General features: G+C 72.3%; 52 protein-coding genes (1 of these 52 cut by a window edge). 33 read left to right on the top strand and 19 right to left on the bottom strand.

Annotated elements, in window-relative coordinates; all coding sequences use genetic code 11:
• The first annotated feature begins 168 nt into the window (after positions 1-168).
• The 7 genes from B2W79_RS02835 (at position 169) to B2W79_RS02865 (ending at position 6,814) form a co-directional block, all read left to right on the top strand.
• Positions 169-957 (top strand): MoaF C-terminal domain-containing protein, encoded by a 789-nt coding sequence (locus B2W79_RS02835; protein WP_292786839.1) that lies wholly within the window; start codon positions 169-171, stop codon positions 955-957.
• 48 nt (positions 958-1,005) lie between these two features.
• On the top strand, positions 1,006-1,428 hold the full coding sequence (locus B2W79_RS02840) for a nuclear transport factor 2 family protein (RefSeq protein ID WP_292786842.1): 423 nt from the start codon (positions 1,006-1,008) through the stop codon (positions 1,426-1,428).
• Between the two features lie 32 nt (positions 1,429-1,460).
• Positions 1,461-2,627, top strand: coding sequence for an ABC transporter substrate-binding protein (locus B2W79_RS02845; protein WP_071327381.1), 1,167 nt, complete (start codon positions 1,461-1,463; stop codon positions 2,625-2,627).
• An 86-nt stretch (positions 2,628-2,713) separates the two neighbouring features.
• Positions 2,714-3,574: an ABC transporter permease subunit gene (locus B2W79_RS02850; RefSeq protein WP_025103865.1), complete on the top strand. Its 861-nt coding sequence runs from the start codon at positions 2,714-2,716 to the stop codon at positions 3,572-3,574.
• On the top strand, positions 3,561-5,333 hold the full coding sequence (locus tag B2W79_RS02855) for an ABC transporter permease subunit (RefSeq protein ID WP_292786855.1): 1,773 nt from the start codon (positions 3,561-3,563) through the stop codon (positions 5,331-5,333). The genes B2W79_RS02850 and B2W79_RS02855 overlap by 14 nt, the downstream gene beginning before the upstream one ends.
• A complete protein-coding gene (locus B2W79_RS02860; RefSeq protein ID WP_071327384.1) occupies positions 5,330-6,022 on the top strand; it encodes an ABC transporter ATP-binding protein in 693 nt (230 codons plus the stop codon). The genes B2W79_RS02855 and B2W79_RS02860 overlap by 4 nt, the downstream gene beginning before the upstream one ends.
• A gap of 111 nt (positions 6,023-6,133) precedes the next feature.
• The gene (locus tag B2W79_RS02865) at positions 6,134-6,814 is read left to right on the top strand and encodes an HAD-IA family hydrolase (RefSeq protein WP_292786859.1); all 681 of its coding nucleotides are present in this window, start codon (positions 6,134-6,136) and stop codon (positions 6,812-6,814) included.
• On the opposite strand, the gene B2W79_RS02870 is transcribed toward B2W79_RS02865, so the two are convergent.
• A complete protein-coding gene (locus tag B2W79_RS02870) occupies positions 6,811-7,845 on the bottom strand; it encodes an aldo/keto reductase (RefSeq protein WP_292786862.1) in 1,035 nt (344 codons plus the stop codon). The two genes, B2W79_RS02865 and B2W79_RS02870, sit on opposite strands and share 4 nt — an antisense overlap.
• Before the next feature lie 118 nt (positions 7,846-7,963).
• Between B2W79_RS02870 and B2W79_RS02875 the strand changes: the two genes are divergently transcribed.
• Positions 7,964-8,521: a TetR/AcrR family transcriptional regulator gene (locus tag B2W79_RS02875; RefSeq protein WP_292786865.1), complete on the top strand. Its 558-nt coding sequence runs from the start codon at positions 7,964-7,966 to the stop codon at positions 8,519-8,521.
• Between the two features lie 16 nt (positions 8,522-8,537).
• Here the strand turns inward: B2W79_RS02875 and B2W79_RS02880 are convergent, their stop codons facing one another.
• Positions 8,538-9,353 (bottom strand): SDR family NAD(P)-dependent oxidoreductase, encoded by an 816-nt coding sequence (locus B2W79_RS02880; RefSeq protein WP_071327385.1) that lies wholly within the window; start codon positions 9,351-9,353, stop codon positions 8,538-8,540.
• Positions 9,354-9,406: 53 nt separating this feature from the next.
• Positions 9,407-10,156, bottom strand: a complete 750-nt coding sequence (locus B2W79_RS02885; protein WP_292786870.1) for an SDR family NAD(P)-dependent oxidoreductase — start codon at positions 10,154-10,156, stop codon at positions 9,407-9,409.
• A 243-nt stretch (positions 10,157-10,399) separates the two neighbouring features.
• On the opposite strand from B2W79_RS02885, the gene B2W79_RS02890 reads away from it, so the two are divergent.
• The 5 genes from B2W79_RS02890 to B2W79_RS02910 are packed head-to-tail and all read left to right on the top strand — an operon-like array spanning position 10,400 to position 15,160.
• Positions 10,400-11,854, top strand: coding sequence for an APC family permease (locus B2W79_RS02890; RefSeq protein WP_071327387.1), 1,455 nt, complete (start codon positions 10,400-10,402; stop codon positions 11,852-11,854).
• 39 nt (positions 11,855-11,893) lie between these two features.
• Positions 11,894-12,733: a molybdenum cofactor biosynthesis F family protein gene (locus B2W79_RS02895; protein WP_292786874.1), complete on the top strand. Its 840-nt coding sequence runs from the start codon at positions 11,894-11,896 to the stop codon at positions 12,731-12,733.
• 1 nt (position 12,734) lies between these two features.
• Positions 12,735-14,378, top strand: coding sequence for an amidohydrolase (locus B2W79_RS02900; RefSeq protein ID WP_292786877.1), 1,644 nt, complete (start codon positions 12,735-12,737; stop codon positions 14,376-14,378).
• Between the two features lie 25 nt (positions 14,379-14,403).
• Positions 14,404-14,760, top strand: a complete 357-nt coding sequence (locus tag B2W79_RS02905; protein ID WP_292786880.1) for a YidH family protein — start codon at positions 14,404-14,406, stop codon at positions 14,758-14,760.
• 13 nt (positions 14,761-14,773) lie between these two features.
• Positions 14,774-15,160, top strand: coding sequence for a DUF202 domain-containing protein (locus B2W79_RS02910; RefSeq protein WP_292786883.1), 387 nt, complete (start codon positions 14,774-14,776; stop codon positions 15,158-15,160).
• A gap of 66 nt (positions 15,161-15,226) precedes the next feature.
• Here the strand turns inward: B2W79_RS02910 and B2W79_RS02915 are convergent, their stop codons facing one another.
• From B2W79_RS02915 to B2W79_RS02930, 4 genes are all read right to left on the bottom strand, one after another.
• A complete protein-coding gene (locus B2W79_RS02915; protein ID WP_292786886.1) occupies positions 15,227-16,717 on the bottom strand; it encodes a GMC family oxidoreductase in 1,491 nt (496 codons plus the stop codon).
• Positions 16,718-16,719: 2 nt separating this feature from the next.
• A complete protein-coding gene (locus tag B2W79_RS02920) occupies positions 16,720-18,198 on the bottom strand; it encodes an aldehyde dehydrogenase family protein (RefSeq protein WP_292786889.1) in 1,479 nt (492 codons plus the stop codon).
• Between the two features lie 48 nt (positions 18,199-18,246).
• Positions 18,247-19,845, bottom strand: a complete 1,599-nt coding sequence (locus B2W79_RS02925; RefSeq protein WP_292786892.1) for an HNH endonuclease signature motif containing protein — start codon at positions 19,843-19,845, stop codon at positions 18,247-18,249.
• A 167-nt stretch (positions 19,846-20,012) separates the two neighbouring features.
• Positions 20,013-20,450 carry an Lrp/AsnC family transcriptional regulator gene (locus B2W79_RS02930; protein WP_292786895.1) on the bottom strand — a complete coding sequence of 146 codons (438 nt, stop codon included), beginning with the start codon at positions 20,448-20,450 and terminating at the stop codon, positions 20,013-20,015.
• Between the two features lie 150 nt (positions 20,451-20,600).
• Here B2W79_RS02930 and B2W79_RS02935 point away from each other — a divergent pair, with 150 nt between their 5' ends.
• The 8 genes from B2W79_RS02935 to paaZ all read left to right on the top strand — a co-directional run bounded on the left by B2W79_RS02935 (position 20,601) and on the right by paaZ (position 30,628).
• On the top strand, positions 20,601-21,713 hold the full coding sequence (locus B2W79_RS02935; RefSeq protein ID WP_292786898.1) for a thiamine pyrophosphate-dependent enzyme: 1,113 nt from the start codon (positions 20,601-20,603) through the stop codon (positions 21,711-21,713).
• The gene (locus B2W79_RS02940; RefSeq protein WP_071327394.1) at positions 21,710-22,738 is read left to right on the top strand and encodes an alpha-ketoacid dehydrogenase subunit beta; all 1,029 of its coding nucleotides are present in this window, start codon (positions 21,710-21,712) and stop codon (positions 22,736-22,738) included. Before B2W79_RS02935 ends, B2W79_RS02940 begins: the two co-directional genes overlap by 4 nt.
• Positions 22,735-24,150 (top strand): dihydrolipoamide acetyltransferase family protein, encoded by a 1,416-nt coding sequence (locus B2W79_RS02945; protein ID WP_071327395.1) that lies wholly within the window; start codon positions 22,735-22,737, stop codon positions 24,148-24,150. The genes B2W79_RS02940 and B2W79_RS02945 overlap by 4 nt, the downstream gene beginning before the upstream one ends.
• Before the next feature lie 134 nt (positions 24,151-24,284).
• Positions 24,285-25,604, top strand: coding sequence for an MFS transporter (locus B2W79_RS02950; RefSeq protein WP_292786904.1), 1,320 nt, complete (start codon positions 24,285-24,287; stop codon positions 25,602-25,604).
• Positions 25,605-25,723: 119 nt separating this feature from the next.
• On the top strand, positions 25,724-26,914 hold the full coding sequence (locus B2W79_RS02955) for a thiolase family protein (RefSeq protein WP_292786907.1): 1,191 nt from the start codon (positions 25,724-25,726) through the stop codon (positions 26,912-26,914).
• Positions 26,911-27,657, top strand: a complete 747-nt coding sequence (locus B2W79_RS02960; protein WP_292786909.1) for an enoyl-CoA hydratase/isomerase family protein — start codon at positions 26,911-26,913, stop codon at positions 27,655-27,657. The genes B2W79_RS02955 and B2W79_RS02960 overlap by 4 nt, the downstream gene beginning before the upstream one ends.
• Positions 27,654-28,529, top strand: a complete 876-nt coding sequence (locus B2W79_RS02965; RefSeq protein ID WP_292786911.1) for a 3-hydroxyacyl-CoA dehydrogenase family protein — start codon at positions 27,654-27,656, stop codon at positions 28,527-28,529. The genes B2W79_RS02960 and B2W79_RS02965 overlap by 4 nt, the downstream gene beginning before the upstream one ends.
• A gap of 14 nt (positions 28,530-28,543) precedes the next feature.
• Positions 28,544-30,628 (top strand): phenylacetic acid degradation bifunctional protein PaaZ, encoded by a 2,085-nt coding sequence (gene paaZ, locus B2W79_RS02970; protein WP_292786914.1) that lies wholly within the window; start codon positions 28,544-28,546, stop codon positions 30,626-30,628.
• A gap of 85 nt (positions 30,629-30,713) precedes the next feature.
• On the opposite strand, the gene B2W79_RS02975 is transcribed toward paaZ, so the two are convergent.
• The 7 genes from B2W79_RS02975 to dhaK all read right to left on the bottom strand — a co-directional run bounded on the left by B2W79_RS02975 (position 30,714) and on the right by dhaK (position 38,832).
• Positions 30,714-31,322, bottom strand: coding sequence for a TetR/AcrR family transcriptional regulator (locus B2W79_RS02975; RefSeq protein ID WP_292786917.1), 609 nt, complete (start codon positions 31,320-31,322; stop codon positions 30,714-30,716).
• Positions 31,323-31,385: 63 nt separating this feature from the next.
• Positions 31,386-32,702 carry a phenylacetate--CoA ligase PaaK gene (gene paaK, locus B2W79_RS02980; protein WP_292787439.1) on the bottom strand — a complete coding sequence of 439 codons (1,317 nt, stop codon included), beginning with the start codon at positions 32,700-32,702 and terminating at the stop codon, positions 31,386-31,388.
• Positions 32,703-32,735: 33 nt separating this feature from the next.
• Positions 32,736-33,161: a hydroxyphenylacetyl-CoA thioesterase PaaI gene (gene paaI, locus B2W79_RS02985; protein ID WP_071327400.1), complete on the bottom strand. Its 426-nt coding sequence runs from the start codon at positions 33,159-33,161 to the stop codon at positions 32,736-32,738.
• 106 nt (positions 33,162-33,267) lie between these two features.
• Positions 33,268-34,575 (bottom strand): sensor domain-containing protein, encoded by a 1,308-nt coding sequence (locus B2W79_RS02990; RefSeq protein WP_071327401.1) that lies wholly within the window; start codon positions 34,573-34,575, stop codon positions 33,268-33,270.
• Between the two features lie 77 nt (positions 34,576-34,652).
• Positions 34,653-37,202, bottom strand: coding sequence for a phosphoenolpyruvate--protein phosphotransferase (gene ptsP, locus B2W79_RS02995; protein WP_292786924.1), 2,550 nt, complete (start codon positions 37,200-37,202; stop codon positions 34,653-34,655).
• Positions 37,199-37,840, bottom strand: coding sequence for a dihydroxyacetone kinase subunit DhaL (gene dhaL, locus B2W79_RS03000; RefSeq protein WP_292786927.1), 642 nt, complete (start codon positions 37,838-37,840; stop codon positions 37,199-37,201). The genes ptsP and dhaL overlap by 4 nt, the downstream gene beginning before the upstream one ends.
• Complete coding sequence (dhaK, locus tag B2W79_RS03005; RefSeq protein WP_071327402.1) at positions 37,840-38,832, bottom strand: dihydroxyacetone kinase subunit DhaK; 993 nt, start codon at positions 38,830-38,832, stop codon at positions 37,840-37,842. The genes dhaL and dhaK overlap by 1 nt, the downstream gene beginning before the upstream one ends.
• Before the next feature lie 148 nt (positions 38,833-38,980).
• Here dhaK and B2W79_RS03010 point away from each other — a divergent pair, with 148 nt between their 5' ends.
• A complete protein-coding gene (locus B2W79_RS03010; RefSeq protein WP_292786930.1) occupies positions 38,981-39,748 on the top strand; it encodes an IclR family transcriptional regulator in 768 nt (255 codons plus the stop codon).
• 9 nt (positions 39,749-39,757) lie between these two features.
• On the opposite strand, the gene B2W79_RS03015 is transcribed toward B2W79_RS03010, so the two are convergent.
• Positions 39,758-41,884: a RecQ family ATP-dependent DNA helicase gene (locus B2W79_RS03015; protein ID WP_292786933.1), complete on the bottom strand. Its 2,127-nt coding sequence runs from the start codon at positions 41,882-41,884 to the stop codon at positions 39,758-39,760.
• Between the two features lie 89 nt (positions 41,885-41,973).
• Here B2W79_RS03015 and B2W79_RS03020 point away from each other — a divergent pair, with 89 nt between their 5' ends.
• The 8 genes from B2W79_RS03020 to B2W79_RS03055 all read left to right on the top strand — a co-directional run bounded on the left by B2W79_RS03020 (position 41,974) and on the right by B2W79_RS03055 (position 48,696).
• The gene (locus B2W79_RS03020) at positions 41,974-42,393 is read left to right on the top strand and encodes a pilus assembly protein CpaE (protein ID WP_071327405.1); all 420 of its coding nucleotides are present in this window, start codon (positions 41,974-41,976) and stop codon (positions 42,391-42,393) included.
• A gap of 87 nt (positions 42,394-42,480) precedes the next feature.
• The gene (gene paaA, locus B2W79_RS03025; RefSeq protein WP_292786938.1) at positions 42,481-43,476 is read left to right on the top strand and encodes a 1,2-phenylacetyl-CoA epoxidase subunit PaaA; all 996 of its coding nucleotides are present in this window, start codon (positions 42,481-42,483) and stop codon (positions 43,474-43,476) included.
• Complete coding sequence (paaB, locus tag B2W79_RS03030) at positions 43,476-43,781, top strand: 1,2-phenylacetyl-CoA epoxidase subunit PaaB (protein ID WP_062635989.1); 306 nt, start codon at positions 43,476-43,478, stop codon at positions 43,779-43,781. Before paaA ends, paaB begins: the two co-directional genes overlap by 1 nt.
• Positions 43,778-44,650, top strand: coding sequence for a 1,2-phenylacetyl-CoA epoxidase subunit PaaC (paaC, locus tag B2W79_RS03035; RefSeq protein ID WP_396654748.1), 873 nt, complete (start codon positions 43,778-43,780; stop codon positions 44,648-44,650). Before paaB ends, paaC begins: the two co-directional genes overlap by 4 nt.
• Positions 44,644-45,147, top strand: coding sequence for a 1,2-phenylacetyl-CoA epoxidase subunit PaaD (gene paaD / locus B2W79_RS03040; RefSeq protein ID WP_071327408.1), 504 nt, complete (start codon positions 44,644-44,646; stop codon positions 45,145-45,147). The genes paaC and paaD overlap by 7 nt, the downstream gene beginning before the upstream one ends.
• Positions 45,147-46,310: a 1,2-phenylacetyl-CoA epoxidase subunit PaaE gene (gene paaE / locus B2W79_RS03045; RefSeq protein WP_292786946.1), complete on the top strand. Its 1,164-nt coding sequence runs from the start codon at positions 45,147-45,149 to the stop codon at positions 46,308-46,310. Before paaD ends, paaE begins: the two co-directional genes overlap by 1 nt.
• 9 nt (positions 46,311-46,319) lie before the next feature.
• Positions 46,320-47,090 (top strand): enoyl-CoA hydratase/isomerase family protein, encoded by a 771-nt coding sequence (locus tag B2W79_RS03050; protein WP_292786950.1) that lies wholly within the window; start codon positions 46,320-46,322, stop codon positions 47,088-47,090.
• A 67-nt stretch (positions 47,091-47,157) separates the two neighbouring features.
• The gene (locus tag B2W79_RS03055; protein ID WP_292786953.1) at positions 47,158-48,696 is read left to right on the top strand and encodes an ATP-dependent DNA ligase; all 1,539 of its coding nucleotides are present in this window, start codon (positions 47,158-47,160) and stop codon (positions 48,694-48,696) included.
• Here B2W79_RS03055 and B2W79_RS03060 read toward each other — a convergent pair whose 3' ends face one another.
• Positions 48,697-49,206: a phosphoribosyltransferase gene (locus B2W79_RS03060; protein ID WP_071328033.1), complete on the bottom strand. Its 510-nt coding sequence runs from the start codon at positions 49,204-49,206 to the stop codon at positions 48,697-48,699. It abuts the gene before it with no gap.
• 160 nt (positions 49,207-49,366) lie between these two features.
• On the opposite strand from B2W79_RS03060, the gene B2W79_RS03065 reads away from it, so the two are divergent.
• Positions 49,367-51,097 carry a thiamine pyrophosphate-binding protein gene (locus B2W79_RS03065; RefSeq protein ID WP_292786961.1) on the top strand — a complete coding sequence of 577 codons (1,731 nt, stop codon included), beginning with the start codon at positions 49,367-49,369 and terminating at the stop codon, positions 51,095-51,097.
• Between the two features lie 26 nt (positions 51,098-51,123).
• Entirely contained in the window at positions 51,124-51,972 is an 849-nt protein-coding gene (locus B2W79_RS03070) for a PhzF family phenazine biosynthesis protein (RefSeq protein WP_292786964.1), read from the top strand.
• A gap of 594 nt (positions 51,973-52,566) precedes the next feature.
• On the opposite strand, the gene B2W79_RS03075 is transcribed toward B2W79_RS03070, so the two are convergent.
• Entirely contained in the window at positions 52,567-52,947 is a 381-nt protein-coding gene (locus B2W79_RS03075) for a VOC family protein (RefSeq protein WP_071327416.1), read from the bottom strand.
• A gap of 109 nt (positions 52,948-53,056) precedes the next feature.
• The gene (locus tag B2W79_RS03080; protein WP_292786969.1) at positions 53,057-54,919 is read right to left on the bottom strand and encodes an FAD-dependent monooxygenase; all 1,863 of its coding nucleotides are present in this window, start codon (positions 54,917-54,919) and stop codon (positions 53,057-53,059) included.
• Between the two features lie 129 nt (positions 54,920-55,048).
• On the opposite strand from B2W79_RS03080, the gene B2W79_RS03085 reads away from it, so the two are divergent.
• Entirely contained in the window at positions 55,049-55,756 is a 708-nt protein-coding gene (locus tag B2W79_RS03085) for an IclR family transcriptional regulator (RefSeq protein ID WP_292786972.1), read from the top strand.
• 58 nt (positions 55,757-55,814) lie between these two features.
• Here B2W79_RS03085 and B2W79_RS03090 read toward each other — a convergent pair whose 3' ends face one another.
• Positions 55,815-55,998, bottom strand: the final stretch of a protein-coding gene (locus B2W79_RS03090; RefSeq protein WP_292786975.1) for an MFS transporter. Its footprint extends 1,196 nt past the window's final position; the window shows 184 of its 1,380 coding nt (coding positions 1,197-1,380); its start codon lies beyond the right edge, outside the window — the gene reads right to left on this strand; it ends in the stop codon at positions 55,815-55,817.

A 55,998-nucleotide genomic window follows, 5' to 3' on the forward strand; every position in this document is an offset into this window, starting at 1 on the left:
GCGGGGGCGGGGGCTTGCCCGGGAGGGCACGCCGGTTGACTCTCGGCGCGGGATGGACGCCGCGCGCTTGAGGGCTCCCCCGGCCCGGCCGGAGCATGAGGCAAGCGCATCGCGACGACGCGGTGCCCGGGGCGACGAGGCCCCGCCGTGTGCGACGTCAGGACCCTCATGACCGACATCTCCACCGACCCCGCTCTGGACGAACGGCGCACGTACGACGAGTTCGCCGCGGGCATCGACACGTTCCGCCTGCCGAACACGACGCTCGCCGGAACCACGCTCACGCTCACCCTGGACGACGACGCCACCTTCACGCTCCGCTTCGACGAGGACTCCGTGACGTGGGAGGGAGGGGGCGCCTCCGGCCGCGACCCGTATGACGCGGTCCGCGTGCGCGACGACGTCGTCTTCGTGAACATCCCCTTCGAGACCCGCGAGCGCGAAGCCCTCACCGTCGTGTTCTCCACCACGACCCACCGCGCCACCGTCATCCGCTCCCGCATCGCGGCGGAGGCCGTCGAGGGCACCCCGCGGGTCGGACAGGACTTCTGGGCCGCGACCACCGACGCCGGCCCCGCGACCGGAGAGGTCCCCGGTCCGAGCCGCGACCTCATCGGCAAGCGGAACATCTACCGCTACAGCCCCCACCACCTGTACGAGCACGTCTACGTCTCCAGCCAGCGCTACGCGTGGCAGTGCCTCGAGGGCGTCCAGCGCGGTCACGGCGACATGGACCTCTCCACGGTGTGGAAGTTCGCGGACGGCCTCTACCTGTTCTGCTTCCGCGAGTTCCGGATCGCAGTGGCGAGCGTCTGGCTGCACGACCTCGGCTACCAGCTCATGACGACGGGGATCTTCCTCGGACTCAACGGCGACGGCGAGTCCGAGCACTCCCGCGCCGGCGGACACATCTACCCCCTGGGCGCCGTCGCCTACCCCGACGCCCAGCCCGTCTGACCCCTCGACCCTTCGACGGGCTCGGGGACCCGGAACGAAAGAGAGCACATGAGCAACGCAGACCTGATCCGCGACCACTACGCCGCGAACGACCGGGGCGACCTGGACGGCATGCTCGCGCCCTTCGCGGCCGACATCGAGTGGACGGAGGCCGCCGGGTTCCCCTACGCCGGAACGTACATCGGCCCGGACGCGGTCGCCGACAACGTCTTCGGCCGCATCCAGGAAGAGTGGGACGACTACACCGTCGCGATCGACGAGGTCGTCGACGGCGGCGACGTCGTGGTCGGCATCGGCACCTACTCCGGCACCTACAAGCGCACCGGGCGGTTCTTCGCCGCCCGGGTGGCCCACGTCTGGCGCGTGGCGGGCGGCGAGATCGTCGCCTTCGAGCAGTTCACCGACACGGAGCTCGTGAACCGCGCTCTGCGCGCGCCGTCGACGAGCACCGAGACCCAGCCTTCGAGCTGACAGCAGGACCCGAACAGGAGAGGCAGAAGCACATGAACAGACGAGCATCCGGCACCGCGGCGGTCATCGCCGTGGCCGCCCTCGCTCTCGCCGGCTGCGCCGGTGGCGACGGAGCCGGGGGCGACGGCGCCCCCATCGTCGTCGGCTCCGTGAACACGATCAGCGGCCCGGCGACGTTCCCGGAAGCGTCGCAGGCGGCCGCCGCCGTCTTCGACGCGTTCAACGAGGAAGGCGGCCTGGACGGCCGCACCATCGAGTACAAGATGCTCGACGACAAGGGCGACCCCGCCACGGCCACCGCCTCGGCGCGGGAGATCGTGGGCAGCGATGAAGCCGTCGCGCTCGTGGGCTCCGCGAGCCTCATCGAGTGCGAGATCAACGCGAAGTACTACGAGCAGGAGGGCATCCTCTCGGTGCCCGGCATCGGCGTCGACACGGGCTGCTTCGACAGCGAGAACATCTCGCCGGCGAACGTCGGCCCGTTCAACGACATGACCCTCACGCTGCAGTACGGCTCCGAGGTGCTCGGACTCGACGACATCTGCATCCTGCTGGAGATCGCCGGCTCCACCCGCCCGACCTACCAGGCCGCGATCGACAGGTGGACCGAGATCACGGGCAAGGAGCCGAAGTACGTCGACGACACCGTGCCGTACGGCGCCTCCGACTACACGCCCTACATCGTCAAGGCACGGGACCAGGGCTGCAAGGCCCTCGCGATCAACCCCGTCGAGCCCGACGCGATCGGACAGGTCAAGGCCGCGAACGCGCAGGGCTGGGACGACGTGACCTGGCTCTACCTCACGAGCGTCTACAGCGAGAACTTCGCCGACGCGATCGACGACGCGGGCGCCGGCATCTACGTCCCCGCCGAGTTCTATCCCTTCACGGACGACAGCGACATCAACGCGGACTGGCGGGCGCTGATGGAGGAGAACGACATCCCCCTCACCTCGTTCAGCCAGGGCGGCTACCTCGCGGCGACGTACTTCATCGAGGTGCTGAAGAGCATCGACGGCGACATCACCCGGGAGAGCGTCTCCGAGGCGTTGAAGGGCATGGACCCGATCGAGAACCCGATGGTGGGGACGCCCTACGCCTTCGGCACGCAGAACACCGCGGGGTGGCCGATCGTCCTGAAGTCGGGCACGAACGCCTGGGAGAAGGTCGCCGACGACTGGCTCCGGATCGGCGAATAGTCCCCGCGCTTTCGACAGGCTCAGCGACCCACCCTGGGTCCCTGAGCCTGTCGAAGGGCCCTCCCCCTCACCAGAAAGGACGCCTGATGCTCCAAGGCGCCATCGCCGGTCTCGCCGCCGGCGGCCTCTACGCCGTCCTCGGCGTCTGCCTCACCCTCATGTCGCGCCTCGTGCGTGTGGTGAACTTCGCCCAGGCCGCGACCGGCATGTTCGGCGCGTTCACCGCCGTGTGGTTCGTCCGAGAGATCGGGCTGCCCATCTGGCTGGGCTCGATCCTCGGGGTCCTCGTCGCGGGCGTGCTCGCCGCGGCGATCGGGTTCATCGCCGCGACCTGGCTGTCGGAGGCCTCGACGACGACCCGCTCTGCCATGACGGTCGGACCGCTCCTGCTGCTCATCTCGCTGTCGTTCATCCTGTTCGGCAACAAGCCGCAGCCGTTCACCCCGATCATCGCCGGCCCTGCGTTCTCCTTCGGCGGCGTGGTGATCAGCCAGGTCACCGTCGCGACGGTGGCGATGGCCGTCGTCACCGCCGTCGCCGTCCGCATCGTGCTGCGCCGCACCCGGGTCGGCACCCAGCTGCGCGCGCTGTCGGAGCGGCCGACCACGGCGGAGCTGCTCGGCATCCGCTCCCGGCCGCTGTCGATCGCCGTCTGGTTCGTCACCGGGATCATCAGCGCCATCGCGATCATCATCGTCGCGCCCTCCCAGTCGAATGACGCCACGAGCCTGTCCATGCTCATCGTCCCCGCCGCCGCGGCCGCGCTCCTCGGCGGCTTCCGCCGGCTCGACCTCGCCGTCGTCGGCGGGCTGCTCCTCGGCGTCCTCGGCGGACTCGTCGCGCAGATCGACGAAGTGGCGCTCGTGCGCAACTTCCTGCCGTTCCTGTTCATCGTCGTCCTGCTGCTGTGGACGCAACGCAAGGAGGTGTGGGATGCCGCTCGCTGACCGCCCCTGGTTCCGGATCACCTGGCCGTTCGCCGTCGCCCTCGTCGGCATCGGCGTGGGCGCGCTCCTCAGCGCCGCCCTTCCCGGCTACTTCGTCTTCCTCGCGATCAGCGCCGTCACGGCCGCGATCGCGATCCTCGGCCTCGGCATCGTCACCGGCTCGGCCGGGATGATCGCCCTGTGCCAGCTCACGTTCGCCGCGGTCGGGGCCTGGATCGTCTCGCTGCTGAACGTGATGCAGGCACCGGGCGGGTTCCTGGTCTGGCTCGTGCTCGGCGGTGTCGCAGCCGGTCTCGTCGGCATCCTCGTCGGGCTCCCCGCCCTGCGGCTGCGCGGGGTGAACCTGGCGGTGGTGACGCTCGGCTTCGCCGCGGCGGCCGACGTCACGCTCGTGCAGATCCAGTTCCCCGGCTCCGCGGACGGCATCGCGATCGAGCGACCGGCGCTGTTCGGGAGCGACCGGGAGTTCTTCTTCCTCTCCATCGTCGTGCTCGCCGTCTGCGGCCTGGCGGTGTTCTTCCTGCAGCGCGGCCGGTGGGGCGCGAGCTGGAAGGCCGTTGCGTTCTCCGAGCGGGGCACGGCCGCGGCCGGGCAGAGCGTGCGCACCGCGAAGCTCACGGCGTTCGCGGTGTCGGCGGCCCTCGGCGGCATCTCCGGCGGGCTGCTCGCCGGACAGGTGCAGCTCCCCTTCGCCTCGAGCTTCACGCCGCTGCAGTCCCTCGCGCTGTACGTGCTGGCGATCATGTCCGGCGCGCACCTCATCGACATGGCCATCTTCGGCGGACTCCTCTGGGTGCTCGTGCCGGAGCTGCTCAAGCGTTGGGGCGTGCCGCAGGACTGGGGCTTCGTCGTGTTCGGCGTGCTGGGAGTGCAGGCCCTCACGAGCGGCACGAACCTCGGCCAGGGCATCCGCAACCTCCTGTACCGGCGGGCCGACCGGCGCACGGCCACCGCGGACCTCACGGCACTCCCGCCGGACGCGGGGACCGAGGCGACGGCGATCACCACGACCACGACCGCCACCGTCGACGAGGCCGCCTTCGACGGCGCTCCGGTGCTCACGGTCGACGGCCTGACCGTGCGGTTCGGGGCGCTCAAGGCCCTCGACGACGTCTCGTTCGCGGTGCCCGCCGCCTCGATCATGGGGCTCATCGGTCCGAACGGCGCAGGGAAGTCGACCTTCGTCGACGCCATCAGCGGCTTCCTCCCCCAGCACGAGGGCCGCGTGCTCCTCGGCGACCGCGACCTCGCCGGCCTCTCCCCCACGCGGCGTGCGCGGCTCGGACTGCGACGGACCTTCCAGCAGGACCGCGTCCCTCCGGCGCTGACGGTGGGCGGCTACGTGCGCTTCGTGGCCAGACGGCGGCTCGCCGCGGCGGACATCGACGAGGTCCTCGCGTTCTTCGGGTGCCCGCCTGCCCGGGCGCGCCTCTCGAGCGTCGACGTCGGCACCCGGCGGCTCGTGGAGGTCGCGGCGAACGTCGCCGCCCGCCCGCGCCTGCTCATCCTCGACGAACCCGCCGCGGGCCTCTCGCACGAGGAGCATCTGGCGCTCGCGGCTCGCCTCCGCGAGCTCCCGGGACGCTACGGCGTGGCCCTCATCATCATCGAGCACGACCTGGACCTCGTCCGCTCGGTGTGCCCGACCCTCACGGTCCTCGACTTCGGCCGCGTCCTGGCGAGCGGCCCGCAGGCGGAGGTCCTCGCGAACCCCGACGTCGTCACGGCGTACATGGGAGAGACGGAGCTGCTGAAATGAGCGCACTGGTGCTCGACGGCGTCACGGTGAGCCGCGGTGCCGGACCGGTCATCTCGGACGTCTCGCTGCGGGTCGCCGGCGGCGAGGTCCTGGCCCTGGTCGGCCCGAACGGGGCGGGCAAGACGAGCCTGATCGAGGCGGTGTCCGGCGTGACGCCGCACTCGTCCGGGTCGATCCTGCTGGACGGGGATCCGATCGACCGGCTCTCCCGCGTGGCGCGGGCCCGGCGCGGCATCGTGCACATCGAGCAGGGGCGGGCCGTGTTCCCGTCGCTGACCGTGCGCGAGAACCTCTCCCTCACGGCACGCACGGCCGGCGAGATCGAAGCCGTGCTCGCGCAGTTCCCGGAGCTGGAGAAGCGCATCGACTCCCCCACGGCGCTGCTGTCGGGTGGGGAGCAGCAGATGGTGGTCTTGGCGCGGGCGTTCGCGGCGAAGCCCCGGGTGCTGCTCATCGACGAGATGTCCCTGGGCCTCGCGCCGGTCGTGTTCCTGCGCCTGATGCCGATCGTCTCGTCGATCGCGGAGTCCGGGGTGGCGGTGCTGCTGGTGGAGCAGTTCACGCAGCTCGCACTCGGTCTCGCGCAGGAGGCGGTGGTCGTCGCCGGCGGCCGCGTGTCGTTCCAGGGCGCGCCGCAGGCCCTCCAAGACGACCCCGCCCTCCTCCACCGCGCCTACCTCGGGGGCTGACTCCCCGTCGACCCACCCCGTTGCGCTCCTCCCGGCCCCTTGCGTACGTGCGCAAGGGGCCGGGGCGCGCGAAAGGGGGTGGGTCGGCGGCGTGGGGGTTAGCCTGAGGGAGTGACCGAGATCCTCCACGCCCGCGCCGCCCTGCTCGACATGGACGGGACCCTCGTCGACTCGACCGCCGTCGTGGAGCGCCTCTGGCTCGCCTGGGCGGAGCCGCACGGGATCGATCCGGACACCGTGCTCCGCACCGTCCACGGGCGCCAGGGACACCAGAGCATGGCGATCCTGCTCCCCGAGCGCGACCACGCGATCAACCTCCGCGAGAACGAGGTCATGCTCGCGACCGAGGCCTCCGACGTGGACGGTGTGATCGGCATCCCGGGCGCCGAGGACCTGCTCGCCGCGCTTCAGCCGTTCCCGCACGCGGTGGTCACCTCGGCCAACATCGCCCTCATGACCGCGCGGATGGGCCAGGCCGGGCTCATGGTCCCCGAGCTCGCCGTGACGGCGGAGAACGTCTCGGCCTCGAAGCCCGATCCGGAGGGCTTCCTCCTCGCCGCCCGCACCCTCGGCATCGACCCTGCGGACTGCGTCGTGTTCGAGGACTCCGGCGCCGGCATCCAGGCCGCCCACGCCGCGGGCATGCGCGTGATCGGCATCGGCCCGCACGCCGGGGCCCACGCCCCGACCGTGCACGTCGACGACCTCACGCACGTCGCCGTGGTCCCGACCGACGACGGCTTCGAGCTCCGCATCGACGGACGCGCGGGCGGGAGCGGCCCCGCCGACTAGGCGGCGGAGCGGTCGGCTGCCGGACGCCGGCGGAGGACCGGCTCGAGCACCGCGGGCGGGTTGTACTGCTGATCGAGACGACCGACATCGGAGCCCGGCGGGACGATCTCGTCGATGCGGTCGAGCAGTTCGTCGCTCAGCGCCACGTCGACCCCCTCCAGCAGGTCGTCGAGCTGCTCCATCGACCGCGGTCCGATCAGCGCGCTGGTCACGCCGGGGTGCGCGATCGCGAAGGCCATCGCGAGGTGCGTCATCCGGATGCCGCTCTCCTCGGACAGGGCGACGACCTGCTCCACCGCGTCGATCCGGCGCTCGTCCTGGTTGTGCCGGAACATGCCCGCCCTGGCGAGATCGGTCTGCTGTCCCTTCCGGAACCGCCCGGTCAGCATGCCGCCGGCGAGCGGGCTCCAGACCAGCGTCCCCAGGCCATAGCGCTGCGCGACCGGCAGGACCTCGCGTTCGATGCCGCGGTTGAGGATCGAGTACGTCGGCTGCTCCGTCCGGAAGCGCTCGAGCCCGCGGCGCTCGGACGTCCACTGCGCCTCGACCTGCATCGACGCGGGGAAGTCGGAGCTGCCGATCGCGCGGACCTTGCCGCTGCGGACGAGATCGGTCAGGGCGGAGAGCGTCTCCTCGAGGTCGACGCCGTCGTCGGGACGGTGCGCCTGGTAGAGGTCGATGTGGTCGGTGCGGAGCCGGCGGAGCGAGTCCTCGACGGCACGCATGATCCAGCGGCGGGAGTTGCCCCGACGGTTGGGGTCGTCGCCCATCGGCCCGTTGAACTTCGTGGCGAGCACGACGTCGTCGCGGCGCCCGACGAGCGCTTTGCCGAGGAGCTCCTCGGACCCGCCCTGCGAGTACCGATCCGCGGTGTCGATGACGTTGATGCCCGCGTCGAGGGCCCGGTGGACGATCCGGATCGAGTCCTGTTCGTCGCCGTTGCCGATGCGGCCGTCCGTGCCGAGCATCATCGCGCCGAGCGCGAAGGGGCTGACCCGGATGCCGGTGCGGCCGAGGGTGCGGTAGTGCATGAGCGGTTCCTTTCGTGGCTGGCATCCCGCCGTCCGGTGTCCTATCGTTGACCGAAGCGGAACGCTCTTCCGGAAGCATACGGAACACTGTTCCGTTTACGCAACCCTCGGAGGATCCATGCGCGCCGACGCCCGCCGCAACACCGACGCCCTCATCGACGCCGCGCGCGAGGTCTTCGCGACCAACGGGGTCGACGCGCCCGCCAGGGCGATCGCGGATCGTGCCGGCGTCGGAGTGGGCACGTTGTACCGTCGATTCCCGCAGCGCTCGGATCTGGTGGTGGCCGTCTTCCGCACCGCCGTGGATGCCACGGAGCAGGCGGCCGCCGAGCTCGCCGCCGCGCACGAGCCCGACGAGGCGCTCGCCCTCTGGCTGCAGCGGTTCACGCAGTTCATCGCGACCAAGCGGGGACTCGCCGCCGCCCTGCACTCCGGCGACCCCGCCTTCGAGGCGCTGCCCGCGTACTTCACCGCCCATCTCGGGGGCGCCCTCGACGGCCTGCTGCGCGCCGCCGAAGCAGCCGGGACCATCCGCGCCGACGTCGACGCCACGCAGCTGCTCTACGCCGCGGCGAACCTCTGCCAGTCCGCAGGGTCGGAGGAGCAGAGCCTGACCCTGGTCGGACTGCTCGTGGACGGCCTCCGCTACCGCGCGACGGCCGCCGCTCAGCCCTGACCCGCCTGACCCGGCGCTACATCCCGGCGTGGTCGAAGGCGATGGTCGGCACGTCGACCACGTGCGACCCGCCGTCCGCCACGATCACGGCACCGGTGATGTACGACGATTCCCCCGACCCCAGGAACCGCACGACGGAGGCGATCTCGGCGGGCCGCGCCGGGCGGCGCAACGGCACGTCGGCGGTGACCGTCGCGTACCCCTCCTCGCGGGAGCCGAGACCGGCGTGCGCCGCGAACTCGTCCATCTCCTCGTCGGCCATCGGCGTCTGCACCCACCCGGGGCAGATCGCGTTGACGCGCACGCCGTGGCGTCCGTAGTCGCGCGCGAGCGTCCGGGTGAGGCCGATGAGGGCGTGCTTGCCGACCGTGTATCCGGCCACCGACGGCCCCGCGAAGAGCCCGGCCAGCGAGGAGACGACCACGATCTGCCCCTTGGCCTCGATCAGCGCCGGCAGCGCCTCCCGCGCCATCACGAACGCGGTGGTGAGGTTGGCGCGGATCGCGGCGTCCCAGCTCGCGTCGTCGGTCTCGGCGACCGGGGAGAACCCGTGTCCCCCGGCGTTCGCGACGAGAACGTCGATCCGGCCGAACCGCGCGAGGATCTCGGCGATCGCGGCCTGCGCCGACGCCGTGTCCGCCGCGTCCGCGACGACGGGGAAGGCCCCGACGGCCCGCTCGACCTCGTGCAGCGGCTCGGGGCGGCGGCCCACCACGACGACGTGCGCCCCTTCGGCCGCGAACCGCTCCGCGACCGCCGCGCCGATGCCCGTGCCGCCTCCGGTGATGACGACGACGCGTCCGGAGACGCTCGATCCGACCACGGTTGCCATGTGTGCTCCTGTGTGTTCTGCGCGCGTGCGCGGTGGGGCCGGACGCGGGCGCGTCAGGCGGGGAATCCCGACCGGGCGGTGTACCCGAAGTCGCTGAGGAGGGTGGTGCCGTTGACCGCCCGGCTCCGCGGGGAGAGCAGGTAGACGACGTGCGCGGCGACCTCGTCGGCGCTCTGCACCGGGAAGGCGGGCTCGTCGAACGCCGCGGCGCCGAGGTCGCCCCGGCTCATCGGGGTGTCGACGATGGACGGTGACACCGCGTTCACCCGCACCCCGGTGCCGGCGAGGTCGACCGAGAGCGCTCTCCCGAACTGGACGAGCGCGGCCTTCGACGCGGCGTAGGGCGCCATGCCCGGGGAGGCCACGACGGCCGAGTCGCTCGCGAGCAGCACGACAGATCCGGCGGCGGACTCCCGGAGCGCCGGGATCGCGTGCTTGAGCACGAGGAACGCGCCAGTGACGTTGACGGCGAGGACGCGGTTCCACGCCTCCAAGGCGATCTCCTCGATCGGCGTCCCCACCGGGCCGGAGATCCCCGCGCAGCAGACCACCGCGTCGAGACCACCCAGCGCGCGGACGCCCGCGTCGACGGCGGCGGCCACCTGCTGCTCGTCCGTGACGTCGGCGGCGAGCCGCACCGGATCGATGCCGGCCTCCCCCGTCGCGTCCCGGAGCGCGGCGGCGTCCCGGTCCAGCAGCGCGACCCGCACCCCCTCGGCCGCGAGCGCCCGGGCGACGGCGCGACCGATGTCGGAGGCAGCCCCCGTGACGAGGGCCGTCGTGCCATCGAGCTGCAGGTCCATCGCATCCTCCGACCGCGGCCCGGCGCCGCGCGGCGCCGACGAGACAGCGGTGTCGTCCCGGTCATCCTGCTCCGCGGGGCGGAGGGGGCGCACGCCCGCCGCCGGGGTGTGCGCGGTGGCACCATCGTCCTTCGCTCACGGTCAAGCGTCGGGACGGGGCGACGAGCAGACTCGCTCTATCGACGATTCCCCTCGTCGTCGATGCCGTGTCCGCACGGCCGTCACCCGAGCAAAGGAGCCGACGTGGCAGAGCAGACCTCCGCACCCACGACGCCGCACCACACCTCCCTCCGCCCCGGCGCCCTCGGCGTCGCGGGCATCGTCTTCCTCGTCCTCGCCGCCGTCGCGCCGCTGACCGGGATCGTCGTCGTCGCCTCCCTCGCCATCGCGCTGGGCAACGGCGGCGGCACCCCGATGTCGTTCTTCCTCGTCGCGGCCATCCTGCTGCTGTTCGCGATCGGCTACGCCCAGATGTCGAAGCAGCTCGTGAACGCCGGGGGCTTCTACGCCTTCGTCGTGAAGGGCCTCGGCCGCACCGGCGGACTCGTCGCGGGCCTCATCGCGACGCTCGGCTACAACTTCTTCGTGGTCGGCACGATCGGCACCAGCGGCTTCTTCATGCAGACGATCATCCGCGACCTCACTGGGCTCGACGTGCACTGGCTCGTCTGGGGCCTGCTGTCGATCGTCGTCTGCTTCGTGCTCGCCCGGATCGGCGTCGACTTCAGCTCGAAGGTGCTCGGGGTGTGCCTCGTGCTCGAGGTGCTCATGCTCGTCGTGTTCGACATCTCGGTGCTCGTGCAGACCGGCTACGACGTCGCCGCCTTCAGCCCGGAGGCCGTGTTCTCCGGCTCGCTGCCCATCGGCCTGCTGCTCGCGGCGACCGGCTTCCTCGGCTTCGAGGCCACCGCGCTCTTCAGCGAGGAGGCCAAGCAGCCGCTGCGCACCATCCCACGGGCGACCTACACCTCGATCATCGCGATCGGCGTGATCCTCGGCGTCACGACCTGGGCCGTGGTGAGCGCGACCGGCGTCGCGCAGGCGCAGGCCACGGCGCTCGAGCACCTGCCCACGGGCGACCTCATCTTCTCGCTCTCGCAGCAGTACCTCGGCGGCCCGCTCACGACCGTGATGATGGTGCTGCTCCTGGTGAGCCTGTTCGCGGCGATGCTCGCCTTCCACAACTCAGCCACCCGCTACCTGTACTCGCTGGGTCGCGCGAAGATCCTCCCCCAGGCTCTCGCCCGCACCCGCCCGAACGGCGCCCCGCAGCTCGCGGGCATCGTGCAGGCCGGCTTCGCGGCGATCGTGGCGATCCTGTTCGCCCTCGCCGGGGCCGATCCCATCGTCACGCTCGTGCCCGCGATGCTCGGCTTCGGCACCCTCAGCGTGCTGATCCTGCAGGGGCTCGCGGCGATCTCGATCGTCGTGTACTTCCGGCGCCGGAACGACCCGCGGTGGTGGAGCACGTTCATCGCGCCGGGCATCGGCTTCCTCGGCATCGCGGCCATCTCGATCCTGGCGATCGTGAACTTCAACATCGTGGCCGGCTCCGAGGAGCTCGCGATCCGCCTGATGCCGCTCCTGCTCGTGCTCGCACTGATCGGGGGCATCGTCTACGCCGCATACCTCCGCCGTGCCAAGCCCGCCGTCTACGACGGCCTCGCCACCGACCTGGAGCGGTTCAGCGACCGCTGACGCCCGCGCCGACCCCGTTCTCCGAAAGAAGGAATCCCCATGACGACCCTCAACCCCGCCGACACCTCCACCTGGCTGCCGCTGGAAGGCCTCGCCCCCGGCTTCGACGCCAACAAGGCCCCGCACAGCACCGCCCTCAGCGGTCGCGAGCTCGCCGTCGTCGACGCCCGCGGCACCCGCATCGTCCACCGCTTCGACGACTCGACCGTCGCCTGGGAGTACCAGCCCGGCGCCGAGGACCCCACGGAGGCCGCGTCCGACACCGACGACTACGAGGCGTTCGAGGTGGACGACGAGCTCTATTTCGTGCAGTTCCACCACCGCTACCTCCCGAACGAGGCCGTCTCGCTCGTGCTCGACCTGCGGCACGGACGCTCCCTCGCGGTGATCTCCGAGATCCTTCCCGCGCTTGAGCAGGGCCGCACCCGGGTGCAGCACCACTTCGCCCCCGGCACCATCGAGGGCGCCGACGTCACCGGCACCGAGGCCGCCCCCACGACCACGCTCATCGGGCGCCGCGTGGAATGGGTCTACAGCGAGGAGCACGCCTACGAACACGTGTACCTCTCCCCGCGCTGGTACTCGTGGCAGTGCCTGGCCGGTCCGGAGCGCGGGCTCGCCGACACCGACGAGAACAGCGTGTGGGAGGTGCGCCCCGGGATCTACGTCTTCGCGTGGCGCGAGAAGGTGATCCCGTGCGCCTCGGTCACGATCGCCGACCACCGCGACGTGAACGCGATCCGCTCCCACGGCGTGCTGTTCGGTCTGGACGAGACGGGCGAGGTGCCGACGCACTTCACGTTCGGCGCGCACGGCCGCCTGCTGTCGACCACGCACCACACGCCCGCGCTCGAGCCCGCGACCTTCGGAGACGCCTGACATGACCGACGTCGCCGACCTCCTCGTCACCGGCTCCGTGATCCGCACGTCCGACCGGGCTCGCCCGCGCGCCGAGGCCTTCGCCGTGCGCGACGGACGGATCCTCGCCGTCGGCGACCGCGCCGACGTGGAGGCGTTCCGGGGCCGCCGCACGCGGGTCGTCGAGGTCGGCGACGCCGCCGTCTACCCCGGCTTCGTGGACGTGCACAACCACCACGCGCTCGCCGGGCGGACCGAGCTCTTCGAACTGTCACTCGCCCCGTCCCTCACGCTCGACGATATCCTCGACCGGGTGCGGGAGAAGGCGCAGACTCTGCCCGAGGACGCCTGGATCGTCGGCGGCGCCGTGGCCACGACCCTGCTGCCGACCCTCGCGGACACCGCCACCCGGCGGCGGCTGGACGAGGCGGCGGGCGGACGGCCGGTGGCGCTCATGGAAGACTCCCGCCACAACCGCTGGGCCAGCACCCGGGCCCTGGAGCTCGCCGGCATCACGGCGGCCAGCATCCCGGCCTCCGGGGTGACGGTGCTCGACCCGGACGACGGCACCCCCACCGGCGTGCTCCTGGAGGCCGCCGGCATCCCGGTGCAGGAGGCGTACGACCGCAGCGGCGGACTCACCGCGGACCAGCATGCCGCCGCATCCCGGCACGGCATCGAGCTGCTGAACTCCTTCGGGATCACGGCGTTCCAGGACGCGGGGGTCTCTGTCGACATCCTCGCCGCACTCGCCGGGCTCGACCGCGCCGACGAGCTGCACGCCTGGGTGGTCTCCTCGCTCCTCATCAACGACGAGATCTTCGGATTCGACCCCATCGGCTCTCCCCTCCTCGACCGGGGTGAGGATTTCCGCACGCCGCACCATCGCCCGGACTTCGTGAAGATCTTCCTCGACGGCGTGCCGCCCGCCCGCACCGCCTCCTTCCTCGACCCGTATCCGGCCGACCCGGTGCACGGCGCGCACTTCCACGGCGAGACGACCATGACCCTCGACGAGCTCACCGGCTGGCTGCGGGCCGTCGCGGCCCGCAGTCTCGGGGCCAAGGTGCACTGCACTGGCGACGGGTCGGCACGCCTCGTGCTCGACGCGACCGCGCGCGTGCGCGCGGAGGGCTTCACGACGCCGGTGCAGATCGCGCACGGGCAGTTCCTCGCGGAGAGCGACATCCCCCGCCTGGCGGCCCTCGACGTCTCCGCCGACATCTCCCCGTTCATCTGGTACCCGGGCGTCATCCCTCAGGCGCTGGCGGACGTGCTGGGAGAGCGGGCCGAGCACTCGCAGCCCAACCGCGCCCTCCTCGACGCCGGAGCCCTCGTGGCCGGCGGCTCGGACTGGCCGGTGAGCGAGTCGCCGAACACGCTCGAAGGCCTGCAGGGGCTGGTGACACGCGCCGATCCGCTCGGTCGGGCCGCGGGCACGCTGTGGCCGGAGCAGGCGATCTCCGCCGAGGAGGCGCTGGAGGTCTTCACGTTCAACGCCGCGACGGCGATGGGGCTCGGCGCGGAGACCGGTTCCCTGACCCCCGGCAAGTCCGCCGACTTCGTGATCCTGGAACGGGACGCGATCGGCGGACCGGCGGAGGAGATCGTGCACACCGAGGTCGTCTCGACGTGGTTCGCCGGGCGCACGGTGCACGAGCGCTGAGCGCGCTGCGCCGTACGATGGGCGCATGCGCCGCTTCCCCGCCTCCGTCTACCGGGTCGGGGACGAGCCCGATCCCCGGTTCTCCCTCGCCAACGAGCGCACGTTCCTGGCGTGGACCCGGACCGGCCTGGCCCTGATCGCGGGTGGCGTCGCGCTCGAGGTCCTCGGCCTCGACCTGCACCCCGGCTTCCGGCTGGCCGCCTCGCTGCTGCTGATGGTCGCCGGCACGGCCGTGGCGCCGCTCGCCTGGTTCGAGTGGATGCGCGCCGAACGCGCCTTGCGGCAGGGACGACCGCTGCCCGGCGCGCTGTCCGCGGTGGTGCTCGCCGTGGTCGTGGCGACGACGGGGCTGCTCGTCCTCGCCGGGGTGCTGTGGCGCTGAACGAGGCCTGCCGATGACCGCCCCCGATGCTCCGGCGCCCGACACCCCGGCGCCCGATCTGTACGACCCCGGGCTGCAGCCGGAGCGCACGGAGCTCGCCTGGCGGCGCACGGCCCTCGCGATCGCGGTCGGCTCGCTGCTGTCGCTGCGGGTGTTCCCCCTCGTGCTGCCCGGCGGCGCCGAGGGGTGGGGCCTCGTGCCGGGTGTGCTGGGCGTCGGCACGGCGGCGCTGCTCTGGATCGCCGCGCGCCGTCGGCAGCGCCGGACGACCGCGGTGCTCACCGCCCGAGCGCGCGGGCCACTGCCGGGCGGCGGACTCCCGCTCGCGCTGACGGTGTTCGCGACCGGCTTCGGTCTCGTCGCCCTCGTGCTTGTGACCGTGACACTGCTCACCCGCTGACGCGCAGGAGCGCGGGGCGATCGCGACAGATGCCGTGACCGCCCCGCGTCCCCTCGCCGCCCTCCCTCAGTCCGCGAGGACGAACCGCGCGCCGCGTTCGCCGATCATGGCCGCGGGCGCGTTGGTGTTGCCGGTGGGCACGGTCGGCATGACCGAGGCGTCGATCACCCGGAGCCCCTCGACCCCGCGCACGCGGAGCTGCGGGTCGACCACGGACTCCGGGTCGGAGCCCATGCGGCAGGTGCCGACCTGGTGGTGGTAGGTGATGGCCGTGCGCCGCACCCACTCCTCCACGTCGTCGTCCGCCACGTCCGGCCCGGGGTAGACCTCGACCGCTCCCCACTCCTCGGCGAGCGCGGGCTGCGTGCCGATGCGGCGGCACTGGCGCACCGAGGCCGCGAGGGCGTCAGCGTCGCGTTGATCCTCCAGCGCCGCCAGGTCGATGTGCGGCAGGTCATCGAGGCCGGGACCGGTGAGGCGCAGCTCGCCGCGGCTGTACGGCGTCACCAGACCCGCCATGAGCGTGAACCCGTCGGTGCCCTTCGGCTCCAGGTCGCCCCACATCGGCACGGAGAAGTGGATGGGCTGCGTGTCCGGCTGCGCGAGGCCGTCGCGGCTCCGCCAGAACAGGTGGCTCTGCGTGACGGACACTCCGGGCTGCGGCGGGCCGACGGGCTTCTTCTCGGTCGTGAAGATCACCGGCGACAGGAGGTGGTCGTGCAGGTTCTTGCCCACGGCGGGGGCGTCGTGCACGACGGGGATGCCGAGGGCACTCAGCTCAGCGGCGGGACCGATGCCCGAGCGCAACAGGATGACAGGCGTGCCGAGTGCGCCCGCCGAGAGGATGACCTCGTCCGCGAGCACCTCCTCGGCGTCGTCGCCCTCCCCCAGCCGGATGCCGACCGCGCGCCCGTCGCGCACGATCACGGAGTGGACGGCGCGACCGGTGAGGATCGTCATCCGGTCGGCGACGGGCTGCGCGTAGGCGGTCCAGGTGTTGACGCGACGACCGTCCGTGATCGTGACCTGCTCCTGCGAGACGCCGTCGAGCGTGCCCCCGTTGTAGTTCGGGTTGCGCGGCAGCCCTTCCTCCACGGCGGCGTCGATGATCGAGGCCTGGATGGGCGCGAGCGCGTAGTCGTCGGTCACCGGCAGCAGGTCGTTCTCGATCGCGTCGTAGATCGGCTCGACCTCGGCCCAGCCCCATCCGGTCGCGCCCGCCGCCTCCCACGCGTCGTAGTCGGAGGCCGCGCCGCGCACCCAGATCATGGCGTTCAGCGCGTGCGACCCACCGGTGACCTTGCCGCGAGGGAGATGCAGCCGACGACCGGCCGCGTGCGGCTGCGGCACGGTGAAGAAGTCCCAGTCCTCGGCGGAGTGCCACAGCTCGCCCGCCCGGGAGGGATCATGGATGGCCGGGTTCGTGTCGTAGCCGCCCGCCTCGACGAGCGTCACCGCGACACCGGCGTCGGTGAGACGCCGCGCGACGATGGCGCCCGACGTACCGGCCCCGACGACGATCGCGGAGCGCACCGCGCCGCTGTTCGCCGCGGCCACGCTCAGGCCTTCCGGCCCGGTCCGGAGACGACCTGGGTGACGGCGACGGACTTGAGCCCCTCGACGCCGAACTCCAACCCGTAGCCCGAGCTCTTCACGCCGCCGAACGGCACCATCGGGTGCAGCCCGCCGTGCGAGTTGATCCACACCGTGCCGGACTGCATGCGCGCGGCGACGGCGCGGGCCTCCTCCGGGTCGCTCGCCCACACCGAGGCGCCGAGGCCCACGTCGAGGGCGTTCGCGAGCGCGAAGGCCTCGTCGACGTCGCTGTACCGGATGACGGGGAGCGCGGGACCGAACTGCTCCTCCTGCACGAGCGCCGCGTCGTTGTCGATGTCGGCGACGATGGTGGGCCGGTAGAACAGCTCGCCGAGCTCGGAGGCCGGCTCGCCACCGGTGACGATCCGGGCGCCGCGGCTGCGCGCATCGTCGACGAGGCGACTGACGATGTCGAACTGCGGGCGGTTCTGCAGCGGCCCGAGCACGTTGGCCTCGTCGAGCCCGTTGCCCATCGGCACCTGCGCGGCGATGGCGGCGAGCGCGTCCACGACCTCGTCGTACACGGAGTCGTGCACGTAGAGGCGCTTCATGGCGGCGCAGGTCTGTCCGGTGTTGATGAACGCACCCCAGAAGAGGTCTTCCGCGATGGCCGAGGGATCGGTGCCGGGGAGCACGATGCCCGCGTCGTTGCCGCCCAGTTCGAGCGTGAGGCGGGCGAGGTTGCCCGCGGAGCTCTCGATGATGCGGCGACCGGTCGCGGTCGAGCCGGTGAACATGATCTTGGCGATGTCGGGGTGCGAGGCGAGGCGGGCGCCCACCTCACGGTCTCCGGAGACCCCGATGAGCACATCGGCGGGCAGCACGTCGTTCATCACGGCGAGCAGCGCGAGCACGCTCAGCGGGGTGTACTCGCTGGGCTTCGCGACGACCGTGTTGCCCATGCGCAGCGACGGGCCGATCTGCCAGATCGTGATCATGAGCGGCCAGTTCCACGGCCCGATGGCCCCGACCACGCCGGCCGCCTTGTAGACGAGCTCGGCGTGCAGCGTCTCGTCGTCGACGAGCACCTGCGGCTCCAGGACGGTCGTCGCGTTGGTGCGCAGCCAGGCCGAGCAGGCGCCGAGCTCGAACCGCGCGTTAGGGCCGTTCAGCGGCTTGCCCTGCTCCCGCGACAGGAGGTAGGCGAGCCCTTCGGCGTTCGCGTCGATCGCGTCGGCCGCGGCCAGGAGGAGTGCGCTCCGCTTCTCGTGTCCGAGCGCTTCCCACGCGGGCTGCGCGGCCTTCGCGCGGGCGATCGCGTCGTCGAGGTCGGAGACCGTGGCCACGGGCGCGCGTCCGATGACCTCCCGCGTCGCGGCATCGGGGATCTCGCGCCCCTCGCCCTGCGGGGCCTGGATGCGGTCGAGCAGCGCCGCAGCGGCGGACGCCGCGGAATCGGCGGATCCGGAGTCGACGGCTACGGGAACGGCGGAATCGGACATCGGTGTCTCTCCTTCGAGCGGGTCACGGCGCGGACGCCGGTCTTCTTCTCATTCTCGGTCGGCCCTTGCCGCCGCACTTGTCGCGGAGCGCGCCGGAGATGTCCCCGCGCGAAGGATGCGCTCCCGAGCCGGTCCCGCGTGAGCGAATCGGGACCCCGTCCGGTGCGTGGGGTCGGGAAGCGCCGGGCGCGGCGTGCGCCATCGTCGCCTCGGATCCCACCAGGCCGGCCCTCGCACCTGCGGTACTCCCTCGCGCATGCGGATCTGCCACCCCGAGGTGGCCAGGGTGCGGTGGTGATGCCAGCACAGCGCGACCCCGTTGTCGGTGTGCGTCGGACCCCCGTGCGCGTGCTCCGTGACGTGGTGGATCTCGCACCAGGCTGCCGGGACGTGACATCCGGGGATCAGGCACTCGCCGTCCCGTACGCCGATCGCCCGGCGCTGCGCGGGGGTGAAGATCCGGTCGCTCGACCCGAGCCCGACGATCCTTCCGCCGGTCCCGAGCACGACCCGCTGGACGGTCCCTCCACACGCCGTGTGCGCGGCCACCCGTGTCGACACCGGCGTCTCGACGCCCTCGACCCGCGCCCAGCCGCGCCCGGTGGCATAGTCCTCGGCGCCGACCGTGACCACGAGTGTCGGGGCGGCACCGCCCAGCCGTGGCATGTCGTCGTGCCGTGCCGCGATCCCCAGGGCCGCCGCGAGCGCGTCGTGCTGCTTCTGTGCCCGCGTGCGCCCGTCGACCATCCCGCCGGGGTCGCCGGCCGGGAGCACATCGTCGTCCAAGGACACCGCGGTGTCCCGCCGCTCGGCATCGGAATCCTCGAGTTCCGCGGACGGCACGAAGCGCACGCCGGGAAGCGGCGGCCCGTCGACCTTCGGGTTCAGATACGCGTCCCAGATCCGCTGCAGCTGCCCCGCGACCTCGGGCAGCAGTGCGCCCCGGACCGGGATCACGCCGTCCTTGGCGCGCCCCAGCACCACACCCCGAGCCCGCAGCGCGACGTCTTCCGCAGGCTCCGCGCCGTCGGGGTCGAGGTACTGCACGATCAGCTGCGCCCGCACCCGCAGATCCTCGGCTGTCGGTGCCGGATCGGTCTCGTTCTCGGCGTCACTGTTCTCGTCGTCGTCGCTCTCCTCGCCACGAGCGACCTCGGCCAGATACGCGTCCGCCTCCCAGCGGTCGGCGAGGCGCACGCGAGGGCCGGCCTGCTCGATCGGCCCGGTCGCGGCCAACAACCCGGTCACGCCGATCGCCCCGTCGAGGAGGGCCTCGCGCAGCGCCGGCCACCGCGCCGGCAGCCACTCCCCGGAGGAGAGATCGACCTCGCGCCGCACCAACCGCGCGCCCTTCACCAGGCGTGCGGCGGATGCGGCGTCCGCACGAAGGACACGCTGCAGCAATTCGTTCATCGAGCGACAGCCGAACCGTCCGCAGAACGCCGGTTCCCCGGACCCCGCCGGACGCGGATCGACGCTCGCGACCGCCTCCACGATCACGGCCTCCACGCGTCGCTGGATTTCACCCGCGACCCGCAGCAGGTCCATCATCGCCCCGGCATCGAGAGCGCCCACGGTGCCCGACTGCAGCACGGCGTCGAGAGCGACGACCGTGTCGTCGAGAACCGCTGCCGGGGTGCTTTCCATACGACGATTCAACCGAGTGCCACCGACATTGCGCGACCTGATTACCCCTGTTCAGAGGGATATTCCAGTACGCACGGAGGAGTCCTCCTGCAGACGAATCGACCCGTGATCAACCCTCCACATCACCCAGCATCCGCCCCCGACGGCCCCCATCGCCGGAGAGGACATCACGCCCGGTCGAAGTCCTCGAAGATCAGGATCGTCCGCGTCGAGCGGATCGACGGGATCGCCTGGATGTCCTCCAGCACGATGCGGCGCAGGTCGCGCGCGTCGTTGGCACGCACGAGCAGCAGCACGTCGAAGTCGCCGCCGACGAGCGCCATGTGCTCTATCTCCGCGATCGCCCGGAGCCGCGCGCTCACCTCCTGCCACGTGGCCTGTTCGATGGCGAGGGTCACGTACGCGCTCGCGTGATGCCCCAGCAGCACGGGGTCGGTGCGCACGGTGTACCCCGTGATCACCCCGGCGTCGGTGAGGCGCTTGATGCGGGCATGCGCCCCCGCGCGGGAGATGTGCACCGCTTCGGCGATCGCGGTCATGGACGCCCGCGCATCCCGCCGCAGCTCCGCGAGGATCGCGCGATCCGTCTCGTCCAGCGCCGCCATGGCACCCCTCTCCCGCCCGGGAAATCCTGACATTTCGGAAGCCATTGTGGCACGTCGCGAGCAATCGTCCACGATCCCGCGACGGATCTTGGATGACTGTCGTACGCGCGGCATGCTGTCCTCATCGAGTTCGGCAAGGAAGGCGGACGGATGCACCCCCACGACATGCTCCCGCGAGACATCGCGGTACGACTGATCGCCGAGGACGGGACCGCCCTCCCCGACGAGGCCTACGCGCTCCCCGCCGCCGACGTCCTGCTGGCGGCCTACCGGGGTCTCGTCGAAGGCCGTCGCATCAACGATCAGGCCGGCGCGCTCGTGCGCCAGGGACGCCTCGCGGTCTACCCCTCCTCGCACGGCCAGGAGGCCTGCCAGGTGGCCGCGGCGATGGTGCTCGGCGACACCGACTGGCTCTTCCCCACCTACCGCGACTCGGTCGCCGTGATCGCCCGGGGCGTCGAGCCTGCCGAGGCGATGGTGCTCCTCAAGGGCGACTGGCACTCCGGCTACGACGTACGGGCGCACCGCGTCGCCCCGCAGGCCACCCCGCTCGCGACCCAGCTGCTGCACGCGGTCGGCTTCGCGCAGGCGGCGAAGCACCGCGGCGAGGACACCGTGGTGCTCGCGCTCTGCGGCGACGGCGCGACGAGCGAGGGCGACTTCCACGAGGCGATGAACTTCGCCGCCGTCTTCCACGTCCCGGTCGTGTTCTTCGTGCAGAACAACGAGTTCGCGATCTCGGTCCCCCTCTCCCGGCAGACCGCCGCGCCCTCCCTCGCCCACAAGGCGGTCGGCTACGGCATGCCGGGGCAGCGCGTCGACGGCAACGACGTGGCCGCGGTCCTCGCGGTGCTCACGGAGGCCGTCGACCGCGCCCGCGCCGGGGGCGGCCCCTCCCTCGTCGAGGCGCACACCTACCGCATGCAGGCGCACACCAACGCCGACGACGACACCCGCTACCGCGAACGCGAGGAGGTGCAGGCCTGGCTCGCCCGCGATCCGCTGCTCCGCCTGCGCGCGCACCTCACGGCGACGGGGACGCTGGACGACGAGGCAGAGTCGCGCTTCGCCGCAGGCGCGGAGGAGATCGCCGCCGCCATGCGCACCGCCCTGAACACCGACGCGGACCTCGACCCGGAAGACCTCTTCCGCTTCGTGACCGCGACCCGCTCGCCGCAGCGTGAGGAGCAGTGGCAGCTCCTCCGGGACGAGATCGCCCGCTCCCACCCCGCCGAGACGATGACGACCGGAGGCCCCCGATGACCATCGCCGAGCACGAGACGCCGGTCGCGGCGCACACCGGCACCACCACGACCATGACCATGGCCGCCGCCCTCAACCGCGCCCTCGCCGACGCCCTCGCCGCCGACCCCGACGTGGTCGTCTTCGGCGAGGATGTGGGAGCCCTCGGCGGCGTGTTCCGCATCACCGACGGGCTCACCGCCCGCTTCGGCGAGGACCGCTGCTTCGACACCCCGCTCGCGGAGTCCGGCATCATCGGCACCGCCGTCGGCATGGCGATGAACGGGATGCGCCCCGTGGTCGAGATGCAGTTCGATGCCTTCGCCCTCCCCGCCTTCGAGCAGATCGTCAGCCACGTGGCGAAGCTCGGCAACCGCACCCGCGGCGGGATGCGCATGCCGCTCGTGATCCGCATCCCGTTCGGGGGCGGCATCGGGGGCGTGGAGCATCACTGCGACTCGTCCGAGGCGTACTACGCGCACACCCCCGGCCTCACCGTCCTGAGTCCGTCCACCCCGCAGGACGCCTACTCGCTGCTCCGGGCGGCCATCGCCTCGCCGGACCCGGTGGTCTTCCTCGAGCCCAAGAAGCTCTACTGGTCGAAGGGCGAGGTCGACACCGCGGTGACGGCGGAGATCGGCTCGGCGCGCATCGCCAGGGAGGGCACCGACGTGACCCTCCTCGCGTACGGGGCCTCCGTGCCGCTCGCGCTGGAGGCGGCGGAGGTCGCCGCGGGCGAAGGGCGCAGCGTGCAGGTGGTCGACGTGCGCTCCCTGTCCCCCTTCGACGACGAGACGGTCACCGCGGCGGTGCGCTCCACGGGACGCGCGGTCGTGATCGCCGAGGCGCCGGGATTCGTCAGCGTGGCCTCCGAGATCCAGGCGCGGGTGTTCGAGCGCTGCTTCGAGTACCTGGAGGCCCCCGTGCGACGGGTGACCGGGTTCGACACCCCGTACGCACCGCCCAAGTTCGAGCACTGGTACCTGCCGGACGTCGATCGCGTGCTCGACGCGATCGACACGCTGCACTGGGAGGACGACGCATGAGCACGCCTGTGAAGACCGCGACCCGCGTGTTCCGCCTCCCCGACCTCGGCGAGGGACTCACCGAGGCCGGCCTCGTGCAGTGGCTGGTGTCCGTCGGCGACAGCATCGCGACCGATCAGGCCATCGCCGAGGTCGAGACCGCGAAGAGCGTCGTCGAACTGCCCTCGCCGTTCGCCGGCGTCGTGACGGCGCTGCACGGCACGCCCGGCGACACGATCGATGTCGGCGCCCCGGTGCTGGAGGTCGCCGACCCCGGCAGCGAGGAGACCGCATCCGCGCCGAAGGCCCCTGCCGCGCCGCCCGAGCACGAGGCGTACCGGCAGGAGGAGCGGGCGGGGTCGGGCAACGTCCTCATCGGGTACGGCACCTCGGCCTCCTCCGCGACGGGGCGGCGCCGTCGCCCCGCGGCGCCACGCCCCGCTCCGGCGCCCGCCTCGACAGCGCCCGCACCGGCAGCACCCGCCTCGACCGCTCCGGAGTCCCCCGCATCCGCCTCCCGCGAGCCCGCGCGTCCCGCGCCGGTCGCCGTGCGGTCGCCGCTCGTTCGGCGCCTCGCCCGCGACCTGGGCCTCGACGTGTACGCGATCGCCGCCACCGGAGCGGACGGGGCGATCACCCGCGCCGACGTGCTGCGCGCCGCCGTGGACCACGCCGTGGACGGCGTCGCGACCCCGACGCCGACCTCCGCGACCGCTCCCACCGGCGAGATCGACGGCCTCCCGGTCCGCAGCCGCGAGCGCCTGTCCCCGCTGCGCCGTACCGTGAGCGCCCGGCTCGCCCGCAGCCGCTCCGAGATCCCCGAGGCCACCGTGTGGGTCGACGTCGACGCCACCGAGCTCTGGGACCTCCGCGGGCGGATGGCTCCCGAGGGCGCGAAGGCCCCGTCGATCACGGCGCTCCTCGCGCGGTTCGTGCTGCTCGCACTGGAGGACTACCCGGTCCTCGCCTCGCGGCTCAGCGACGACGGCTCCGAGTTGATCTCGTTCGACGGCGTGAACCTCGGCGTCGCGGCCGACACCGAACGCGGCCTCCTCGTCCCGGTCGTCCCGCACGCGCACCGGCTCACGGTCGCCGACCTCGACGCCGCCCTGCGCGAGCTCGCGGCCACCGCGCGCGCCGGCACGCTGCCGCCCGAGCGGCTCCGCGGATCGACCTTCACGCTCAACAACTACGGCGGGCTCGGCGTCGACGGCTCCGCGGCGATCATCAATCACCCCGACGTCGCGATCCTCGGCATCGGCCGGATCATCGAGCGGCCCTGGGTCGTGGACGGGGCGATCGTGCCGCGTCGCATCGTCCAGCTCTCGCTCGTGTTCGACCACCGCGTCTGCGACGGCGGGTATGCGGCCGGATTCCTCCGCCGCGTGGTGGAGCTCATCGAGCATCCGCTCCGCGCCTTCGGGCGGGTCTGAGCTCGACCCGGCCGGCGAACCCTCGTGGGCGGAGCGCCGATACGCTACGCTCGGCGATTACTGACCGATCATTCGGTAAGTAATCGCCGACGTACCCGCGTCGGCGCTCCCCCTCGCAGAACAACGGAGTTCGCATGACCTCAGCCACCGCAGCCGCCTCGTCGACCAGAAGGATGCCCGCCGAGGAGCGGCGCGTCCTCGCCGGCACCCTCGTGGGGACGTCGATCGAGTGGTACGACTTCTTCATCTACGCCCAGGCGGCGGGCCTCGTGCTCGCCCCGCTCTTCCTCGCTCCCATCGCGGAGTCGAGCCCCGGGCTCGCCCAGGTGCTCTCGTTCGCGACCATCGGCATCTCGTTCCTGTTCCGCCCGCTCGGCGCGATCGTCGCCGGACACCTCGGCGACAAGCTCGGCCGGAAGAAGATGCTCGTCTTCACCCTCGTGATGATGGGACTGTCCACCTCCCTCATCGGCCTGCTGCCCACGTACGCCGCCATCGGCGTCGCCGCCCCGATCCTCCTGATCCTCCTGCGCATCCTGCAGGGCTTCTCCGCCGGCGGCGAATGGGGCGGCGCGGCGCTCATGGCCGTCGAGCACGCCCCGACGGCGCGACGCGGCCTGTTCGGCGCGTTCCCGCAGATCGGCGTGCCGGTCGGCATGATCCTCGCCACCTTCACCCTCTGGGCCCTCACGAGCTCGATGTCCCCCGAGGCCTTCCTCGAGTGGGGCTGGCGCATCCCGTTCCTGCTCTCGATCGTGCTCATCGCGGTCGGCTACGTGATCCGTCGCGCGGTCGACGAGAGCCCCGTGTTCGAAGACCTGCGTCGCCGCCGCAAGGAGGCCTCGGCGCCGCTCGGGCAGCTCTTCCGGGCGCACACGAAGCAGGTCGTGCTCACGGCCGTCATCTTCATCGCCAACAACGCCGCGGGCTACCTGCTGATCGCCTTCTTCGCGACGTATGCGGTGACGGGTCTCGGCATGGAGCGCCCGCCGGTGCTGCTGGCGACGACGCTCGCCTCGTTCGGCTGGCTGATCTTCACACTGTGGGGCGGCGCGCTGTCCGACCGCCTCGGCCGCATCCGTACGTTCCAGATCGGGTACGTCGCCCTCGCGGTGTGGGCCATCCCGATGTGGTTCCTCATCGATACCGCGAACATCGTCTGGTACTTCGTCGCCCTGTTCGTCATGACGTTCGCGCTCGGGCTCTCGTACGGCCCGCAGGCGGCGCTGTACGCCGAGATGTTCCCCGCGAACGTGCGCTACTCGGGTGTCTCGATCGGCTATGCCCTCGGCGCCATCCTCGGCGGGGCGTTCGCACCGATGATCGCGGAGGCACTGCTGAACCAGTTCCACGCCGCGTGGACGATCGGCGTCTACATCGCGGTCGCGTCGATCATCTCTCTCATCGGCGTCTCGCTGGTGAAGGAGACGAAGGGCGTGGATCTCAGCGTCTGACTCCTGGTCCGGGATCGCGGCCGGCCGTGTGCCTGTGCCATAATTACCTTACGATCGGTCAGTAATTCACGACCGGCCGCTCCCGGACCACACCAGGACGACGAAGTCAGGAGATCCGCATGCCAGAGGCCTACCTCGTCGGAGGGGTCCGTACCCCGGTGGGCCGCTACGGCGGCTCCCTCTCCGCCGTCCGTCCCGACGACCTCGCGGCGCTCGTCGTCGGCGAGGCCGTGCGCCGCGTCGGGCTCGACCCGGCGCGTACCGAGCTGGACGAGGTCATCCTCGGCGCCGCCAACCAGGCCGGAGAGGACAACCGGAACGTCGCCCGGATGGCGGTGCTCCTCGCCGGTCTGCCCGACACCGTGCCGGGCATCACGGTCAACCGGCTCTGCGCCTCCGGGATGTCCGCCGTCACCATGGCCGCGCAGGCGATCCGCGCGGGCGACGCCGATCTCCTCGTCGCCGGCGGCGTCGAATCCATGACCCGCGCCCCCTGGGTGCAGGCCAAGCCGGAGAAGGCGTGGGCGAAGCCCGGAGCCGCCTTCGACACCTCGATCGGCTGGCGCTTCCCGAACCCGCACCTCGCCGCGCGGGACAAGGCCACCTTCACGATGCCGGAGACGGCAGAGGAGGTCGCCCGCGTCGACGGCATCACGCGCGCCGAGGCCGACGCCTTCGCCGTCCGCTCGCAGCAGCGCGCCGCCGCCGCGATCGCCGCCGGCCGCTTCGCCCCGGAGATCGTCGGCGTCCCCGTCCGCGACGGCGAGGTGCTCGTCGACGAGGGTCCGCGCCCGGAGACCACCCTCGAGGTGCTCGCGCGCCTCCGCCCCGTCGTGGCCGGCGGAGAGGTCGTCACGGCCGGCAATTCCAGCGCCCTCAACGACGGCGCGTCGGCCGTGCTCGTGGCGAGCGCCGAAGCCGTCGAGCGCCACGGGCTGACGCCCCGCGCGCGGATCGTCGTCGGCACCTCCGCCGCCCTGGCTCCGGAGATCATGGGACTCGGACCGGTCCCCGCGACGGAGAAGGCGCTGCGCCGTTCGGGGCTCTCCCTCGACGACATCGGCGCCGTGGAGCTCAACGAGGCGTTCGCCTCGCAGTCGCTCGCCTGCATCCGGCGGCTCGGCCTCGACCACGACCGCGTGAACGCCGACGGCGGCGCCATCGCTCTCGGCCACCCGCTCGGCTCGTCCGGCTCGCGCCTGCTCGTGACGCTGATGGGACGCATGGAGCGCGAGGACTCCCGCTACGGCCTCGCCACGATGTGCGTCGGCGTCGGCCAGGGCGCGGCCGTGATCCTGGAGAAGGTGTGAGGGGCGCGGACGAGCCGCTGCTCGTCACCCGCACCGCGGACCGCGTCGTCGCGACCCTGAACCGTCCGCACAAGCGCAACGCGATCGACCAGGCCACGATCGACGCCCTGCACGCGCTGTGCGCCGAGCTGGAGGAGACGCCGCGCACGCTCATCCTCACCGGCGCCGACGGGGTGTTCGCGGCGGGCGCCGACATCGCCGAGCTCCGGGACCGTCGCGCCGACGACGCCCGCCGCGGCATCAACGCCCGCGCGTTCGTCCGCGTCGCGGAGCTGCCGATGCCCGTGATCGCCGCGATCGACGGCTACGCGCTCGGCGGTGGCGCGGAACTCGCGTATGCCGCCGATATCCGCCTCGCGACGCCGACGCTGAAGATCGGCAACCCGGAGACCGGCCTGGGCATCCTCGCCGCGGCGGGAGCGAGCTGGCGCCTCAAGGAGATCGTGGGCGACGCCCGCGCCATCGAGCTGCTGTTGACCGGCCGCACGGTGCACGCCGAGGAGGCCCTCCGCATCGGTCTCGTCTCCTCGCTGCACGAGGTCGCCGACCTCCTCGACGCCGCCCATGCGGTCGCCGACCGCATCGCCCGCAACGACCCCGCGGCGACCATCGCGACCAAGCGGGTGTTCCGGGCGCCGCGCGACCAGCACCCCGCGGTCGACCTCGAGGAGCAGGCCACGCTGTTCGAGAGCCCGGAGAAGCACCGCCGCATGACCGCCTTCCTGGAACGGAGAGACCGATGAGCACGCCCTCCTCCCCCGAAGCCGCAGCGCCGGCCCGCGTCGGCGTGCTCGGCGGCGGACGCATGGGCGCGGGCATCGCCCACGCCTTCCTCCTCGCCGGATCCCCCGTGACCGTCGTCGAGCGGGACGACGACGCCGCCGCGACCGCCGCCGCCCGCGTGCTCGGGTCGATCGACGCCTCGCTCTCCCGCGGCACGGCGATCGAGACCGCCGACGCATATCGCGCCCGGTTCGCGACCGGGACCGACGCCGCCCTGTTCGCGGACTGCACCCTCGTCATCGAGGCCGTCCCGGAGGAGCTGTCGCTCAAGATCGACGCCCTCACCCGCGTCGAGCGCCACCTCGCCGACGATGCGGCCCTCGCGTCCAACACCTCGTCCATCTCGATCGACGAGCTCGCGGCGGTGCTCGACCGCCCCGAGCGCTTCCTCGGGATGCACTTCTTCAACCCGGTGCCCGCCTCGACCCTCGTGGAAGTGGTGCGTGGCGGCGCGACCGCGGAGACTCTCGTCGCGGACGCGGCCTCCTGGGTCCGCGCGCTGGAGAAGACGCCCATCGTCGTCGCCGACGCCCCGGGTTTCGCGTCGTCACGTCTGGGCGTCGCCCTCGGCCTCGAGGCGATCCGGATGCTCGAGGACGGCGTCGCCTCCGCCGCCGACATCGACGCGGCCATGACCCTGGGCTACAAGCACGCGGTGGGGCCGCTCCGGCTCACCGACATCGTCGGGCTGGACGTACGGCTCGGCATCGCCGAGTACCTCGCGGCGCAGCTCGGCTCGCGCTTCGAACCCCCGGCCCTGCTGCGCCGCCTCGTGGCGGAGGGGCACCTCGGACGCAAGAGCGGACGCGGCTTCTACGAATGGGACGACTGATGAAGGGAACCCCCATGACCGAGATCCTCCCCAGCTACGTGCAGGGCTCCTGGTGGACGCCCGCCTCCGACGCGGACGCCACCGCGGTGCGCGACGCCTCGACCGGGGAGACGGTGGCCCGCGTCTCCACCGCCGGCCTCGACCTCGGCGCGGCGCTCGACTACGCCCGCACCACCGGCCAGGCCGCGCTCGGGGAGCTCACGTTCCACCAGCGCGCCGTCCTGCTCAAGCAGCTCGCGCTCGCGCTGACCGCCCGCAAGGAGGAGCTGTACGCGCTCTCCAGCCGCACCGGCGCCACCGCGCAGGACTCCTGGGTCGACATCGACGGCGGCATCGGCGTGCTCTTCGCGTACTCCAGCAAGGGCCGCCGCGAGCTGCCGAACGCGAAGGTCTACGTCGACGGCGCCGTGGAGAACCTGTCGCGGGACGGCTCCTTCCTCGGTCGGCACATCTACACCCGGCTGCCCGGGGTGGCGGTGCAGATCAACGCCTTCAACTTCCCCGTGTGGGGCTCGCTGGAGAAGTTCGCGCCGGCCTTCCTCGCCGGTGTCCCCACGGTCGTGAAGCCCGCCACCCCCACCGGCTACCTCACCGAGGCCATGGTGCGCGTGATGGTCGAGTCCGGACTGCTGCCCGAGGGGTCGCTGCAGCTCGTCTCCGGCAGCGTGCCCGACCTCTTCGAGCACCTCCGCCTGGGCGACCTCGTCGCGTTCACCGGCTCAGCGTCGACGGCGGAGCGGCTGCGGGCGCACGACGCGGTGCAGACCGGCGGGGTCCGCTTCACCAGCGAGACCGACTCGATCAACGCCTCGGTGCTCGGCACGGATGCGGCCTCCGGCACGCCGGAGTTCGACGCCTACGTGAAGCAGCTCGTCGCGGAGATGACGTCGAAGGCCGGGCAGAAGTGCACCGCGATCCGGCGGGCGATCGTGCCCGAGGACGCGGTGGACGACGTGATCGCCGCGGTGCGCGACCGGCTCGCGGCGCGGATCGTCGTGGGCGACCCGCGCGCCGAGGGCGTGACGATGGGACCGCTCGCCTCCACGGCCCAGCGCGACGAGGTGCTCCGGCAGGTGGCGCGACTCCGCGAGGGCGGGGGCGAGCTCGTGATCGGCTCCCCGGAGACGCCGACGGTCCGCCGTGCGGACGGCAGCGAGGGCCCGGCGGAGGACGGCGCGTTCGTGGCGCCGATGCTCCTGCGCTTCGCCGATGCGACCAGCCCCGCCGTGAACGAGATCGAGGCGTTCGGCCCCGTCTCCAGCATCCTCGGCTACCGCACGCTGGACGAGGCGGCGGCACTCGTGGCCCGGGGCGGCGGCTCGCTCGTGACGAGTGTCGCGACGCACGACCCGGAGGTCGCGACGACGCTGGCCGCGGGGATCGCGGCGTACAACGGTCGCGTGCTCTTCCTCGACCGCGACGACGCCCGCAGCTCGACCGGCCACGGCTCCCCGCTCCCGAACCTCGTGCACGGCGGTCCCGGTCGCGCCGGCGGCGGAGAGGAGCTCGGCGGCATCCGGGCGGTGCTGCACCACATGCAGCGCACCGCGGTGCAGGGCTCCCCGGAGATGATGACCGCGCTCACCGGGGTGTGGCACCAGGGGGCCTCGGCCCGTCCGTTCGACACCGGCGACGGTGTGCACCCCTTTCGCAAGTCGCTGGCGGAGCTGCGCATCGGCGACCAGGTCGTCAGTCCCTCGCGCACCGTCACCCTCGACGACATCGAGACGTTCGCGGCGTTCACGGGCGACACGTTCTACGCGCACATGGACGAGGCGTCCGCGGCGGCAAACCCCTTCTTCCCCGGACGCGTAGCGCACGGCTACCTGCTCGTGTCGTGGGCGGCGGGGCTCTTTGTCGATCCGGCTCCCGGTCCCGTGCTCGCGAACTCCGGGCTGGAGAACCTGCGCTTCGTGACCCCGGTGTCCCCCGGCGACGAGATCCGCGTCGAACTCACCGCCAAGCAGATCACGCCGCGGGAGACCGACGAGTACGGCGAGGTGCGCTGGGACGCGGTCCTGAAGAACCAGGACGACGAGCTCGTCGCGACCTACGACGTCCTGACTCTCGTCGCGAAGGAGCTCACTCCCGCCGCATAGTCCCGAGACCCCGGGTTCTCGTCGAGGCCCCGCCCTTCCCACGCGGAGACGGCGGGGCCTCGGCGCGAAGACGGGGGCTCGCGAGTCAGGGGTGGCGGAGGCCGTCGAGAGCGATCGCGACGACGTCGTCGGCGAGGCGATCGGCGCCCTCGCGACCACCGGGGCGGTACCACTCGACGATCGAGTTGATCATGCCGAACGTCAGGCGGGCGACGACGGCCGCGTCGATGTCGGAGCGCAGGGCACCCTCGGCCTGCGCCTCCGCGACGAGGGCCGTGATGCGGCGGTCGAACGCCCGCCGCCGGGTGAGGGCGCGGCGCTCGACGTCGGTGTTCCCGCGCACGCGCAGCAGCAGCGTCACGGCGGGGAGCTGGTCCACGAGCACATGCACGGCCCCGCGGAGCACGTGCTCCAGCCGGGCAACGGCGTCGGCTGCTCCAGCGTCGACCGGGCGGGGTGCGTCGACCACCGCTTCGAGCCCGCCGAGAGCGCTGTCGAGGGCACGGTCGAGCATCTCGTCCTTCGACCCGAAGTGATGGTAGATCGCCGACTTCGACAGCCCGAGACGCTCGGCGAGCATCCCGATCGAGGTCGCGTCGTAGCCGTGCTCGTTGAAGGCGGCCACCGCGACCGCGAGGATCCCCTGCTGGTCGTACCCGGGGCGGCCGCGCCGCGTGGTCTGCATCTCGGACATCCCCCTCAGTCTCGCACCGCCCGCCGCGCGCATCGCGGAGGTCGACGCCGAGACCCCCGCGTGTCAGCGCAGGTCGTAGACGCGCTTGTACTTGCCCTCGCTGCGCGGCAGCGCCCCCGGCTCCTCCAGCCGCACGGCGACCGACGAGCCGATGAACACCTTGATGCGCTGCACCAGCACCTGCGCCGCCGCCTCGCACGTCTCCACGGACAGGTCGGGGTGACGCTCGATGCGCACCGTGAGGGCGTCCATCCGGCCCTCCTTCGTCAGCTCCAGGATGAAGTGCGGCGTGAGCTGCTCGATCCCGAGCACCAGCTCCTCGATCTGCGTCGGGAAGAGGTTGACGCCGCGCAGGATGATCATGTCGTCGTTGCGTCCGGTGACCTTCTCCATCCGCCGCATACCCGGACGCGCCGTGCCGGGGAGCAGGCGGGTGATGTCGCGCGTGCGGTACCGGATGACGGGGAACGCCTCCTTGGTGAGCGAGGTGAAGACGAGCTCGCCCCGTTCGCCGTCCGGCAGGGCCTCCAGGGTGTCGCCGTCGATCACCTCCGGCAGAAAGTGGTCCTCCCACAGGTGCGGGCCGTCCTTGGTCTCGAGGCACTCGTTGCCGACACCCGGCCCCATGACCTCGCTGAGTCCGAAGATGTCGAGGGCGTCGATGCCGAGCCGCTGCTCCAGCTCGTGCCGCATCTCGTTGGTCCAGGGCTCCGCGCCGAGCACCGCGACCCGGAGCGAGGTGGACCGCGGGTCGATGCCCTGCGCGGCCATCGCGTCCGCGATCGTGAGGAGGTAGCTCGGGGTGCACAGGATCGCGTCCGGCTCGAAGTCGCGGATGAGCTGCACCTGTCGGGCGGTCTGTCCGCCCGACATCGGGATCACGGTGGCGCCCAGTGCCTCGATGCCGGCATGCGCCCCGAGCCCGCCCGTGAACAGGCCGTACCCGTAGGCGTTGTGCACCTTCATGCCGCGCCGGATGCCGCTGGCGCGGAGCGACCGGGCCACCAGCGTCCCCCAGCGGTCGAGGTCGCCGCGCGTGTAGCCGACGACGGTCGGGCGGCCCGTGGTGCCGCTGGACGCGTGGATGCGGGCGACGTCGGCCATCGGCACCGCGAACATCCCGAACGGGTACGTCTCGCGCAGGTCGTCCTTGGTCGTGAAGGGCAGCCGGTGCACGTCGTCGAGCGTGCGGATGTCGTCGGGATGCACGCCCGCCTCGTCGAACTTCCGCGTGTAGAGCGGCACGTTGCGATAGGCGTGCTGCACGGTCCACTGGAGGCGCTCGAGCTGCAGACGCTCGATCTCGGCGCGGCTCATCCGCTCCTCGGGGTCGAGCTCGTCGGTCGTCGGCGGGCGGAGGGCGGAGGCGGGGGCGGTCATCGTCGACACGGGGACCCCTCGGAACGGATGGGATCAGAAGGTGCGGGAGGTGGTGCGGGAGCGGCCGCGGAACTCGGCGACCGCGTCGCCCTGCTCGTCCACGACCGTCACGTCGTAGAGGCCGGAGCGACCGCTGCGGGTGCGGCGGACGGCCGTCGCGGTGAGCGTCTGCCCCGCGACGGTGGGCTTGAGGAACGAGATGTCGGCGCCGGCGGCGACCGTCACCCGGTCGTCCTCGTTGCAGGCGATCGCGAAGGCGGTGTCGGCGAGCGCGAACACGAGCCCGCCGTGGGTGATCTGGAAGCCGTTGGTCATGTCGTCACGGACGCGCATGGACACGACCGCGTGCCCCGGGTCGTCGCGTTCGACGACGAGCCCGAGCATCGCCGAGGCCCGGTCGCGTTCCATCATGGCCCGGTTCGGCCGCACGGCCTCCGCCGTATCCGTCGCCTCCGTCATCGCCGACCTCCTCGTCGCGCTGGGACGGGACGACCGCGTCCCGTCCGCCCATACTAACTGAACGATCGGTCAGTAACGCAAGGAGGTCGGCGGATCATGCCATGCGTCACTCGAAGTCGAGCGGCGGCCAGAGCGCCGCGTCCTCCACCGTCACGCCCGTGATCACTGCAGCAGGGTCCTCGTAGTCCCTGTCCGCCCGGAAGCGGATCGTGCCGCCTTCCCTCGTCGACCACTCGTAGAAGAACTCCGCGGACGAGACGACGCGGAGGAACGTGCCCTCCGGGAAAGCGGCGACGGCGTCCGACAGCGGGGCACCGATGCGGAGCCCGCCCGTGGCGGGAAGGACCGCACCGTCGGGCTCCAGGTCACCCTGCACGTTCGCGATCCCGGCGGTGACCGCTGCGAGGGTCGTGCCGTCGTCAGTGAAATGCAGCAGGAGCGTGCTCGTACCGTCGGCGCTCACGAGGCGCACGAGCGTGTGCGTGCCACCGGTGGGCTGAGCGGTCGCCCCCGGGATCGCCGCCAGCGCATCCTCGCGGGGCATCCCGAGCTCGAGCGGTCCGACGCCCGTCGCCGTCATCTCCCATTCGCTCCAGGGGGCGCCGGGATCCGCGGCTTCCGGAGTCTCGGTCGTAGGCGGGTTCTCCGTCAGCTTCTCGACGAGTGCGGACTTCGCTTCGCGGGCGCGGTCGCGCACGAGCAGTGCCGCGCGCTCCGCGTCGAACTCCGAGCCGTCGAGGGCGGGCTGCCACACGTGCACGATGACGTTTCCCACGGCGGCGAACGCATGATGCGCCCGCCAGGCGCCGTCCCCTGACCCCAGGTCCAGGGTGCCGCCGAACGCGCGCACCCCGTCGGTCTCCGGCGCAGCGACCGCCGCGAAGGTGCCCGCACCCTGTGCGTCGAACTGCGCACACCGCTCGACGGTGGAGAGGAGGTCGTCCATTCGTGCCGCGGCGACCTCTTCCGACGCGAACTGGAGGATCTCCTGCTTGCCGCTGTTCCCGGTGTCGTCCTCGTCCACCCAGGGCACCGTGCGCGCCCCGATGCTGCGCATCGACGTCTCGACGGTCAGCAGCAGGCAGACCGCGGGGCTGAACTCGGGCCCGCCGCCGTCCGAGTACTGCAGCAGCGTGTCGTCGACCACGGCTGCGGGCGGAGCGGACGGGAACAGCTGCGCGACCTCCTCCGGCGTGAGCGCGAACGCGTCGAGCTCGTCGCCGACGAAGAGGAGGGGCCCGGCATAGGGATCGGGAGTGGGGGTCGGGGTCTCCGGCGCCCGTGATGCGGTCGCCGTGGGTGTCGCCTCCGGCGTCGCCGCGCACCCCGGGAGCGCCACCAGCACTCCCGCCACCACCGCTGCGAGGAGCGCCGCTCCTCGCAGCTTCCCTCCGTCGTGTGCCGTCGCCGACATGAACCCTCCGCATGATCATGTGCGCCGTGGACACGGCGCCCCCTGAGGGAAGAGTAGCGGTCGGACAGCGGTTCGGCTCAGCCCGTCTGGCCTCCGCCGAGCACGAGAGCTGCTGCGCTCCGCGCCTCCGCGGCGGTCGCCGCGCCGCTCGCATCTTCGGCCGCCCGACGGCACTCGTCCGGGTCCGCCGCGTCGAGTGCGGCCGCCACCCGCCCGAGGGCGCGCGGCGTCATCGACAGCGAGGTCGCGCCGAGCCCGACGAGCACGGGGGCGAGTGCCGGGTCCCCGGCCGCCTCCCCGCAGATCCCGACCGGCTTTCCCGCCGCCCGTCCCGCGGCCCCGACCGTCCCGATCAGCCGCAGCACCGCCGGCTGCCAGGGATCGTTGAGATCGGCGAGCGCACTGGACAGCCGGTCCGCGGCCAGGGTGTACTGCGCGAGATCGTTGGTCCCGAGGCTCACGAAGTCCACGACCTCGAACAGCTCGGCGGCCAGCAGCGCCGCCGCCGGGGTCTCGATCATGATCCCCGCTCTGTCCAGCCCCGCGGCACGGCACCGCGCCGCGAAGTCCGCCGCCTCGTCGACCGTGGCGACCATCGGGGCCATGACCTCCACCTCGGCGGATTCCGCATCGGCAGCCCTGGCCAGCGCGCGCAGCTGGTCGTCGAGCAGAGCGGGCCGGCGACGCGAGAGGCGCAGACCCCGCACGCCCAGCGCGGGGTTCTCCTCGTCGTCGTCGTTCGCGAACGGCAGCGGCTTGTCACTCCCCGCATCCAGGGTGCGCACGACGACCTTCCGCCCGGGGAATGCGCGCAGCACCCCGCGGTAGGCCTCGACCTGCTCCTGGATGCTCGGCGCCGCCGTCCGGTCGAGGAAGCAGAACTCGGTGCGAAAGAGCCCGACCCCCTCGGCGTGCGCCGCGGCCGCGCTCCCGGCATCCGACGCTCCTCCGACGTTGGCCAGGAGGGGCACGCGGGTCCCGTCCGCGAGACGGCCCCGTCCGTCGAAGGTCACCACGACCGCCGCGGCCCGCGCCTCGGCGATCTCCGCCTCGTCCGGATCGACGTGGATCGTGCCGCGATCGCCGTCGACGAGAAGCATGGCGCCCTCGCGGATGCCGGTCGCCCCTGGCACCCCGACCACGGCAGGCAGTCCCAGTGCCCGCGCGATGATCGCCGTGTGCGACGTGGGCCCGCCGTCCGCGGTCACGAGAGCGACGCAGCTCCCGCCGTCCAGCGCTGCCGTGTCGGCGGGGGCCAGGTCGCTCGCGACGAGGACGAAGGGCTCGTCTCGCTCGGGGACTCCCGGCATGTCCACCCGGAGGATCTCGGCGATCATGCGGTCGCGGACGTCACGGATGTCGGCGGCTCGTTCCGCCATCCTCCCGCCGAGAGCCGTGAGCGCCGCCTCGTGCGCCGCGGACGTCTCCCAGACCGCTCGCGCCGCCGTGCGCCCCTGTGCGCGCACGAGGGCGGTGGCTTCGGCGACGAGCTCCGGGTCGGAGGCGAGGAGCCGGGACGCGTCCAGGATCGCCCGTGCCTCCCCGCGGGCCCGTTCGGCGCGCGAACGCAGCTGATCGGCGACGGCCACCGCGGCCCACTCGATCGTGGAGACCTCGGCCTCCCGGCCCTCCGGCGGGACGACGGTCTCGACATCCGGTTCCGGGAGTGCCGGTGCGGGGGACACCGCCCTCGCGGCCACCCGTCCCGGGCTGACGCCGCGGCCCTGCAGCACGGTCCCGGAGACGATCTCCGGCGGCGGCGCCGACTCGTCGTCGGCCCGGGCTCCTTCCTGGTCGTCCCGGGCGGTGTCGCGCGCGGGCGCGGGTGCGGTTCCGGGGCTTCCGGCGGCGCCCTCGTCCGACTCGACGCTCTCGCCAAACCCTCCCTCGAAGAGCGAGACCAGGCGGTCGATCGCCGCCTCCGCGTCCGCGCCTCGACCGGTGAGCTCGATCTCGGTGCCCTGCCGCGCGCCGAGTGCGAGCAACCGGGTCAGGCTCCCGGCGGCGGCTTCCGGGCCGTCCGGGAGCCGCCGCAGACGGACGTCCGCGCCCGCCGCCGACTCCGCGATCAGCGCGGCGGGTCGGGCATGGATGCCGAGAGGGTTGCGCACCCGCACACGACGGGAGACGGTCTCCCCGGCCGGCTTCGGCCCGTCAGAAGCGGGCTCCGCGGGCGACCGCTCGGTGTCTTCTGCCGTCGCATCGTCCGTCGGGGCGAGCTGACCGGTCTTCGCGGCCAGCGCCGAGGCGGCTTCAGCGGCGACCGCATCGAGGTCGCCCCCGGCCGCCGCGCCCACCACCGCGGCGAGGAGCCCCTCCACGAATGGCGCGGGCGCGAGCCGCACCGGCACCTCGCTGCTGCGCAGCTCCAGCGCGAGCTCGGCGCTCAGCACGGCCGACCCGAGGTCCATCAGCACGAGCACGCCGTCGACCTCGGCGGCGAGCTCGTCGATCGCCGCGGACACCGCGACGGCATCCGTCCCGAGGATGGGCGCGCCGTCGGCGTCCACGCCCGCCCCGGCCGCGATACGCACCGGCACGCCGCCGCCCGGGACCATCTGCAGGGCGAGTTCGAGCGCCGCCTCCCCGAGCCGGGCGCTGTGCGAGACGGCGACGATCCCGATCATCCGGCGTCCGCGAGGGCCGCCGCGAGCGCCTCGAACAGGAGCGCCGTCGAGGCGGCACCGGGGTCGAGGTGGCCCGCGCTGCGTTCACCGAGGTAGCTCGCCCTGCCCTTCCGGGCGACGAGCGGTACCGTGGCGTCGCGCCCGGCATCCGCGGCAGCCGCCGCCGCCCTGGCGGCGGCCGCGGTATCGGCTCCTCCGGCGAGGGCGGCGTCGAAGGCGTCCACCGCGGGAGCCATGGCGTCGAACATGGTCTTGTCACCCGCCTCGGGCTTGCCCCGCGCGACGATGCCCTCCAGCCCCGCTCGGAGCGCGGCGGCGAGCGCCGGTCCGTCGAGCGTCGTCACCGCACCGGCGGACATCCCCATGCGCAGGAAGAACGTGCCGTAGAGGGGGCCGCTCGCGCCGCCCACCGAGCTCACCAGGGTCATGCCGACGGACTTGAGCAGCTCGTCGATCGTCGCGGGCGTCGTCGCCGCGAGCTTCTCCCCGACCGCCGTGAAGCCGCGCGCCATGTTCGCGCCGTGATCGGCGTCCCCGATCGCGGAGTCCAGTTCCGTGAGCCAGTCCCGCTGCGCGGTGACGGCTTCCCGGTAGCGGGAGATCCAGTCGACGAGGACGTCGGTGTCGACGGCCGCCATCACGCGCCCCACCGCAGGCCGGGGGTGTTCACCGGTGCGTCCCACAGGCGCAGCAGCTCGTCGTCCGCCTTCAGCACCGTGACGGAGCACCCGGCCATGTCGAGGGAGGTGATGTAGTTGCCGACCAGGTTGCGCGCGATCTGCACGCCGGACTTCTCCAGGATCGACGCGACCTCGCCGTACATGAGGTAGAGCTCGATCAGGGGCGTGGCTCCCATGCCGTTGAGCATCACGATCGCGGGCCCGGTGGCGTCGAGGTCGCCCAGGATCGGCTCGACGAGTTGCCGTGCGATCTCGGACGCGGGGGCGAGCGGCTCACGGTGACGTCCCGGCTCGCCGTGGATGCCGATGCCGATCTCCATCTGGTCGTCGGGGAGGTCGAAGGTGGGCTTGCCCGCCGCGGGGACCGTGCAGCTGGTGAGGGCCATGCCCATGGAGCGTCCCTGACCGTTGATGCGCTTCGCGAGGTCGACCACGGCCGCGAGGTCGCGGCCCTCCTCCGCGGCCGCCCCCACGAGCTTCTCCAGCAGGACCGTGAGGCCGACGCCGCGCCGCCCCGCGGTGTAGAGCGAGTCCTGCACGGCCACGTCGTCGTCCACGACGACCGTGCCGACCTCGATCCCCTCCATGGCGGCGAGCTCGGCGGCCATCTCGAAGTTCAGCACATCGCCGGTGTAGTTCTTGACGATGTGCAGCACACCCGCCCCGCGGTCGACCGCCTGGGTGGCGACCTGCACGCGGTCGGGGGTGGGCGAGGTGAAGACCTCGCCGGCGACGGCCGCGTCGAGCATGCCGGTGCCGACGTAGCCGCCGTGCAGCGGCTCGTGGCCCGATCCACCGCCGGAGACGACGGCCACCTTGCCCTGTTCCTTCGGTGTCGCCCGGGTGATGACGTGGTTCTCCAGGTCGACCGAGAGTTCGGGGTGCGCGGCGGCGACGCCCTTCAGGGACTCGACGAGGACGTCCTCCGGGGCGTTGATGAGCTTCTTCATCCTGCGATCTCCTTTGATGCGGCGTGAGTCTCGAGCGAAAATCCGAAAGGGATTCGTCAATGTCGAATATGCTCGGAGCCTGCCGGGTTGTCAAGATCGATCCGGCGACCGGAGACCCGGCTCGACGACGACCGGAAGGAGGACGCGCATGATCCAGGCGATCGACCGCGCGGCGAAGATCCTCGACCTGCTCCAGGGCGCCCGCCACCTCGGCATCACGGACCTCTCCGCGGCCCTGAGCCTGCCGCCGTCGACCGTGCACGGCCTGGTGAAGTCGCTGCGCGCGCACGGCCTCGTCGCGAAGGAGCGCGGCGGACAGCGGTACATGCTCGGCCCCACACTGCTGCGACTGAGCAACGTCTACCTCGACACCCTGGACGTGCGGGCGCGGGCGATGCGCTGGACACAGGACCTGGCGCGGTGGACGGAGCTGTCCGTGCGTCTCGGCGCCCCGCACCTCACGGACGTCCTCGTCATCCACCACAACCTCCGCCCCGACGACAGCCCGCAGATGCTGGAGACGGGGATGGCGGTCCCCGCGCACGCCTCCGCGATGGGGAAGGTGCTCCTCGCGTACGACCAGGGCTTCCAGCAGAGCGTGTTCGCCGAGCCCCTGCGCAGCCTCACCGGCGACACCATCACCGACGTGGCCCGACTGACCCTCGAGCTGCCGGGGATCGCGGAGCGCGGGACGGCGGCGGAGAGCGATGAGGCCGTCCTCGGCGAGTCGTCCCTCGCGGCGCCGATCGCCGACGCCTCGAACACGATCGTCGCCGCGGTGGCCGTCGTGCTGCCGACCGCGGAGGCGCCGGCATCCGACACCGTCATGCACGCGCTCCGCGAGACGGCACGGAACATCTCCCGCGAACTCGGCGCGACGACCTGGCCACCGCCCGTGGCCCCCGCCGAGGACTGACGACGGCGGTCAGCCGCGCAGGCCGAGCGCGAACGGCAGCACGGCCGTGGCCCCGGCCTGCCGCACCGCGCGCGCCGCGACCGTCAGGGTCCAGCGACTGTCGATGAGGTCGTCGACGAGCAAGACCGGACCGGCGGGGACCTCGAGATGCGCCGCGTCGAACCGGTCCCACACCCCCGCGAGCCGGAACACGCTGTTCCCGCCCGCCTGCCCCGACGGCCCTCCGCCGCGCCATTCCAGCGCGCCGAGGTACGGCAGCCGCCCGATCTCGGACAGCCCGCGGGCGAGGGAGTCGACGAGCTGCGGATGCGACCGCGACGGCATCGCGACAACAGCCACCGGCCGCTCCGCCCAGCCCCACCCCGCGAGCACGCGCACGCAGGCCTGCAGCAGCGCCGGGCTGATCGGCGCGTCCGGGGCACCTGCCGCGAAGATCTCGCGCAGCGTGCCGCCCCAGCCGAGGTCGGTGAGCCGGGCGAGGGCACGTCCCTCGTCGGCCTGCTCCCCCGCGGGGATGCGGCCGCGCACCGGCACGTCGAGGCGGACGGCCCCTGTCGGCCACGCGCGACGCGGCTCGACCGGCACGCCCACCCGGTCGAGGGAGGCGGCCGCCTGCGCGCTCGCCGTCTGCGCGACCTCCGCCGGGAACCACACGCCCGCGCAGTTGTCGCACCGACCACAGGGAGCCGCGGTGTCGTCGTCGAGAGCCCGCTGCAGGAAGGCCATGCGGCAGCCGTCCGTGCGCTCGTACTCGAGCATGTGCTCCTGTTCCGCCACCCGCTCGGCGGCGATGCGCTCGTAGCGCTCGGCGTCGTACGTCCACGGCTGTCCCGTCGCGACCCACCCACCCTGCACCCGACGCACGGCACCATCCACGTCGAGCACCTTCAGCAGCAGCTCGAGCGGCGTGCGGCGGATGTCGACGAGGGCCTCCAGCGCCGGCGTCGAGATCGGGCTGTCGCCGAGCGCCGCGATCACCCGTTCCGCACGCTCCCGATCGGGCATCGACGCGGTCGCGAAGTAGTGCCAGATCTCGCGGTCTTCGACACCGGGGAGCAGGAGCACGTCGGCGCTCTCGCTGGCACGCCCCGCTCGTCCCACCTGCTGGTAGTACGCCACGGGTGAGGACGGCGCGCCGAGGTGGACGACGAACCCGAGGTCCGGCTTGTCGAACCCCATGCCGAGGGCGCTGGTCGCGACGAGTGCCTTCACCTCGTTGCGCTTGAGCAAGCCCTCCGACTCCGCACGCTCCTCGGGGTCGGTCTGCCCCGTGTAGGCGCGCACGTCGTGGCCGTGGTCGCGCAGGAACCGCGCGGTGTCGACCGCCGCCGCCACCGTCAGCGTGTAGATGATCCCGCTGCCGGGGAGGTCGTCGAGGTGGCTGAGCAGCCAGGCCAGGCGGCTCGCCGAGTCCTTGAGGCGGAGCACGCCGAGCCGCAGCGAGGTGCGGGCGAGCGGCCCGCGGATCGTGAGCACGGGCACCGCCTCCGCTCCCCCCGCGCCACCAGGCAGCGCCCCGAGCTGCTCGGCCACGTCGGCCACCACGCGGGAGTTGGCCGTCGCGGTCGTCGCCAGCACCGGCACGTCGGCGGGCATCTGCGCGATGAGGTCGCGCAGTCGGCGGTAGTCCGGGCGGAAGTCGTGCCCCCAGTCGCTGATGCAGTGCGCCTCGTCGACGACGAGCATGCCGAGCCGCGCCACCAGCGCGGGCAGCTGCTCCTCGCGGAAGGCCGGGTTGTTCAACCGCTCCGGCGAGACGAGCAGCACGTCCACGTCGTCTCCGGCGAGCCGCTCCTGCACCTCCGCCCACTCGTGGGCGTTGGTCGAGTTGATCGCCACGGCGCGCACGCCCGCCCGCTCGGCCGCGGCGATCTGGTCGCGCATGAGCGCCAGGAGCGGAGAGACGAGCACGGTGGGGCCGGCCCCCTGCCGGCGGCGGAGCAGCGTCGCGACGAAGTACACCGCCGACTTCCCCCACCCCGTGCGCTGCACCACGAGCGCGCGGCGACGCCCCTCCACCAGCGCCTCGATCGCCTCGAACTGGCCGGCATGGAAGTCGACGTCGGGACGGCCGACGAGTTCGCCGAGAGCGGCGCGGGCGGCCTCGCGGAGGGGCACGGCAGTCGGGGAGGTCATACCGTCCACTCTGCCGCAGACCTCCGACAGGACTCCGACCGCCGCCCGGTCTCGGTGGATGACCGCCGTGGAGGCCGTAGCGTGGAGGAATGATCACCCGCGAACTCGCCGTCGCGCTTCGCGATGCCGGTCTGAACTGGAAGCCCACGGAGGGTGACCGCTTCCAGCTCGATCTGCCGGACGAGGTGGAGCTGGAGGCGGAGGCCGACGTCTTCACGGTCAGCGCGATGACCATCGAGGCGCGGCAGACGCCGGCCGGGACGGATCTCGCGTTCAACGGCACGACGGAGTGGGCGCTCGACGCCGTGACGCTCGCCGATGCGGTGTGGCTGCCGCGCGAGGACCAGCTGCGCGACCTGCTCCGCGGGACGTTCCGCGCCCTCACCCGCCTCCCGGACACGTTCCGCGTCGAGATCGAGCTCGGCGGCGCTCCCCTGTGGTTCGAGCACCCGGACCCGGCGGAGGCCTACGGCCGCGCGCTGCTGGCGCTGATCTCGCGCTCCCGCTGACACGCCCTGTTGAATCGGGCCGTTGCGTGTGTCAGAATTACCTAACGATCGGTCAGTAAAGAAGGACCGGAGCCCGAGGAGTCGACGATGACCAGTCCCGCAGACCTGTCCCTCGTGGACGGCGAGACCTCCGACGAGGAACGCCTGTTCGACGAGCTGATCGCGAACGAGCAGCGCATCGAGCCGCGCGACTGGATGCCCGAGGCCTATCGCAAGACGCTCATCCGGCAGATCTCCCAGCACGCCCACTCCGAGATCATCGGCATGCAGCCCGAGGGCAACTGGATCACCCGCGCCCCGAGCCTCAAGCGCAAGGCGATCCTCATGGCGAAGGTGCAGGACGAGGCCGGGCACGGGCTCTACCTCTACTCCGCCGCGCAGACCCTCGGCATCACCCGCGACGAGATGATGGACCAGCTCATCTCCGGCACGGCGAAGTACTCGTCGATCTTCAACTACCCCACCCCCACCTGGGCCGACATGGGCGCGATCGGCTGGCTCGTCGACGGCGCCGCGATCTGCAACCAGGTGCCGCTGTGCCGCGCCTCCTACGGTCCCTACGGGCGCGCGATGGTGCGCATCTGCAAGGAGGAGTCGTTCCACCAGCGCCAGGGGTTCGAGATCCTGCTCTCGCTCATGCGCGGCACCGACGAGCAGCGGCAGATGGCGCAGGACGCGGTGGACCGCTGGTACTGGCCGAGCCTGGCGATGTTCGGGCCGCCTGACGACCAGTCCCCCAACTCCGCCCAGTCGATGGCGTGGAAGATCAAGCGCTTCTCCAACGACGAGCTGCGTCAGCGGTTCGTGAGCATGCTCGTGCCGCAGGCCGAGATCCTCGGCGTCACCCTCCCCGACCCGGACCTGCGGTTCGACGAGGAGACCGGTCGCTACGAGATGGGCGAGATCGACTGGGACGAGTTCTTCCAGGTGCTGCGCGGCAACGGCCCGTGCAACGCCGAGCGTCTGGAGCGCCGCCGCACGGCGCACGACGAGGGCGCGTGGGTGCGGGAGGCCGCCGCGGAGTACGCCCGCAAGCAGCGCTCCCGTCCGCGCCCGGAGCCTGTCGCAGGGGCGGTGGCGTGATGGCGACCCCCGGACACGTCGAACACGAACCGTGGCCCCTGTGGGAGATCTTCGTGCGGGCGAACCGCGGACTGAGCCACGTGCACGTCGGCTCGCTGCACGCCCCCGACGCCGACATGGCCATCCGCAACGCGCGCGACCTCTACACCCGCCGGGGCGAGGGCGTGTCGATCTGGGCGGTCCCCGCCGAGGCGATCACCACGAGCGACCCCGATGCCAAGGGGGCGTACTTCGAAAGCCCCGCCGGCAAGAACTACCGGCACGCGGTGTACTACACCGCCTCCGAGGGGGTGCCGCACCTGTGACCCTTCGACACGCTCAGGGCCCCAGCTCCGCTCAGAGAGCCGGCGACGTCCACGGGGAGGCGCACGGCGACGTCTCCGTCGACGAGCTGCGGCTCAGCGAGGAACTGGCAGGCGCGGGCACGACCGCGGCGAGCGCCGACATCGCCGAGTACGCCCTGTGGCTCGGCGACGATGCCCTCATCCTGTCGCAGCAGCTCGGCGCCTGGATCTCCCGCGCCCCCGAGCTCGAGGAGGACGTGGCGCTCGGCAACATCGCCCTCGACCTGCTCGGCCACGCGCGCTCCTTCCTGCACTTCGCGGGCACGTGGGACGGCCGTTCCGAGGACGACCTCGCGTACTTCCGCGACGAGCCGGAGTTCCGCAGCGCCTGGATCGTGGAGCAGCCGAACGGCGACTTCGCGCAGACCATCGCCCGACAGCTCGTCGCCTCGGTCTACCTGGTGGAGCTGTACACCGCCCTCCGTGCGAGCACCGAGCCCGCCTTCGCCGCGATCGCGGAGAAGGCGCTCAAGGAGGTCGACTACCACCGCGACCACGCCGTGCAGTGGGTGCTGCGCCTCGCGGGCGGCACGGAGGAGTCGCGGCGGCGGATGATCCGTGCCCTCACGGACGTGTGGCCCTACGTCGACGAGCTCTTCCGCGACGAATCCCTGATCGATCGACTGGGCGACGTCGCCGTGCGCCCGTCGACCCTCCGTGCACCGTTCGACGCGGTCATCGCCACCGTCTTCGCGGAGGCCGAGCTCGCCGTCCCGCAGGTGTCGGCATCGTCGGCGGGCGGCCGGAACGGCGCGCACGCGACCCCGCTCGGGCACATCCTCGCCGAGATGCAGGTGCTGGCGCGACGGCACCCGGGGGCGTCATGGTGACCCGGACCACCGCCGACGCGAAGGCCGAGGCGTGGCGGATCGCCGCCGCCGTGCCGGACCCGGAGGTGCCGGTGCTCACGATCGAGGACCTCGGGGTGCTGCGGGCGGTTGAGCTCCGCGGCGAGCGCGTGGTCGTCGACATCACGCCGACCTACAGCGGGTGCCCGGCCATGGACACGATCCGCGACGACGTGGTCCTCGCGCTCACGGCCGCCGGGTTCGCCGACGTCGAGGTGCGGCTCGTGCTCTCCCCCGCGTGGACCACCGACTGGATGAGCGACGCCGGGAAGCAGAAGCTCCGCGCCTACGGGATCGCGCCGCCCAGCGGCCGTGCGGCCGTCCCCGCCGGTCCGATCCGGCTCGCCCTCAGCGTGCGCTGCCCTCGCTGCGGCTCGCTCGACACCCGTGAGGTCTCCCGCTTCGGCTCGACCTCGTGCAAGGCGCTGTACGAGTGCCGGGCCTGCCTGGAACCCTTCGATCACTTCAAGGTGCACTGATGTCGCTGTTCTCCCCGGGCCCGGCGACGACGCCGGCGCCCTCCCCCGCCTCCCCCGCCCGGGCGCGCAGCCGTGCCCGGTTCCACACGCTCGAGGTCGAGGACGTCCGGCCGCTCACCGAGGACTCCGTCGAGGTGACCTTCACGGTGCCCGCGGAGCTCGCCGACGACTACGACCACCTCCCCGGGCAGTACGTGGCGCTGCGCACGACGCTGGACGGCGTGGAGGTGCGGCGTTCCTATTCGCTCTGCCGGGCGCCCGAGCATCGCACCGACGGGGCGCCCACCCGCCTGAGCGTCGCCGTGAAGCGCGACGAGGGCGGGACGTTCTCCACGTGGGCCCAGACCGGCCTGCACCCGGGCTTCCGCATCGACGTCATGAGCCCCCAGGGCACGTTCACCTCCGGCCTCGACGACCTGGACGAGAAGCACGTCGTCGGCATCGCGGCCGGCTCCGGGATCACGCCGCTGATGGCTCTCGCGCACACCGTGCTCTCCCGGTCGCAGACCTCGCGGTTCACGCTCCTCTACACGAACCGGTCGACGCTGGACGTGATGTTCCTGGAAGACCTCGCCGACCTCAAGGACCGCTACCCGACGAGGCTCACGCTGCACCACGTGCTGTCCCGCGAGCAGCGGACCGCGCCGGTGCTCTCCGGCCGCATCGACGAGCCCAAGCTGCGGACGATCCTCGACGCGCTGATCGACCCGGCCGACGTGGACGAGTGGTTCCTGTGCGGACCGCTCGCGCTCGTCGACCTCTGCCGGGAGGTGCTGGCCGACGTGGGCGTACCCCGCGAGCACGTGCGCTTCGAGCTGTTCACGACCGGCGACGAGCCGGTGCGGGCCGCCCGGCCGGTCACGGTGCGCTCGGGCGAGAAGACGGTGCGGATCGAGGTGAACCTCGACGGCGTGTCCTCGACGGTGGAGAGCCCGGTCGCGGCGCGCGAGTCGGTGCTGAACGCCGCACTGCGGGTGCGGCCGGACGCGCCGTTCGCATGCGCGGGTGGCGTCTGCGGCACCTGCCGCGCGCGCGTGATCGAGGGCAGCGTCACGATGACCGAGAACTACGCCCTGGAGCCCGACGAGCTGGAGCGCGGCTACGTGCTCACCTGCCAGTCCCATCCGACCAGCGACCGCGTGGTCGTGGACTACGACGTCTGAGGAGTCCTGATGATCGATCTCGCCATCGCCGACGACGTCGCCACCGTGGTGCTCGACGCCCCCGCGAAGCTCAACGCCCTGGACGAGGCCGCCCTCGCGGAGCTCGACGCCGCGTACCGGGATGCCGAGGCCGCCGGGGTGCGCGCGCTGCTGCTCCGCGGTGAAGGGCGGGCGTTCTGCGCCGGTCGGGACATCTCCGCCGTCGATCCGCGCGACGACGACGTGCTCGGCTACCTCGGCGGGCGGGTGACACCCCTGCTGCAGCGGATGTCCCGCTTCCCGGCGCCGACGTTCGCCGTCGCGCACGGCGCCTGCCTGGGCGTGGGACTCGGCCTGCTCATCGCGACCGACGTCGTGTACGTCGCCGAGTCCGCGAAGATCGGCTCCCCGTTCGCCGCACTCGGCGCGACCCTCGACTCCGGCGGGCACGCGCTGTTCCTCGACCGGCTCGGCGCGCACAAGACGCTCGACCTCATCTACACCGGCCGGCTCATGAGCGGCACGGAAGCCGTGCGCTCGGGGCTCTTCTCCCAGGTACTCCCGGACGACGAGGTGCAGGCCGCCGCGACGGCCGCTGCGGGGAAGGCCGCCCACGGCGCCACAGCCGCCTTCCGAGCGAGCAAGGAGCTCGTCGCCCGCATCCGCGACGAACGCCTCACCCTGTGGGAGTCCATCGACGTCGAGAACGCGGCGCAGGCCGCCCTGTGCGACACGGAAGACTACCGCGAGGGCTTCGCCGCGTTCCAGGATAAGCGGAAGCCGGAGTTCCGCGGGCGCTGACGCCCCATCGGCGTCGTCTCTGTCAACCGTCTCGCGCGGTGTCCGACCCCGGTGGGAGGATGCCCGCATGCTGCTCTCGGAGCTCGTCACCACCACCGACCAGGTCGCCGCGACCTCGTCCCGCCTGGCCAAGGTCGAGGCGATCGCGGCGCTGCTGCGCCGGGCCGACGCCGACGACATCCCGCCCCTGGTGGGACTGCTCCTCGCGGCTCCCCGCCAGGGTCGCCTCGGCGTAGGGTGGCGGGGGCTGAACGCCCTCGCCATCGAGCACACCGCGACGCCGACGCTGACCATCGCGGAGGTCGATGAGGCCTTCGACACCCTCGCGCACGCCTCGGGCTCCGGTTCGGCGGGCGTGCGCAGTGCGCTGCTGCACGACCTCGCCGCCCGGGCCACCGCTCCCGAATGGGACTTCCTGACCAGGGCGATGCTCGGGGAGCTCCGCACCGGAGCGCTGAGCGGCGTGCTCCTCGACGCGATCGCCCGCGCCGCCGAGGCCCCGCCCGCCACGGTGCGACGAGCCGCCATGCTCTCCGGCGACCTCGGTGAGACGGCGCTGCTCGCGCTCACCGGCGCCGAGGGCGCACTCGACGAGGTCGGGCTTCAGGTGGGACGCCCCGTGCTCCCGATGCTCGCGGCCACCGCGCCGACGCCCACGGCCGCCCTGGAGATCACCGGACGCGCCTCGGTCGAGTACAAGCTCGACGGCGCCCGCATCCAGGTGCACCGCCGCGGCGACGATGTCGGCATCTACACACGGAGCCTCGCCGACGTCACCCACCGCCTGCCCGAGATCGTCGAGGTCGTCCGCGGTCTTCCCGCGCAGGAGGTCATCCTCGACGGCGAGACCCTGGCGCTCGACGAGGACGGCGGGCCCCGGCCCTTCCAGGAGACGATGTCCCGGTTCGGTGCGGATGCCGCGCGCGAGCTCGCCCTGCGGCCCTGGTTCTTCGACGTCCTGCACGTGGACGGGCGCGACCTGCTCGACGAGCCGCTGTCGGTGCGTCAGGACGTCCTGGCCGAGATCGCCGGTGAGTGGCGCATGCCCGGCATCGTCACTGCTGACCCCGAGGCCGCCGAGCAGCTCTCTCGCGAGGCTCTCGCAGCCGGTCACGAAGGTGTGCTCGTCAAGGGCATCGACTCGACCTACACCGCCGGCCGTCGCGGCAAATCGTGGGTCAAGGTGAAACCTGTCCTCACGTTCGACCTCGTCGTGCTCGGCGCCGAGTGGGGGTCGGGGCGCCGCCGCGGATGGCTGTCGAACCTGCACCTCGGCGCGCGGGACCCGGGCGGCGACTTCGGCGAACCCGGCGGGTTCGTGATGGTGGGCAAGACGTTCAAGGGCCTCACTGACGCGCTGCTGCAGTGGCAGACCGACGAGTTCCCGGCGCACGAGACCCATCGCTCCGCGTCGACGGTGTTCCTCCGGCCGGAGCTCGTGGTCGAGATCGCGATCGACGGCGTGCAGCGGTCCCCGCGTTACCCCGGCGGCCTCGCCCTCCGCTTCGCCAGGGTCAAGGGCTACCGTCCGGACAAGACCGCTGCGGAGGCCGACACGATCCAGACGCTCCTGGCCCTGCGGCGGGGTGCGACGGACGACGCCTGATCAGGCCGTGGGCGGGAGTCCTTCGTCCTCCTGACGCACCGTGCCGCGGAACGACCAGGGGAAGTCGATCCAGAGGTCGGTGTCCTTCCACGCGAAGTCCGGCTGGATGATCGTCGAGGGCTTCGTGTAGATCGTGACCGAGCGCACGTCGGCGCCCTTCTCCTGCAGCAGCCGGACCGCGAGCGCCAGCGTGCGACCGGAGTCGGCGACATCGTCCACGAGCAGCACGCGGCGGCCGTCGAGATAGGCCATGTCGAGCTCGGGCGGCAGCACCTCCGGGGCGTCCAGCACGGTCCCGATGCCGGTGTAGAACTCGACGTTGATGGCGCCGCAGTTCTTCACGCCGAGTCCGTACGCGATGGCGCCGGCCGGGAGCAGGCCGCCGCGCGCGATCGCCACCACGACCTCCGGCTCGAAGCCCGTCGCGATGATGTTCCGCGCCAGATCGCGCGTCGCCGCGCCGAAGCCGTCCCACGTGAGCGTCTCGCGCTCGATCGATGCATCCGTCATCGGTCCATTCTCGCGCATCCGCTCCGTCCGAGCCGCCGCTAGACTGAGCAGGTCCGGCCCCGCCGGTGCCTGAAAAAGAGGCACGAAGCACCTCGCATCGCCGCGAGGGCGAGACACATACGGATTCCCCTTCTCCGTCCCTGTCTCGAAAGGCTTCCCCATGCCCTCCGTCTCCGCGCACGTCGCCCTCACCCTCGCCCAGCACGTCGATGCCGTCTTCGGCGTCATGGGCAACGGCAACGCCTACTTCCTCGACGCCCTCGAGACGCAGACCGACGCCACCTTCACCGCCGTCCGCCACGAGCAGGGCGCGGTCGTCGCGGCCGACGCGCACTTCCGCGCCTCCGGCCGCATCGCCGCGGGCACCTCCACCTACGGCGCCGGCTTCACGAACACGATCACGGCGCTGGCCGAGGCCGTGCAGGCGCACGTGCCGCTCGTCCTCGTGGTGGGCGACGAGCCGACCTCGGGGCCGCGGCCGTGGGACGTGGACCAGATCGCTCTGGCCTCGGCCGTCGGCGCCCGCACCTACACCGTCGGGCGGACCGATGCCGCCGCGACCACCGTCATCGCCGTCGAGCACGCCCTCACCTATCGCGTGCCCGTGGTGCTCGCCATCCCCTACGACGTCGCCGCCCTCGAAGCCGGTGCGGTGCCTGCGGCCCCGGCTCCCCGGCTCCCCGCGCCGCTCGCCCCGCGGGGGGACTTCGCCGAGGGCATGCTGGATGAGATCGCCGCCGCCCTGCGCGACGCCGAGCGTCCATTCCTCCTCGCCGGGCGCGGGGCCTGGCTGGCCGGCGCCGGCGAGGCTCTCGGGGCGCTTGCCGCACAGACCGGGGCCCTCACCGCCTCCTCCGCCCTCGGCCGCGGCATCTTCCCGGACGCCCGGTACGACCTCGGTGTCACCGGCGGCTTCGGCGCCGAGGGGGCGATGGAGCTCGTGCGGACGGCCGACGTCGCGGTGGTCTTCGGCGCCAGCCTTAACCAGTTCACGATGCGCTTCGGCGACCTCTTCGCCCCGGGAACCCGGGTGTTCCAGATCGACACCGCTCCGGCCGCCACGCACGCCCACGTCGGCGGCTTCGTGCGCGCCGATGCCCGTCTCGCCGCCGAGGCCCTCGTCGCCCGCCTCTCCTCCCCCGGGCACACCTTCGGAGATGCCACCGGACTCGCCGGGGCCACCCCCGCCTCTGGCGGCGTGTCGGGCGCAGGCTCCGCAGCTGTGCCCACCCGCCCGTGGCGGGAGACGGTCGATGTCGCCGCGGCCCGTGCGTACGAGCCCGGGGACGAGCTCGCGCCGGACGGCCGCCTCGACCCGCGTTCTGCCGCGCGCCGGATCGCCGAGCTCCTCCCCGACGACCGCGTCGTGGTCTCGGACGGCGGGCACTTCATCGGCTGGGCGAACATGTACTGGCCGGTCGCCGCGCCCGACCGGATGATGATGATCGGCACCGCGTTCCAGTCGATCGGACAGGGCTGGCCCAGCGTGGTGGGCGCGGCCCTCGCCCGTCGGGACGCGACCATCGTGCTCACCTCCGGCGACGGCGGCGGTCTCATGGCCATCGCCGACCTCGAATCGGCCGTGCGGGCGGCGGGCGGCCGCGGCATGGCCGTGGTCTGGAACGACGCCGCGTACGGGGCCGAGGTCAACCTCTACGGACTGAAGGGCCTGGCCGAGGGTCCGATGCGCATCCCCGAGGTCGACTTCGCCGCGTTCGGGGCCGCGGTCGGCGCCGAGGGCGTCGTCGTGCGGACGCTCGGCGACCTGGATCGCCTCGCCGCGTGGGCCGAAGAGGACCCGGCGACCCGACGCTTCCTCGTCCTCGACCTCCGGATCTCCGGCGACGTGATCGCGCCGTACCAGCAGGAGATCATCCGCGTGAACTCCTGACCCGTGCGGGCCGATAGGCTCCCGGAATGACGGATGCTCCCGAGGTCCTGCGCTACAGCGCCTTCGCCGCGACGCCGGACGGCGGCAACCCCGCCGGGGTCGTCTTCGACGCGGACGGGCTCGACGAGGCGGACATGCAGCGGATCGCGGCCGAGGTCGGCTACTCGGAGACCGCGTTCGTGCAGGACGCCGCGGCGGACGGCTCCCGTTTCCGCGTGCGCTACTGGTCGCCGGCTGCGGAGGTGCCGTTCTGCGGGCATGCGACGGTCGCGACCGCGGTGGCCCTCGCTGAGCGGCAGGGTCCGGGGACGGTCGTGTTCGAGACCGCGGCAGGGGCCGTGTCCCTGGAATCGTTCGCGGACGCGGACGGCCGGGTGACGGTGTCGTTCACGAGCGTCGAGCCGGAGGTCCGCGACCTCGACCCCGTCGTGCGGGACCGCCTCCTCGCGCTCCTCGGGATGGAGCCGGCCGATGTCGACCCGCGCTTCCCGGTCCGCGAGGCGTTCGCGGGCAATTGGCATCCGATCGTCTTCGTCGCCGACCGGGAGCTCTTCCATCAGTTCCGCTTCTCCCCCGCCGACGTGGCGGCCCTCATGCGCGCACAGGGCTGGCAGGGCACGGTGACGGTGCTGCACGCCGAGGATCCGGCCGAGATCGAGGCCCGCAACCTCTTCCCCGTGGGCCGCATCACCGAGGATCCGGCGACGGGGTCCGCAGCCGCTTCGGTCGGCGCCTACCTCCGCGCGCAGGGTTATCCGGGCGACACCGTCCGCATCCGTCAGGGTGCCCACGTCGGCCGCCCGAGCGAACTCCGCGTCGCGATCCCGGGCTCCGGCGGCCTCGTCGTGTCGGGCGGAGCCACGCGCCTCCCCTGATCCCCGGCGTCCCTGATCCCGGACCGCGCGCACGACTCGGTTCCGCGCGCACGACTCGGTTCCGCTCGCACGACCACACCCCCTCCCCCCGTCGTGCATCCGTCACCCGGTCGTGCACCCGTCTCCCGACTCCGGCACTTCCTGACTGGCACACCCGCACGACCTGGTTCCGCGCGGACGTCCCCGGTTCCACTCTGCACGTCCCTGGTTCCACCTGCACGACCCGGGGCCGTCTGCACGACCGGTACCCGCCCGAGGTCGTGCATCCGTCGCCCGGTCGTGCATCCGTCGCGGCCGACGAGACATCGACCGCCCGGGCGCGACATACGGCACACGTGGGCATGACGCACAGGAGGACGACACGGTGACGGGTGCCCGACCACGACTCACCACTGGTCGTGCACTCACCACTGGTCGTGCACTCGTCCCCAGTCGTGCATCTCCGCCCCGACACGGGACCAGCGTGCCGAGCCCACCTACACCTGCACGACTCCGTTCCATCTGCACGACCACACACTGTTTCCGGTCGTGCATCCGTCCCGAGGTCGTGCATCTGTGACGGCACACGACCCCGCCCCGGCCCGGGGATCGTCGTCACCCCTGGGCGCTGTAGTCCGGGAGCTCCTGCAGGGTCCAGGTGTTGCCGTCGGGGTCATCGAAACGCACGAAGCGGCCCCAGTCCTGCTCGTCCACACCCTCGGCCTCCACACCGAGACCCCGCAGGTGCGCGAGAGCCTCGTCGGCGTCGGGGACGACCACCTGGATGGTGTTCTGCTGCCCCGGTGCCAGGCCGGTGTCCAGCCCCGTGCCGAAGGCGATCGAGCAGGCCGATCCCGGCGGGGTCATCTGCACGAACCGCAGGCCCTCGTACGGCACCTGATCATGGTCGGCGTGGAAGCCGATCTTCACGTAGAAGTCCTTCGCCCGGTCGACATCGCTGACCGGCACGAAGATGAGTTCGATCTTCCAGTCCATCACGCACTCCTCCTGTCGGGCTCCGTCACCCGTCGGCCCTCACAGTACGCGCGGCCTCCGACACCCGCCAGAGGCGTCGGACGCCCGGAGACCTCAGCACCCGGAGACCTCAGCGCACCGGCAGCAGCGCCCCGTCCAGGAAGCCCGCCAGCTCGTCCACGCCGTCCAGCGGGAGGATCGCGGCGACGTACTGATCCGGACGCACGACGATCACGACGCCGTCGCGGGCCAGCTCCCGCGCCTCGAAGATGTCCGTGCCGCACCACTTGCTCGGGCCGGCCGCGTAGACCTTCTCCCAGTCCGTGAGTCCGAGCGGGCCGGTCTTCGGCTGGAACAGCTCGGGAGTCGACGTGACCTCGACCTCCTCGAAGGGCTGCTGATACACGGCCTTCACGTCGAACACGGCGTCGGCGTCGGCGTCCGCCGGGGTGAACCGTGCGAACACGGGCGCCGCCATCTCCGCCCACGCGGCGAGCGCTTCGCCGGTCCGGTCGCCGAACGCGTAGACCCGCCACCGGCCGTCGGCCTTCGCGTGGTGTCCGAGGTGGACGACGTTGCCGTCCCCGACCCGCACGACTTCCGCCGACTTGAAGCGCTTGCCCAGCGGATACCCGACCGCGAGCGCCTGGTACGCGTCCGTGCCGGTGATCATGGAGGACGTGTACTGGGTCATGAACCCGGACGGGAACTCGGCCGTCGCGAGGTAGTACGTGGCCAGCTCGTTCGGGTCGGAGATCTCCTCGGGCTTGCGCGCCATGAGGCTGGACCACTCGCGGTCGAAGTCGATGAGCTGCTGCGCGACGGGACGACGCTCGGCGCCGTACGTGGCGAGCAGCGCCTCGGGCGCACGGCCGCTCAGCACGGAACCGAGCTTCCAGCCGAGGTTGAACCCGTCCTGCATCGACACGTTCATGCCCTGGCCGGCCTTCGCGCTGTGGGTGTGGCAGGCGTCGCCGGTGAGGAAGACGCGCGGACTGCGGTCGGCGCCGGGGTCCACGTCGTCGAAGCCGTCGGTCACGCGGTGGCCGACCTCGTAGACGCTGTGCCAGGCGACCTGCTTCACGTCGAGCGTGTAGGGGTGGAGGATCGCGTTGGCGCGGCGGATGATCTCCTCGATGGGCGTCTGCCGCACGCGGTGATCGTCGTCCGCCGCGACCTCGCCGAGGTCGATGTACATGCGGCTGAGGTAGCCGCCCTCCCGCGGGATGTGCAGGATGTTGCCGGCCTTCGAGTTGATCGCGCACTTGGTGCGCCAGTCCGGGAAGTCGGTGTTGACGAGCACGTCCATGACGCCCCAGGCGTGCGCGGCGCTCGCGCCCACGTGCGTGCGGCCGATCGCCTGCCGCACCCCGCTGCGGGCGCCGTCGCAGCCCACCACGTACTTCGCCCGGACCACGCGCTCGTCCGCTTCCCCGACATGGCGGACGCGCACCTCGACCGGGTACTCGCCCTCCTCGCGCACGGTGAGCCCGAGGAACTCGACGCCGTAGTCCGGCACGATCCGTCCGGGGCCGTCTGCCGCCGCCTCGGCAAAGTAGTCGAGCACGCGGGCCTGGTTGACGATGAGGTGCGGGAACTCGCAGATGTCGTAGGCGTAGTCGGCGGTGCGGGTGGTCCGCACGATCCGATCGGGGTGCTCGGGGTCGGGGCCCCAGAAGTTCATCCAGCCGATGTTGTAGGCCTCGGCGATGATGCGCTCGGCGAAGCCGAAGGCCTGGAAGGTCTCCACGCTGCGCGGCTGGATGCCGTCGGCCTGCCCGAGGACGAGGCGACCCTCGCGCTTCTCGATGATGCGGGTCGTGATGTCGGGGTACTGCGACATCTGCGCCGCGAGCAGCATGCCCGCGGGGCCGGAGCCGACGATGAGGACGTCGACCTCGTCGGGCAGGGAAGCGGGGCGGTCGATCCCGGTGCCGGCGGCGTCCTGCACGCGCGGGTCTCCGGACACATAGCCGTGGTGGTGGAACTGCATCGTCGTCGATTTCCTTCCGGACGTCTTCGTCGGGTGTTGCGTCCAGGAACACCGTGTTCTATATTCGAACACAATGTTCTACTATTGAACACAGCCTAGACCGGTGCCTCGCGCATCGCAAGGAGAGCCATGTCCGAGCGCCCCGCCGCCCCCGCCTCGCAGACGCTGAGCCGCGGCATCCGCATCCTCGAGGTGCTCGCCGACGCCCGCGGTGCGCTGACCATCGACGAGATCGCCGGCCGCCTCGAGGTGCATCGCTCCATCGCCTACCGCCTCCTCCGCACCCTCGAGGATCACGGTCTCGTGATCCGCGACGCGAGCGGCGCCGTGAGCCTCGGCGCCCGCATGGCCGCTCTCGCCGCCGGCGTCGCCCACGACCTCCAGGCCGAGGCCCTGCCGGAGCTCACCGCCATCGCGAACGAGCTCGGCATGACCTGCTTCCTCGCCGTCCTCGACGGGGCCGAGTGCATCACGCTCGCCAGCGTCGAGCCGCGACACGCCGTCGCCAGCGTCGCCCAGCGCCCCGGCGCACGGCACTCCGTCACGGTCGGCGCCCCCGGGAAGGCGATCCTCGCGCAACTCGACGCGACGGAGGTGCCCGTCGACATCGCCTCCGCCCTGCGCGCCGACGTCGACACCGCCGCCGCACGCGGTTATGCCACGAGCCACGACGAGGTCATCCCCACGGTGCAGTCCGTCGCCGTCCCGCTGCGTCTGCGCGGCCAGCGTCCCGCCGCGATCGCGGTCGTGCACGTCGCAGCCGACCTGGACGACGAGGAGATCGCCGCGCGGCTCCGGCGTTCCGCCGACCTCATCCGCGAGGCCCTCGACGGCTGAGCGGGGACGCACGAGAGCGCACGGCCCTCAGGGGACGTGCGCTCTCGTGGCAGGGAGGTCAGACCTTCGCGAGCCCGCGGATCGGACTGATCGACTGCTCCTCCTCGTGATCCGGGCCGAGCGGGATGCCGGAGCGATCGCGCAGCAGGAGCGTCGCGATGAGCCCCAGCGCGGTCATGCCGGCGAGGTACCAGGTGACCGCGTCGGTCGACCCGGTGGCCTTCACGATCGCCGTGGCGATG

It is taken from the genome of Microbacterium sp. UBA7513 (genome assembly GCF_002478345.1).
Lineage (GTDB): Bacteria > Actinomycetota > Actinomycetes > Actinomycetales > Microbacteriaceae > Microbacterium.

What these genes read in the sequence shown, in the direction of transcription:
- B2W79_RS02835 (WP_292786839.1), top strand. Translation starts at nt 169, where the DNA reads ATGACCGACATCTCCACCGACCCCGCTCTGGACGAACGGCGCACGTAC.
- B2W79_RS02840 (WP_292786842.1), top strand. Translation starts at nt 1,006, where the DNA reads ATGAGCAACGCAGACCTGATCCGCGACCACTACGCCGCGAACGACCGG.
- B2W79_RS02845 (WP_071327381.1), top strand. Translation starts at nt 1,461, where the DNA reads ATGAACAGACGAGCATCCGGCACCGCGGCGGTCATCGCCGTGGCCGCC.
- B2W79_RS02850 (WP_025103865.1), top strand. Translation starts at nt 2,714, where the DNA reads ATGCTCCAAGGCGCCATCGCCGGTCTCGCCGCCGGCGGCCTCTACGCC.
- B2W79_RS02855 (WP_292786855.1), top strand. Translation starts at nt 3,561, where the DNA reads ATGCCGCTCGCTGACCGCCCCTGGTTCCGGATCACCTGGCCGTTCGCC.
- B2W79_RS02860 (WP_071327384.1), top strand. Translation starts at nt 5,330, where the DNA reads ATGAGCGCACTGGTGCTCGACGGCGTCACGGTGAGCCGCGGTGCCGGA.
- B2W79_RS02870 (WP_292786862.1), bottom strand. Translation starts at nt 7,845, where the DNA reads ATGCACTACCGCACCCTCGGCCGCACCGGCATCCGGGTCAGCCCCTTC.
- B2W79_RS02875 (WP_292786865.1), top strand. Translation starts at nt 7,964, where the DNA reads ATGCGCGCCGACGCCCGCCGCAACACCGACGCCCTCATCGACGCCGCG.
- B2W79_RS02880 (WP_071327385.1), bottom strand. Translation starts at nt 9,353, where the DNA reads ATGGCAACCGTGGTCGGATCGAGCGTCTCCGGACGCGTCGTCGTCATC.
- B2W79_RS02885 (WP_292786870.1), bottom strand. Translation starts at nt 10,156, where the DNA reads ATGGACCTGCAGCTCGATGGCACGACGGCCCTCGTCACGGGGGCTGCC.
- B2W79_RS02895 (WP_292786874.1), top strand. Translation starts at nt 11,894, where the DNA reads ATGACGACCCTCAACCCCGCCGACACCTCCACCTGGCTGCCGCTGGAA.
- B2W79_RS02900 (WP_292786877.1), top strand. Translation starts at nt 12,735, where the DNA reads ATGACCGACGTCGCCGACCTCCTCGTCACCGGCTCCGTGATCCGCACG.
- B2W79_RS02905 (WP_292786880.1), top strand. Translation starts at nt 14,404, where the DNA reads ATGCGCCGCTTCCCCGCCTCCGTCTACCGGGTCGGGGACGAGCCCGAT.
- B2W79_RS02910 (WP_292786883.1), top strand. Translation starts at nt 14,774, where the DNA reads ATGACCGCCCCCGATGCTCCGGCGCCCGACACCCCGGCGCCCGATCTG.
- B2W79_RS02920 (WP_292786889.1), bottom strand. Translation starts at nt 18,198, where the DNA reads ATGTCCGATTCCGCCGTTCCCGTAGCCGTCGACTCCGGATCCGCCGAT.
- B2W79_RS02925 (WP_292786892.1), bottom strand. Translation starts at nt 19,845, where the DNA reads ATGGAAAGCACCCCGGCAGCGGTTCTCGACGACACGGTCGTCGCTCTC.
- B2W79_RS02930 (WP_292786895.1), bottom strand. Translation starts at nt 20,450, where the DNA reads ATGGCGGCGCTGGACGAGACGGATCGCGCGATCCTCGCGGAGCTGCGG.
- B2W79_RS02935 (WP_292786898.1), top strand. Translation starts at nt 20,601, where the DNA reads ATGCACCCCCACGACATGCTCCCGCGAGACATCGCGGTACGACTGATC.
- B2W79_RS02940 (WP_071327394.1), top strand. Translation starts at nt 21,710, where the DNA reads ATGACCATCGCCGAGCACGAGACGCCGGTCGCGGCGCACACCGGCACC.
- B2W79_RS02945 (WP_071327395.1), top strand. Translation starts at nt 22,735, where the DNA reads ATGAGCACGCCTGTGAAGACCGCGACCCGCGTGTTCCGCCTCCCCGAC.
- B2W79_RS02950 (WP_292786904.1), top strand. Translation starts at nt 24,285, where the DNA reads ATGACCTCAGCCACCGCAGCCGCCTCGTCGACCAGAAGGATGCCCGCC.
- B2W79_RS02955 (WP_292786907.1), top strand. Translation starts at nt 25,724, where the DNA reads ATGCCAGAGGCCTACCTCGTCGGAGGGGTCCGTACCCCGGTGGGCCGC.
- B2W79_RS02965 (WP_292786911.1), top strand. Translation starts at nt 27,654, where the DNA reads ATGAGCACGCCCTCCTCCCCCGAAGCCGCAGCGCCGGCCCGCGTCGGC.
- paaZ (WP_292786914.1), top strand. Translation starts at nt 28,544, where the DNA reads ATGACCGAGATCCTCCCCAGCTACGTGCAGGGCTCCTGGTGGACGCCC.
- B2W79_RS02975 (WP_292786917.1), bottom strand. Translation starts at nt 31,322, where the DNA reads ATGTCCGAGATGCAGACCACGCGGCGCGGCCGCCCCGGGTACGACCAG.
- paaK (WP_292787439.1), bottom strand. Translation starts at nt 32,702, where the DNA reads ATGACCGCCCCCGCCTCCGCCCTCCGCCCGCCGACGACCGACGAGCTC.
- paaI (WP_071327400.1), bottom strand. Translation starts at nt 33,161, where the DNA reads ATGACGGAGGCGACGGATACGGCGGAGGCCGTGCGGCCGAACCGGGCC.
- B2W79_RS02990 (WP_071327401.1), bottom strand. Translation starts at nt 34,575, where the DNA reads ATGTCGGCGACGGCACACGACGGAGGGAAGCTGCGAGGAGCGGCGCTC.
- ptsP (WP_292786924.1), bottom strand. Translation starts at nt 37,202, where the DNA reads ATGATCGGGATCGTCGCCGTCTCGCACAGCGCCCGGCTCGGGGAGGCG.
- dhaL (WP_292786927.1), bottom strand. Translation starts at nt 37,840, where the DNA reads ATGGCGGCCGTCGACACCGACGTCCTCGTCGACTGGATCTCCCGCTAC.
- dhaK (WP_071327402.1), bottom strand. Translation starts at nt 38,832, where the DNA reads ATGAAGAAGCTCATCAACGCCCCGGAGGACGTCCTCGTCGAGTCCCTG.
- B2W79_RS03010 (WP_292786930.1), top strand. Translation starts at nt 38,981, where the DNA reads ATGATCCAGGCGATCGACCGCGCGGCGAAGATCCTCGACCTGCTCCAG.
- B2W79_RS03015 (WP_292786933.1), bottom strand. Translation starts at nt 41,884, where the DNA reads ATGACCTCCCCGACTGCCGTGCCCCTCCGCGAGGCCGCCCGCGCCGCT.
- B2W79_RS03020 (WP_071327405.1), top strand. Translation starts at nt 41,974, where the DNA reads ATGATCACCCGCGAACTCGCCGTCGCGCTTCGCGATGCCGGTCTGAAC.
- paaA (WP_292786938.1), top strand. Translation starts at nt 42,481, where the DNA reads ATGACCAGTCCCGCAGACCTGTCCCTCGTGGACGGCGAGACCTCCGAC.
- paaB (WP_062635989.1), top strand. Translation starts at nt 43,476, where the DNA reads ATGGCGACCCCCGGACACGTCGAACACGAACCGTGGCCCCTGTGGGAG.
- paaD (WP_071327408.1), top strand. Translation starts at nt 44,644, where the DNA reads ATGGTGACCCGGACCACCGCCGACGCGAAGGCCGAGGCGTGGCGGATC.
- paaE (WP_292786946.1), top strand. Translation starts at nt 45,147, where the DNA reads ATGTCGCTGTTCTCCCCGGGCCCGGCGACGACGCCGGCGCCCTCCCCC.
- B2W79_RS03050 (WP_292786950.1), top strand. Translation starts at nt 46,320, where the DNA reads ATGATCGATCTCGCCATCGCCGACGACGTCGCCACCGTGGTGCTCGAC.
- B2W79_RS03055 (WP_292786953.1), top strand. Translation starts at nt 47,158, where the DNA reads ATGCTGCTCTCGGAGCTCGTCACCACCACCGACCAGGTCGCCGCGACC.
- B2W79_RS03060 (WP_071328033.1), bottom strand. Translation starts at nt 49,206, where the DNA reads ATGACGGATGCATCGATCGAGCGCGAGACGCTCACGTGGGACGGCTTC.
- B2W79_RS03065 (WP_292786961.1), top strand. Translation starts at nt 49,367, where the DNA reads ATGCCCTCCGTCTCCGCGCACGTCGCCCTCACCCTCGCCCAGCACGTC.
- B2W79_RS03070 (WP_292786964.1), top strand. Translation starts at nt 51,124, where the DNA reads ATGACGGATGCTCCCGAGGTCCTGCGCTACAGCGCCTTCGCCGCGACG.
- B2W79_RS03075 (WP_071327416.1), bottom strand. Translation starts at nt 52,947, where the DNA reads ATGGACTGGAAGATCGAACTCATCTTCGTGCCGGTCAGCGATGTCGAC.
- B2W79_RS03080 (WP_292786969.1), bottom strand. Translation starts at nt 54,919, where the DNA reads ATGCAGTTCCACCACCACGGCTATGTGTCCGGAGACCCGCGCGTGCAG.
- B2W79_RS03085 (WP_292786972.1), top strand. Translation starts at nt 55,049, where the DNA reads ATGTCCGAGCGCCCCGCCGCCCCCGCCTCGCAGACGCTGAGCCGCGGC.